The sequence below is a fragment of the Xanthomonas sp. NCPPB 3174 genome (assembly GCF_056725205.1).
Window position 1 is genome coordinate 502,501 of sequence record NZ_CM161517.1, and the last position, 56,850, is coordinate 559,350.

The following is a 56,850-nucleotide window of genomic DNA, read 5'->3' on the forward strand; positions in this document are numbered from 1 at the left end:
GAAGCAGCCACCCTTTAAAGAAAGCGTAATAGCTCACTGGTCGAGTCGGTCTGCGCGGAAGATTTAACGGGGCTAAGCAGTGAACCGAAGCTTGGGGTGCATCGCGATAAGCGATGCGCGGTAGAGGAGCGTTCCGTAAGCCTGCGAAGGTGGATTGAGAAGTCTGCTGGAGGTATCGGAAGTGCGAATGCTGACATGAGTAACGACAATGCGGGTGAAAAACCCGCACGCCGAAAGCCCAAGGTTTCCTTGCGCAACGTTAATCGGCGCAGGGTGAGTCGGCCCCTAAGGCGAGGGCGAAAGCCGTAGTCGATGGGAAGCAGGTTAATATTCCTGCACCTCGCGTAAGTGCGATGGAGGGACGGAGAAGGTTAGGTGTACCGGGCGTTGGTTGTCCCGGGGAAAGGCGGTAGGTTTGGATCTTTGGCAAATCCGGGATCCTTTAAGACCGAGCACCGAGACGAGTCTTTTAGACGAAGTCACTGATACCACGCTTCCAGGAAAAGCTCCTAAGCTTCAGCTTACGCAGACCGTACCGTAAACCGACACAGGTGGGTAGGATGAGAATTCTCAGGCGCTTGAGAGAACTCGGGTGAAGGAACTAGGCAACATGGCACCGTAACTTCGGGAGAAGGTGCACCCTTTTTGGTGGCTCGTGCGAGCTATAGCTGAAGAGGGTCGCAGAAACCAGGCCGCTGCGACTGTTTATCAAAAACACAGCACTCTGCAAACACGAAAGTGGACGTATAGGGTGTGACGCCTGCCCGGTGCTGGAAGGTTAATTGATGGGGTCAGCCGCAAGGCGAAGCTCTTGATCGAAGCCCCAGTAAACGGCGGCCGTAACTATAACGGTCCTAAGGTAGCGAAATTCCTTGTCGGGTAAGTTCCGACCTGCACGAATGGCGTAACGACAGCGGCGCTGTCTCCACCCGAGACTCAGTGAAATTGAAATCGCTGTGAAGATGCAGCGTTCCCGTGGCAAGACGGAAAGACCCCGTGAACCTTTACTATAGCTTTACACTGAACGTTGAGTTCGTCTGTGTAGGATAGGTGGGAGGCTATGAAACTGTGGCGCTAGCTGCAGTGGAGCCATCCTTGAAATACCACCCTGTCGTGCTTGACGTTCTAACCTAGGTCCGTAATCCGGATCGGGGACCGTGTATGGTGGGTAGTTTGACTGGGGCGGTCTCCTCCTAAAGAGTAACGGAGGAGCACGAAGGTACGCTCAGCGCGGTCGGACATCGCGCACTGTGTGCAAAGGCATAAGCGTGCTTGACTGCAAGATCGACGGATCAAGCAGGTACGAAAGTAGGTCTTAGTGATCCGGTGGTTCTGTATGGAAGGGCCATCGCTCAACGGATAAAAGGTACTCCGGGGATAACAGGCTGATACCGCCCAAGAGTTCATATCGACGGCGGTGTTTGGCACCTCGATGTCGGCTCATCACATCCTGGGGCTGTAGTCGGTCCCAAGGGTATGGCTGTTCGCCATTTAAAGTGGTACGCGAGCTGGGTTCAGAACGTCGTGAGACAGTTCGGTCCCTATCTGCCATGGGCGTTGGAGATTTGAGAGGGGCTGCTCCTAGTACGAGAGGACCGGAGTGGACGAACCTCTGGTGTTCCGGTTGTCACGCCAGTGGCATTGCCGGGTAGCTATGTTCGGAAGCGATAACCGCTGAAAGCATCTAAGCGGGAAGCGCGCCTCAAGATGAGATCTCCCGGGACACAAGTCCCCTAAAGGAACCATGTAGACTACGTGGTTGATAGGTCAGGTGTGTAAGTGCAGCAATGCATTGAGCTAACTGATACTAATGATCCGTGCGGCTTGACCATATAACCTCAAGATGCTTCCTCGAAGCATCCCTTAGCGCGACACACGTCGATCGCTCTCACTCGCTCGCTACATCACACCCCATGAGAGGCTGGCGCCCTGCCGTCCTCGGTCCAACAACCGAGAACACGCACGCGGCGACACTCCAACCGTCTCCCTGGTGAAATTAGCGCTGTGGAACCACCCGATCCCATCCCGAACTCGGAAGTGAAACGCAGCTGCGCCGATGGTAGTGTGGCTCAAGCCATGCGAGAGTAGGTCATCGCCAGGGGCTTTACCCCAAATCCCCGTCCGAAAGGACGGGGATTTTTTATTGCGCCTGAAAAAACCAACCCGACCCCGCGGCAACATGACACCCGGGGGCTGCGCGCCGCACCCTCACCCCAACCCCTCTCCCGGGGGGAGAGGGGCTCGGTTCCTTCCTTCTCCCCTCGGAAGAAGGGGGCCCGCAGGGGCGGATGCGGCCAACGCTTGGCCGCCTCACGCGCCGCTGTGCCGCGCCATGAGTTGCGATATCGCGCGCATCGAGACGTCCCGCGTCGCAGCCCTTCCGTAGTGCTGTGGCTGAAGCGCCGGCATTCCGCCCGCACGCCGTCTGTGGAGTGCGGCTACGTTCAGCCGAACACGTGCGCCAGTCCACACTTGTTCGCTTCGACAGCGGATTCAGAGCAAGCGCATCGCACCGTTCCATGTGGCGATGCGTGCCTTTCATGCCACGCCGCTTAGACTTTTTCCCGATTTCGGCGACCGCGTGGGCATCTCTGCCTGATTCGCGCATCGCTCTCGGCCCCTTTCACCCACCACGAGGCCTTCCCCATGAGCCAAGCCAATGGATACGCCGCTCAGGCATCCGATCAGCCGCTGACCCCCTTCACCTTCGAGCGCCGTGCGCTCGGTGCGCACGATGTCAGCATCGAGATCCTCTACTGTGGCGTCTGCCACTCGGATCTGCACACCGCCCGCAATGAATGGCACAACACCCAGTATCCGTCCGTCCCGGGCCATGAAATCGTCGGCCGCATTACCGCGGTGGGCGATCAGGTCACCGCCTTCAAGGTCGGCGACCTGGCTGGTGTCGGCTGCATGGTCGATAGCTGCCGGCATTGCGCCTCCTGCGCCGATGGCGAAGAGCAGTACTGCGAGAACGGCTTCGTCGGTACCTACAACGGTCCGATGTTCGGCGGGGAGAACACCTATGGTGGCTACTCCGATCACATCGTGGTCGACGAGAAGTACACGCTGCACATCCGCCACGATGCCGAACACCTGGCGGCGGTGGCGCCGCTGCTGTGCGCTGGCATCACCACCTATTCGCCGCTGAATCACTGGAAGGTCGGCCCGGGCAAGAAGGTCGGCATCGTCGGCCTGGGCGGCCTTGGCCACATGGGCGTGAAGATCGCCCACGCCATGGGCGCGCATGTCGTGCTGTTCACCACGTCGGCCGGCAAGCGCGAGGATGCGCTGCGTCTGGGCGCGAACGAGGTGGTGGTGTCGAAGAACGCCGACGAGATGGCGGCGCACACCAACAGCTTCGATTTCATCCTCAACACCGTGGCGGCACCGCACGACCTGGATGCGTTCCTGACCCTGCTCAAGCGCGACGGCACCATGACCCTGGTCGGCGCGCCGGCCGAGCCGCACCCGTCGCCGACGGTGTTCAACCTGATCATGAAGCGGCGCCAGCTGGCCGGTTCGCTGATCGGCGGCATCCGTGAGACCCAGGAAATGCTGGATTTCTGCGCCAAGCACGGCATCGTGTCCGACATCGAGACGATCGAGATGGCGCAGATCAACGAGGCCTACGAGCGCATGCTCAAGGGTGACGTGAAGTACCGCTTCGTCATCGACATGGCCAGCCTGGCGCAGACCAAGCAGGCGGCCTGAGCCGACGGCGACCGTGGCGGTCAGCCGCCGCGGTCACGTCATGCGCTATCGTTATCCCATGAAAGCCCGGGCAGCACATGCCCGGGCTTTTCTGTGGCGGTGGCAATTGTCGCGGCCGAATTGCTCTGCGGTTGGGCTTCCGATCGGCATTCGAGGCGCTCGGAAGACGTTCCCACAACCGCGCACCACTGCGTGCGGAAAGCGATCTGCACGAGGTGGTGGCAGCGACGATGCCCGGTGCGCCGCGCGACCGATGGGGGCAGAGACGACAACGGCGCCGAAGCGCCGTTGCCATGAAACTAAGGAAGCCGCCGCCTACTTGCTGGCGGCAGGCTCGGCCGCCGGCAGCGACGTCGGCCGGCCCATCATCTTGTCGCGTGCGGCCTTGAACGGATTGTCCGGATACCAGTTCGGCCAGCTGTCGCCGGCGGCCAGTTCCTTGCCGACGCCGTACACTGCCTGCAGGTCGTCCATCACGCCGTCGAGCTTCCAGGTCGCCGGATCGTATTCGTCGGCCGGCGTGTGATAGCGCTTGGCGTACTCTGCCGCGGCACGGCGCCCGGCTTCGATGCCGCCGTCGACCAGGTCTTCGCCGCCGTCGATGTACAGCGCCGGCACGCCGGCCTTGGCGAAGTTGAAGTGATCGGATCGGAAGTAGAACCCGCTCTGCGGTGCGTCCTCGGAGTGCAGCACGCGGCCTTGCGCGGCGGCGATCGGCTTGAGCATATCTTCCAGTTGCGAGCTGCCGAACCCGTTGACCACCAGGTCCTTGGCACGCCCGGCCACCGGCATCGCATCGAGGTTGATGACGCCGGCGATCTTGTTCAGCGGGAAGGTCGGATGCGCCACGTAGTACTTGGAACCGAGCAGCCCCGACTCCTCCAGCGTCACCGCCAGGAACACCACCGAACGCTCGGGCTTGGGCTGCTGGTGCGCGAACGCCTCGGCGATTTCGAGGATGCCGGCCACGCCGGTGGCGTTGTCGACCGCACCGTTGTAAATGTTGTCGCCGGGCTCGCCCTCGTGCTTGCCCAGGTGATCCCAGTGCGCCATGTACAGCACCGCTTCGTCGGCGCGGCTGCTGCCGGGCAGCACGCCGACCACGTTGCGCGAGGTCTTCTCGGCGATGGTGCTCTTCAGGTCCACCGAGAGCTTGGCCTTCAGCGGGACCGGCTTGAAGCCGCGCTTGCTGGCGTCCTTGTACGCTTGCGCCAGATCCAGGCCGGCATCGGCGAACAACTGCTTGGCCGCCTCGGCGGTGATCCAGCCCTGCACCGGGATGCGCGGCTCCGGATCGTCCTTCGCCGGGAGGTCGTACTGCGCGCCGGACCAGGAGTTCTTGACCACGTCCCAGCCGTAGCTGGCGCCGGGCGTGTCGTGCACGATCAACGCGGCGGCGGCGCCCTTGCGCGCGGCCTCCTCGAACTTGTAGGTCCAGCGCCCGTAGTAGGTCATGCGCTTGCCTTCGAACAGGCTGCCGTCGCCGGTGTGGAAGCCGGGGTCGTTGACGAACATCACCACGGTCTTGCCCTTCCAGTCCTGGCCGGCATAGTCGTTCCACTTCTGCTCCGGCGCGTCCACGCCGTAGCCAACGAAGACCATGTCGCTGCCATCGAGCTTGACCTCGGGCTGGCCGGTGCGCGTGCCCACCACCATGTCGGTGCCGAAGGCGAGCTGTCGTGCTGCGCCGTCGTGGGCAATGGTGAGCGTGGTGCCGGGCGCCGCGGTGGTCTCGGTCATCGCCACGTCCTGGAACCAGCTGTCGCCGTTGCCGGGCTGCAGGCCGATGCGCTGCATCTGGTCACGGATGTAGGCGACCGTCTTGTCCTCGCCCGGCGTGCCGGGACCGCGGCCTTCGAAGGCGTCGGAGGACAGCGTCTTGACCAGTTCCGCGAAGTCCGCCGGTGCGATCCCGGTGGAGAACGCGTGCGTGGGCGCCGCAGCGGGCGCGGGCGCCGCGGCCGGTGGCGCGGTGTCGGCGGCCGGGGCGGGCGCTTCGCGTTTGCACGCAGTCAGCGCCGCGGCTGCGGCCAGGCACAGCACGAGCTTGCGGGACATGGGGGCTCCTGGTGGCGAGGGAACCCTGGATTCTATAGGCAAGCCGCGCGCATCCGAGCGCGCGCGGCACTACGGCATCGCTCAGTTGTTCGGCGCGGTGTCGCCGTCGAACGGCAGCGCGGTGGCGCCGGTGATCGGCCCGGTCTTGGCGCTGCGGTGCACGTACAGGGTCACTTCGCGCTCGAAGCGCAGCGGGCCGTCGATCACCGCGCGGGGGCCGACGATGACCCGTGGCTTGCGCGTCGGCTTGAACGACATGCTGAAGCTGGGCTTGTTGATCGAAATGCCGCCACCGACATGCGAATCATGGCCGACGGTGATGTCGCCGTTGACCGTCTCGATGCCCTTGTCCAATTGCGTGGCGACCAGGCCGATGCTGCCGTTGACGCTTTCGATGCCGCCGCCGACGCGGCCGCCGCGGTCGACGAAGATGCCGCCGTTGACGGTTTCGATGGAACCGGCGACCTGTGCGCGCTCGCCAATGGTGATGCCGCCGTTGACCGTGGACAAGCCCTTGGTCTGTGCGCCGTCGGCGACCTTGACGCTGCCGTTGACCGTTTCCACGCTGCCCACCTGGGCGCCGGACTGGACGTTGATGCTGCCGTTGACCGTTTCCAGGTCGCCGTACTGCTTGCCGGCGTCGGCAGTGATGCTGCCGTTGACCTTGCTGATGCCTTCGCCCGCGAACGCCGGGCCGGCCGTCAGGGCCAGCGCCAGCACAACCGCCAGATGCATGCGTTTCATCCTTCACCTCCCGGGCGCCGACGATGCGGCCGCAATCAATCGTGAGGCGATCACAACACGCTTCGCTACAATCCACACCTGCCTGAAGTCACTGGACCCTCCTTTGCCCGCAGCCGCGCTTGTCCCACCGTATTCCGCCGCGCCCCGCGCGGTCGAGCGGCGTGCGCGCGTGCAATGGCGCGGGCCGTTGCGCAGCCTGCTGGCGGTGGCGTGGCTGCTGACCGCCGGGTTGGCCGCGGCGCAGAATCCGCGCGAGGCCGAGAAGCGCCTGGAGAAGGTGCGCAACGAACTGAAGAGCGTGGCCGAGGAGCGGCGGCAGTTGGAAGGCAAGCGTGGCGACGCCGCGCGCCAGTTGCGCGACGCCGACGAAAAGGTCGCCGCCACCGGTCGCAGCCTGGCGCAGACGCAGCAGGCGCTGCAGCGGCACCAGCAGACCCTGGCCGAGCTCGAGCGCAAGCGCGATGGCCTGCGCAGCGGTTTGACGCGGCAGCGCGCCGAACTGGCGCAACTGCTGCGGGCGGCCTATGCCATCGGCGGCAATGCGCCGCTGAAGCTGCTGCTGGCGCAGGACCGCGTGGCCGACGCCAACCGCCTGCTGGCCTATCACCGCTATCTGCAGCGCGAGCGCGCGCAGCGCATCGCCACGCTGACCCACGAGTTGCAGGCGCTGGAACAGGTGCAGCGCGAGGTCGTCGAGCAGAAGCAGCAACTGAGCGAAGCGCAGCGCCGCCAGCAGGAACAGGCCCAGGCCTTGCAGCGCGACCGCAAGCAGCGCGCCAGTGTCGTCTCGGAACTGGACCAGCGCTACCAGGACCGCAGCGAACGCGAGAAGGCGCTGGGCCAGGACGCCAAGGCGCTGGAGACGCTGCTTGCCAACCTGCGCGCCGCCGCCGCACGCGCCGAGGCCGAGCGCCGTGCCGCGGCCAGGCGCGAGGCGGCCGAACAGGCGGCGCAGGCCAAGGCCGCGGCGAAGGCCGGGCGTGGAGGCGGCAAGGTGCCGCCCAAGGTGGTCGCCTCGGCGCCGCCGCTGAAGGTCGGTGGCCTGGGCTGGCCGCTGTCGGGCGACCTGATCGCGCGCTACGGCGGCCGCCTGCCCGACGGGCGCACCAGCAGCGGCGTGCTGATCGCCGCACCTGCCGGCAGCACCGTCACCGCGGTCGCCGACGGCACGGTGGTGTTCTCCGACTGGATGACCGGCTACGGCATGATCCTGATCGTGGACCACGGCAACGGCTACATGAGCCTGTACGCGCACAACGACACGCTGCTGCGCGACGCCGGCGCCAAGGTCAAGCGCGGCGATGCGGTGGCCAAGGTCGGCAATTCCGGCGGGCAGGGCCGCCCGGCGCTGTACTTCGAACTGCGCCGCAATGGCCAGCCGGTGGATCCGGCGTCGTGGCTGCAGCGCCGCTGAGCCACGCCGGCGCGGCGCGTTCAACGCGAATTTAGCTCGGCTTCGCGCATAATCCGGACAACCGCGCCGTGCACGGTGCGGGTCTTCCCCAATCGGAGTGCTTCATGCGCGTAGTCCTGTCCGCAGCCCTGTTGCTCGCTCTGGCGCCGCTGCCGTCGATGGCGCAACGCGCCGAGGCGCAGGCGCCCACGGCCCCGGCGGCCAGCGCCGACGATCCCGACGCCACCGAATCGGCCAGCGCCAAGGTGCCGCTGGACGAGATCCGTCGCTACGTCGCGGTCTACAACGCGGTGAAGGAAGCCTACGTCGATCCGGTCGACGACAAGAAGCTGATGCAGTCCGCGATCCGCGGCCTGCTGCTGGACCTGGATCCGCACAGCACCTATTTCAGCAAGGAAGACGCCGAAGCCTTCGACGAGCAGACCAGCGGCGCCTACGACGGCATCGGCGTGGAGCTGCTGCAGTTGCCGGACAACACGCTCAAGGTGGTGTCGCCGATCGACGATACGCCCGCCGCGCGCGCCGGCCTGCGCTCGGGCGACATCATCATCGCCATCGACGGCAAGCCGATCAGCGCGGTCAAGGCAATGGAGCCGCTGCGCGGCGAGCCGGGCAGCAAGGTCGTGCTGACCATCGCCCGCGACAAGGTGGCCAAGCCGTTCGACGTGACCCTGACCCGGCAGACCATCCGCGTGGCCAGCGTGCGCAGCCGCATGCTCGAGCCGGGCTACGGCTACATCCGCATCAGCACCTTCCAGGCCGACACCGGCGCCGATTTCCACAAGCAGCTGCAGCAGTTGCAGGCGCAGGCCGGCGGCAAGCTGCGCGGGCTGGTGCTGGACCTGCGCAGCAATCCGGGCGGCCTGCTGACCGCGGCGGTGCAGGTGGCCGACGACGTGCTCGACAAGGGCACCATCGTCAGCACCCGCGGGCGCATCTCGGTCAGCGACTCCAAGTTCGACGCCACCCCCGGCGACCTGCTCAACGGCGCGCCGATGGTGGTGCTGGTGGACGCCGGTTCGGCCAGCGCCTCGGAAGTGCTTGCTGGCGCGCTGCGCGACAACAAGCGCGCGCGCATCGTCGGCAGCCGCACCTTCGGCAAGGGTTCGGTGCAGACCGTGCTGCCGCTGGACAACGGCGACTCGGTCAAGCTGACCACCGCGCGCTACTACACGCCGAGCGGCAAGTCGATCCAGGCCAGCGGCATCGTGCCCGACGTGGTGCTGCACCCGGAGGCCAGCGCGGACGATGCCGACAAGCCGGCCGCGATCGCCGACTACAGCGAAGCGACCCTGCCGGGCCACCTGCATGGCGACGACGAGGGCGCCGAGGGCTACACCGCCGGCGACGTGCTGCCGGGCGATGGCCCGATCGCGCAGGCGCTGGCCGAACTGAAGCAGCCTGGCGCCGTGGCGCGGGCGGCTGCGGCGGCACCGGCCGGCAAGGGCAAGGCCAAGCCGGCACACAAGCCGGCGGGCGTCGCGCCGAAGGCGGCTCCGGCGAAGCCGCCGGCGGCGGAGCCGGCAAAGCCCGAGCCTGCCAAGTCGGAACCTGCAAAGACCGAGTCCGACAAGACCGAACCGGCTCCAGCGTCTGGAACCTGAGCCCGCGGGCGGCACCGTCGCCACCGCGCGCGGCGTGGCCGCTGCGCGGCGGCGGTGGCCAACGGCTCAGTCGGCGACGCTGAGGACCTCGGGATTGGCCAGCCGCTGCGGCGTGCCGGCGGCGAAGGCCAGCACGTTGTCGAAGGCGGCGCCGAAATATAGCGCGTAGCTGCTTTGTTCGACGTAGCCCAGGTGCGGCGTCGCCAGCACCCGCGGATGCCGCAGCAGCGGATGCTGCGGGTCCAGGATCGGCTCCTGTTCGAACACGTCCAGCGCCGCCTGTCCCGGGCGCCCGGCATCCAGCGCGGCCAGCAGCGCGCCGGGCGCGATGAGTTCGGCACGGCTGGTGTTGACCAGCAGCGCATCCGGTTTCATCCGCAGCAGATCGTCCAATCCGATCTGGTGACGGGTGGCCGCGACCAGGCGGCGATGCAGGCTCAGCACATCGCTCTCGGCGAATAGCGCCTCGCGGCTGGTGGCGACCGCGAAGCCGTCGGCGCGCGCTTGCGCGCAGCTGTCCGCGCTGCCCCATACCTGCACGCGCATGCCGAAGGCGCGGCCGTAGGCGGCGACGCGCCGGCCGATCTTGCCGTAGCTCCAGATGCCGAGGGTCAGGCCCTCCAGGCTGCGGCCCAGCTGCGCATCGCCGGTCGCCTGCCATTGCCCGCCCAGCAGCGCATCGCGGTAGGCGGGCACGTGCCGGCTGGCCGCCATCAGCAGCGCCCAGGTCAGTTCCGCCGGTGCCACCGGCGAGCCGATGCCTTCGGCCACGGCCACACCGCGCGCGGTGCAGGCGGCCAGGTCGATGTGTTCGCCGATCCGCCCGGTCTGGCTGATCAGGCGCAACTTGGGCAGTCGCGCCAGCAGGGTGGCGTCGATGCGGGTGCGCTCGCGGATCAGCACCAGCGCCTCGGCCTCGGCGGCATACCGGACCAGGGTGTCGCGATCGGGCGCAAGCGCGGTCAGCACCTGCACGCTGTGCGCCTGCAGCCGCGCGAAGCAGGGCAGGTGGCGCACCGCATCCTGATAGTCGTCGGCGATCAGGATGCGCATCGGCTCAGCGTGGCTTGCCCGGCATCGGGAACGGCGTGACCACCTTCTCGCCGGTGGCCGCGTCGCGGATCGCCGACGGCCCCTTCTTCTCCACCTCTTCGATGCGCACGATGCTCTGCATCGGCAGGTGCAGCGTCTTGGTGGCGCCGAACTCCTCGCGCAGGCGTTCCTCGGTGGGATCGATCACCAGCCCGTCGTGCACGTCGAACACCAGCGTGCCGATCTCGGTGAAGCCCCACAGATGGCTGCTGCCCACATGCTGGCAGTACAGCTCGTAGACCTTGCCGTGGTTGAGGAAGGTCACTTTGTACAGGTGCTTGAACATGCCCGCAGTATACGGGCGCCGTTGCCGCAGGCGGCTCAGAAACCCTTGCGCTTGCGCAGCCGCCGCGCAATCGCCGCGCGCACGTACAGCCCGTAGACCATGCCGAAGGCGAAGCCGGCCAGGTGCGCCGACCACGCCACCATGCCGAAGGCCGGGCCGATGTAGGCGAACACCACCTGCAGCGCCGCCCAGGTGCCGATCAGCAGCGAGGCCGGGGCGCGCACGAATTCCAGGAACAGCCCCAGCGGCAGCACCACGCCGAGCTTGGCCCGCGGGAACAGCGCCAGGTAGGTGCCGATCAATGCCGAGACCGCGCCGCTGGCGCCGATGATGACCCGGTCCGGGGTGCCGATCGCGAACACCGCGGCCAGATTGGAGATCGCCCCGCCGCCCAGGAACAGCAGCAGGAACCGCCACGGTCCCAGCACGCGCTCGGCGGGCAGGCCGAAGATCAGCAGGAACACCAGGTTGCCGAGCAGGTGCGACCAGTCGGCGTGCAGGAACAGCGCGGTGAACAGGCGCAGCACGCTGCCGTCCTGCACCGTCGCCAGCCAATCGCGCGGGCTGCCGACCCCGGCCGAGAGCGCGCCCCAGTCCAGCCACAGGGTCGCGCGCGCCTCGTCGGGACGGCTGATCGACCACAGGAAGGCCAGCCACATCGCCGCGAACAGCAGCGGGGTGGCCCAGCGCAACGTGGTGCGTTCGCGGGAAGGGATGGAAACGAACATGCGAGGGAAGGGGAACCGGAGACCGCCAGGGACGCCAAGATAAGGGCTTCATTCGGCTGAACGCACGCCGACTCCACACGAACCTGAACGCATCATGTCGTTATTGTTTAGTTAACGGTGCGGGGTATACTCGCATACGGCGTCGTATGTCGGGAGGGGACTCCGGCGCGCATTCCTGAGCCTTTACGGTGCGGGGTTGCGCAGGCGCGAACACAGACACTTCGTCTTCCGGAGAAAAACTAGCCATGCAAAACGCAACCCAGTTCGTCCGTTTCACCGCTCTGGCCGTCGGCATCGTCGGCGCGCTGGCCATGGGCCAGGCGCACGGCGCCGCGTTCCAGCTCAAGGAGAACAGCGCCAAGGGCCTGGGCCGCGCGTTCGCCGGCTCCGGCAGCGCCCCCGGCGATGCCTCGATCATCGCCGTGAACCCGGCCGGCATGCGCCAGCTCGACGGCAAGGTGTTCCAGGCCGACGTCAGCGCCATCCAGTTCTCGGCCAAGTACCAGGGCGACGGCGGCACCTACGCCACCGGCGCGCCGATCTCCGGCGGCCGCGGCGGCGACGCCGGCATGATCGCGCCGGTTCCGGCGGTGTACTTCCACATGCCGTTCGGCGAAAACAACAACATGCACTTCGGCACCTCGCTGACCGTGCCGTTCGGCTTCAAGACCGAATACGACCGCGACTGGGTCGGCCGCTACAACGGCGTCAAGACCGAGCTGCAGGCGATCGACCTGAACTTCGCCTTCTCCTACGACGTCAATCCGTACGTGTCGTTCGGCGCGTCGGTGTTCGCCGAGCGCCTGGACATCGACCTGACCAACGCCATCGACTTCGGCACCATCCTGGCCTCGCGCCGCGTGCCGGGCTTCGCGCCGGGCAGCGCCGATGGTTTCTCGCGCATCAAGGGCGACAACACCGAGGTCGGCTTCACCCTGGGCGGCCTGTTCAGCATCGACGAGAACACCCACATCGGCTTCAGCTACCGGTCGCAGGTCGAGCACAAGATCACCGACGGCGATGCCAACTTCACCGTGCCGGGCAATGCCGCCACCGTGTTGGCCTTCGCCGCGCCGGGCACCTTCGTCGACACCAAGGGCCGCGCCACGGTCAAGCTGCCGGCCAGCGCCACCGCCAGCTTCACCCACAACATCAACGAGCAGTGGACGGTGATGGCCGACGTCACCCGCACCGCCTGGAGCAAGTTCGACAAGGTCACCGTCGACTTCGCCTCCAACCAGCCCGACAGCGTGCTGGACTTCTCGTACCGCGACACCACCTTCGTGTCGCTGGGTGCCGACTACCGCATGAGCGATACGCTGACCCTGCGTGGCGGCCTGGCCTACGACCAGACTCCGACCACCGACCAGCACCGCGACGTGCGCGTGCCGGACGCGAGCCGCAAGTGGGTCTCGCTGGGTCTGACCTGGAAGCCGTCCGAGCAGGCCGAGTACAGCTTCGGCTACACCCACCTGTTCACCAACGATCCGAGCATCGCCACCACCACCGCCACCGGCAACACCCTCGTCGGCGACTACGACGTGAGCGGCAACGTGCTGGCGGCCTCGGTCAACTACAAGTTCTGATCGCAGGCGCTTCGCGGTTCACGAAAAAGCCCCGCTTCGGCGGGGCTTTTTTTGTGCCTGTCCGTAAGCGTGCGCTGCGCGCTGCGGCAGGCGGCGACCGGCGCAGGTTCCGGGCGGAACGCTGCGCCGAGCGGGGCGGTCAGTCGCCCAGGGTCAGCAGCGAGGCGTTGCCGCCGGCGGCGGTGGTGTTGACCGTCACCACCTTCTCGGTGGCGAAGCGCAGCAGGTAGTGCGGGCCGCCGGCCTTGGGGCCGGTGCCGGACAGGCCCTGGCCGCCGAACGGCTGCACGCCGACCACCGCGCCGATCTGGTTGCGGTTGACGTAGACGTTGCCCACCGCCACGCGCGAGGCGATGCGCTCGATGGTCTCGTCGATGCGCGAATGCACGCCCAGGGTCAGGCCGTAGCCGGTGGCGTTGATCTGGTCGATCACCGCATCGAGCTGGTCGGCCTTCCAGCGGATCACGTGCAGCACCGGGCCGAAGATCTCGCGCTGCAGCTGCGCCAGCGACTGCAGCTCGTAGGCGCGCGGGGCGAAGAAGCTGCCGTGCGCGGTGGCGTCGTCGGTGGCGGCCACGGCGATCGCGCGCGCTTCGCGGTCCATGCGCGCGGCGTGGTCGGTGAGGATCTGCAGCGCGTCGGCGTCGATCACCGGGCCGACGTCGGTGGACAGCAGGCCGGGGTCGCCGACCTTCAGTTCGGCCATGGCGCCGGCGAGCATGGTCATCACCTTGTCGGCGATGTCGTCCTGCACGAACAGCACGCGCGCGGCCGAGCAGCGCTGGCCGGCGGAGATGAAGGCGCTGGAGATGGCGTCCTTGACCACCGCTTCCGGCAGCGACGAGGAATCGGCGATGAAGGCGTTCTGGCCGCCGGTCTCGGCGATCAGCACGCCGATGGCGGCATCGCGCGCGGCCAGCGCGCGGTTGATCGCACGCGCGGTCTCGGTGGAACCGGTGAAGGCGACGCCGGCCACGCGCGGATCGCGGGTCAGCGCGGCGCCGACGGTGGCGCCGTCGCCGGGCAGGAACTGCACCACCGCTTCCGGCACGCCCGCTTCGTGCAGCAGCTTCACCGCGGCATGGCCGACCAGGTTGGTCTGCTCGGCCGGCTTGGCGATGACGCTGTTGCCGGCGGCCAGCGCCGCGGCGACCTGGCCGAGGAAGATCGCCAGCGGGAAATTCCACGGGCTGATGCAGACAAACACGCCACGGCCGTGCAGCTGCAGTTCGTTGGATTCGCCGGTCGGCCCGGGCAGGCGCTCGGGCGCGCCGAACTGCGCACGCGCCTGGCCGGCGTAGTAGCGCAGGAAATCCACCGCTTCGCGCACTTCGGCGACGCCGTCGGGCAGGGTCTTGCCGGCTTCCTTGACGCACAGCGCCATGAACTCGGGCATGCGCGCTTCCAGCAGGTCGGCGGCGTGTTCGAGGATGGTGGCGCGGCTGGCGGCCGGGGTGCGGTTCCAGGCCGGGTAGGCGGCTGCGGCATTGCTGAGCGCCTTCTCCACGGTGGCGGCATCGGCCGGCTTCCAGTGGCCGACGACCTGGCGGCGGTCGGCCGGGTTGGCGACCGGCAGCGCATCGCCGGCGATCACCGCGCCGGGCACCAGCGGTGCGGCCTGCCAGGGCTTGAGCGCGGTGTTGAGCTGGTCGGCCAGCGCGCGCAGATCGTTGTCGTTGGCGAGGTTGGCGCCCATGGAGTTCTTCCTGTTGTGGTTCTGGCTGCGCAGCAGATCGACCGGCAGCGGAATCTTCGGATGCGGGATGGAGGCGAATGCGGACACGGCCTCGACCGGGTCGCGGATCAGGTCTTCGATGGCCACGTCTTCGTCGGTGATGCGGTTGACGAAGCTGGAGTTGGCGCCGTTCTCCAGCAGGCGTCGCACCAGGTACGGCAGCAGGTCCTCGTGCGAACCCACCGGCGCGTACACGCGGCAGGGCACGCCGAGGCGGTCGGCGGGGATCACTTCGGCATAGAGGTCGTCGCCCATGCCGTGCAGCTTCTGGTGCTCGTAGTCGCGGCCGCCGGCGATGGCGCGCACCGCGGCGATGGTCTGCGCGTTGTGGGTGGCGAACATCGGATACAGCGCGTCGCTGTGCGCGAACAGGCGCTTGGCGCAGGCCAGGTAGGACACGTCGGTGTTCTGCTTGCGGGTGAACACCGGGTAGCCCGGGTGGCCCTCGACCTGCGCGCGCTTGATCTCCGCGTCCCAGTACGCGCCCTTGACCAGGCGCACCGGGATGCGGCGGCCGACGCGGCGCGCCAGGTCGGCGAGGAAATCGATCGTATACGGGGTGCGCTTCTGGTACGCCTGCACCGCCAGGCCGTAGCCCTCCCAGCCGTCCAGCGAGGGATCGGAGAAGGTGGCCTCGATGATGTCCAGCGACAGTTCCAGGCGATCGGCTTCTTCGGCGTCGACCGTGTAGCCGATGCCGTAGGACTTGGCCAGTTGCGCCAGCTCCAGCACGCCCGGCACCAGCTCGGCCATCACCCGCGCGCGCTTGGCGTGCTCGTAGCGCGGGTACAGCGCGGAGAGCTTGATCGAGATGCTGGGCGCGGCGAACACCGCGTCCTTGCCGCCCTGCTGGCGCTGCGCGGCGAAGTGCTTGCCGATGGCGTGGATCGCCTGGCGATAGGCATCGAGATAGCGCTGCGCGTCCTTCATGGTCAGCGCGCCTTCGCCGAGCATGTCGAACGAGTAGCGATAGTGGGCGTTGTCGCCCTTCTTCGAGCGGGTCAGCGCCTCGCCGATGGTCCGGCCCATCACGAACTGGTGGCCCATGATCTTCATCGCCTGGCGCACCGCCAGGCGGATCACCGGCTCGCCGACGCGGCCGATCAGGCGCTTGAACGCGCCGGACACGTCGGCGCGGGTGAGGTCGTTGATCTGCACCAGCTTGCCGGTGAGCATCAGGCCCCAGGTCGAAGCATTGACGAGGATCGAGTCGCTCTCGCCCATGTGCTTCTTCCAGTCCGCATCGCCGAGCTTGTCGCGGATCAGCTTGTCGGCGGTGTCCTGGTCGGGGATGCGCAGCAGCGCTTCGGCCACGCACATCAGCAGCACGCCTTCCTCGCTGCCGAGGTCGTACTGGCGCATGAAGGCTTCGATCGCGCCCTGGTCCTGGGCGCGGGCGCGCACCCGGGTGACCAGGTCGGCGGCCAGCGCCTGCACCTTGGCCTGGTCGGCCGCAGGCAGGCGCGCCTGCTCGAGCAGTTCGCGCACGTGTTCGGCTTCGTCCTTGAGCCAGGCGGCGGTGATCGCCGCGCGCAGGGCCTGCGGTGCGGGCGGGAGTTCGGGGGACAGCAAGGGCGAAGGAGACGCGGACGGCATCGCCGGAACAGAGCCGGCGCCAGGCAGAGCGTTCATGCGGGAAAGGCCAGGGACAGAGCCCACCATTTTATGTCAGCGCCTGCACGCGCAGGGGGTTGCCGGTATCTGCAAGGCGACGGCGGCAGCGCCGTGGCTGAACGCGAATCTGGTTGCGCTGCAGCATTTTTTATGGTGAACGTGCGCTTGCCGCCGCGCAGGCCGGGGGCTACCATCCAGGCGTGCTCGCGGCTCGGGCGCGAGCGGTTCGGAAGCGCGGTTCGACATGATCGAAATGTTTCCGTTTTCTCCGGAGGGGTCGGGTACGCAGCTGCGGCTGCGACCGCCGCGGGCGTTGAATGCCCGGCAATTCGTGTTGTTGTTCCTCGCACTGGCCGGGGCGATGTGGGCCGTGGCTGGGCTGGGGTGGCTCGCCGGCAATGTGTTCGCGCCTGCGTTCGCCCTGTTGCACAGCATCGTGGTGGCGCTCGCGCTGCATTGGTCGTGGCGCGGCGGCGAGCGCGAAGAGGATATCCGGGTGGGTCCGGCCTGCGTGGAAGTGACCCGTCCGAATGCAGGAACGCCGGCGTTCCGCGCCCATCCGCATTGGGTGCGGTTGCGGATCGAAGGCGACGACAGGGTGGTGCTGGCATCCAGCGGCAAGCAGGTCCGGGTCGGCGAATTCCTCGGCCCCGACGAACGCCGGCAACTGGCGCAGACCCTGGAAGGCTTGCTCGCGGCCGTGACCGGCCGCAACCGATGACGCTCCAAGGGGTCTAGGCAATGAAGCAACGCGGCGGGTGGGTGCAACAGGCGGTCAGGGGCGGGATGGCGTTGGCGGCGGCGATGGCCGCACCGCTGGCGTGGGCGCAGTCGGCCGATCCCAAGCCGTGGCAACTCAACATGGGCAGGGGCGTCACCCAGAGCGCGCGCAACGCGTACGACGCGCACATGGTCGCGTTGTGGGTCTGCGTGGTCATCGGCGTGCTGGTGTTCGGCGCGATGGCCTATGCGATCTTCAAGTTCCGCAAGTCCAAGGGCGCGGTGCCGGCGCAGTTCAGCCACAACACCAAGGCCGAGATCGTGTGGACGGTGATCCCGGTGCTGATCCTGATCGTGATGGCCTGGCCGGCCACCGCCAAGCTGATCGCGATGTACGACACCCGCGATGCCGAGATGACGGTGAAGGTCACCGGTTACCAGTGGATGTGGCGCTACGAATACCTGGGCGAGAACGTGTCGTTCACCAGCCGCCTGGCGCGCAGTTCCGATCGCCTGCGGCAGAGCCATGCGGTGCCCACGCTCGAGCACGACCCACACTACCTGCTGGACGTGGACAACCGGCTGGTGCTGCCGGTGAACACCAAGGTGCGCTTCGTCATCACCGCCGACGACGTCATCCACGCCTGGTGGGTGCCGGCGCTGGGCTGGAAGCAGGACGCCATCCCCGGGATCATCAACGAGGCCTGGACCAGCATCGACACCCCCGGGGTGTACCGCGGCCAGTGCGCCGAACTGTGCGGCAAGGACCACGGCTTCATGCCGATCGTGGTCGAGGCGGTGAGCAAGCAGGACTTCCAGAAGTGGCTGGCATCGCGCAAGCCGGCGCCCGCCGCCGCGCCTGCGCCGGCCACGCCGGCAGCGGCCCCGGCTGCTGCGCCGGCCACCGCCGAACCCGCTGCCGCGCCCGCCGACGCCCAGGCGCCGACGGCGCCGCCGCAGGCGCGGCTGTCGCGTCCTCGTTCCGACTCGCACCTGATCGTGCAAGCCGCCTGATCTCCAGCATTCCTTTTCTGAGGTAGCCGCCATGGCCCATTCGGCAGTCGATCACCACGACGAGCACGGGCATCAGCAGAGCTTCGTCGAGCGTTGGTTCTTCTCGACCAACCACAAGGACATCGGCACGCTGTACCTGCTTTTCAGCTTCACCATGTTCATCGTCGGTGCGGCGATGAGCGTGATGATCCGCCTCGAGCTCGCGCAGCCGGGCCTGCAATACATCAAGCCCGAGCAGTTCAACCAGATGACCACCGTGCACGCGCTGGTGATGATCTTCGGCGGGGTAATGCCGGCCTTCGTCGGCCTGGCCAACTGGATGATCCCGCTGCAGATCGGCGCGCCGGACATGGCGCTGCCGCGCATGAACAACTGGTCGTTCTGGCTGCTGCCGGTGGCCTTCACCCTGTTGCTGCTGACCTTCTTCTTGCCTGGCGGCGCGCCGGCCGGCGGCTGGACGATGTATCCGCCGCTGATGCTGCAGGGCGGCTACAACGTCGCCTTCTCGGTGTTCGCCATCCACGTCGCCGGCATCAGCTCGATCATGGGCGCGATCAACATCATCGCCACCGTGCTCAACATGCGCGCGCCGGGCATCGACCTGCTGAAGATGCCGATCTTCTGCTGGGCCTGGCTGATCACCGCGTTCCTGCTGATCGCGGTGATGCCGGTGCTGGCCGGCGCGGTGACCATGCTGCTCACCGACAAGTTCTTCGGCACCTCGTTCTTCAACGCCGCCGGCGGCGGCGACCCGGTGATGTACCAGCACATCTTCTGGTTCTTCGGGCACCCCGAGGTCTACATCATGATCCTGCCGGCGTTCGGCGTGATCAGCGAAATCATCCCGACCTTCAGCCGTAAGCCGCTGTTCGGCTACCAGGCGATGGTCTACGCGATCGCGGCGATCGCGTTCCTGAGCTTCATCGTCTGGGCGCACCACATGTTCACCGTGGGCATGCCGTTGGGCGGCGAGATCTACTTCATGTTCGCCACCATGCTGATCTCCATCCCCACCGGGGTGAAGGTGTTCAACTGGGTCAGCACCATGTGGCAGGGCTCGATGACCTTCGAGTCGCCGATGCTGTGGTCCATCGCCTTCGTCATCCTGTTCACCATCGGCGGTTTCTCCGGGCTGATGCTGGCGATCGTGCCGGCCGACTTCCAGTACCACGACACCTACTTCGTGGTCGCGCACTTCCACTACGTGCTGGTCACCGGTGCGGTGTTCGCGCTGATCGCGGCGGTGTACTACTGGTGGCCGAAGTGGACCGGGCGCATGTACAACGAGACCTGGGCCAAGTTCCACTTCTGGTGGACGATGCTGTTCGTCAACCTGCTGTTCTTCCCGCAGCACTTCCTTGGCCTGGCCGGCATGCCTCGGCGCATCCCCGACTACAACGTGGTGTTCGCCGACTGGAACCTGGTCAGCTCGATCGGTGCGTTCGGCATGTTCGTCACCCCGTTCCTGATGGCCGGCATCCTGCTGGCGTCGCTGCGCAACGGCGCGCGCGCCGATGCGCGCTCGTGGGAAGGCGCGCGTGGCCTGGAGTGGACGGTGCCGTCGCCGGCGCCGGCGCACACCTTCACCCTGCCGCCGGTGATCAAGCCCGGCGACCTGGCCCACGACGACATCAGCCACTGATGACCGCGCAACCTCCGCTCGACGACCTGGTCCTGCGCCGCAAGCGTGCGGCGCGCACCGCGCTGGTGGTCGGCGCGGTGGCGCTGGCGATCTACGTCGGCTTCATTCTTTCGGGGGTGCTGGGCCGATGAACGCGCCGGCGCCGCAGGTGCACAGCAGCGCCGGGCTGTTCAAGCTGGTCGGCGTAGCGCTGGCGGTGTTTCTGCTCACGTTTTCGCTGGTGCCGCTGTATCGCATCGCCTGCGAGAAGGTGTTCGGCGTGCGCCTGGAGCGCGGCCCCGGCGAAGGCCCGCAGGCCGGCAAGTCGCTGGCCGGCAAGCGCACGGTCACGGTGCAGTTCGATGGTGGGGTGAATTCCAAGCTGCCGTGGTCGTTCCATCCGGAGCAGCTGACCATGCAGGTCGTGCCGGGCGAGCTCAACGAGGCGCTGTACTACGCGCACAACGACGGCGCGCATGCCATCGTCGGCAGCGCGGTGCCGTCGGTGGCGCCGGCGCGCGCTTCGGGCTACTTCACCAAGACCGAGTGCTTCTGCTTCACCGCGCAGACCCTGCAGGCCGGCGAGAAACGCGACATGCCGGTGCGCTTCATCGTCGACCCCAACCTGCCCAGCGACATCAGCACCATCACCCTGTCCTACACCTTCTACAAGAACGATGCGCTGAGCGCGGAACTGGGATCGCCGAAACTGGCCGGTTCCGCGCGCGCGGCTCCCTGACCCGACCGGAATGCCTGCCATGGCCCAGCCCAGCACCGACGCCACCGCCAATGCCTATTACGTGCCCAGCCAGAGCCGCTGGCCGTTCATCGGCTCGATCGCGATGTTCGTGACCATGATCGGCGTGGCCAGTTGGCTCAACGACGCGTCCTGGGGCAAGTGGACCTTCTTCACCGGCATCGCGATGCTGGTGGCGACGCTGTTCATGTGGTTCGGCGACGTGATCCGCGAGTCGATCGCCGGGCACTACAACCGCCAGGTCGACGTGTCGTTCCGCATGGGCATGGTGTGGTTCATCTTCTCCGAGGTGATGTTCTTCGGCGCCTTCTTCGGTGCGCTGTTCTACACCCGCACCTTCATCCTGCCCTGGCTGGGCGGCGAGGGCGACGGGGTGATGACCAACGCGCTGCTGTGGGACGGCTACTCCGCGGCCTGGCCGACCAACGGCCCGGGCGGCATCGGCGGCCAGTTCCAGACCATCCCGGCCTGGGGCCTGCCGTTGATCAACACGCTGATCCTGCTCAGCTCCGGCGTGACCCTGACCATCGCCCACCACGCGCTCAAGGCCGGCCAGCGCACCCGGCTGATGGTGTTCCAGGCGCTGACCGTGGCGCTGGGCTGCACCTTCCTGTACTTCCAGGCCGAGGAGTACATGCACGCCTACAAGGAGCTCAACCTGACCCTGGGCTCGGGCATCTACGGCTCCACGTTCTTCATGCTCACCGGCTTCCACGGCGCGCATGTGCTGCTGGGCACGATCATGCTGCTGGTGATGCTGCTGCGGATCAGCCGCGGCCACTTCAGCCGCGACAACCACTTCGCTTTCGAAGCGGCGGCGTGGTACTGGCACTTCGTCGACGTGGTGTGGCTGGCGCTGTTCCTGTTCGTCTATGTGCTTTGAGGGCGGGGATTGGGGAGTTGGGATTGGGGATTGGTTGGTTTCCGCGCGTGCCGGCGTCCCTGGCTGCGGTGTGTTGTAGGAGCGGCTTCAGCCGCGATGCGTTACCGGTAAGGCGTCGCGGCTGAAGCCGCTCCTACGGGGAATCCATCTCGTAGGCGCTTTGACTGGATCGCTCACATGCAAAGTGCTCGTGCGGACGGCATGCTGCTGTCGAATCCCGAATCCCGAATCCCGAATCCCGAATCCCGCACCACGCCTACCGCCCGAGCCCGTGGGGCTTGATCACTCCGGTATAGATGCCCAGGATCACCAGCAGGATCAGGCACACCGATAGGCCGATGCGCCAGGTCAACGCGTTCACCGTGCGCTTGCTCTGGCCGCGGTCCACCAACAGGTAGTACAGGCCGGCGCCAAGGTTCCACAGGATGAGCAGCAGGAACGCGACGATCAGCAAGGTCTTCAGCGAGTCGTTCATGGGCGTCTCGGCGCATGGTGTGTCCGCATTATGACCCTCGTCGCTGCCTCGCGCGTGGGCGCGCGCCGACGCATGCCGCTGTGGCTGGGCTGGAGCGTGGCGCTGGCGGTGGCGGTGTGCTTTTGCATGCTCGGCCGTTGGCAACTGCAACGCATGCACGAGAAGCAGGCGCTGTTGGCGCAAGCGGCGCATGTGCGCGATCGTCCGCAGACGCTGGCCGATGCGCTGCGTGCGACACCGCCCGGACAACTGCGCTGGGTGCATGGCGCTGGCCGCTTTCTGCCCGAGCAGATCCTGCTCGACAACCAGCTGCGGCAGGGGCGCAGCGGGGTGAAGGTGTACCAGCCGTTCCTGGCCGACGGCGCGGCGGCGCCGCTGCTGGTGGAACTGGGCTGGCTGCCGCTGCCGGCCGACCGCGCGCTGCCGGAACCGGCACCGTTGCAGGGCCGCTACACCGTGGCCGGCTTGCTCGGGCCGCCACCGTCGCATGGATTGACCCTGGGCCCGGCGCTGGTCGCGGCGCCGTCGCCGCAGCGCTGGCTGGCGATGCGCATCGAGCCGGCGGCGATCGGCGAGGCACTCGGCCGCCGCGACATTTTGTCGCAGGTCCTGCGCCTGGATCCGGCCCTGCCGCTGGGTTATCCGCGCGACCTGGACCTGCTGCCGAACACGCTGCCGCCCGAGCGCCACTTGGGTTATGCGGTGCAGTGGTTCGGCCTGGCGCTGGCGGTGCTGGTCACCGCGGCGCTGCTCAGCTGGCGCGCGCGCAGGGGACGGGGCGGGCGCTGAGCGCGCGCGCATGAGAAAATCCCCGGCATGAATGCTCCCACCCCGGCCCCGCGCCCGGCGGCCGCACGCGGCCGTTGGCCGCTGATCGTGTTGTTCGTCCTGTTCTTCGGCTCGATGCTGGTCGCCGGCGCGTTGCGCTTTTCCGGTTGGCAACCGGCCGCCAGCCGCAACCATGGCGAACTGCTGCAGCCGCCGGCCGATCTGCGTGCGCTGCAGCCGCGGCTGGCCGACGGCCGCGTCTACGCCTGGGAGCCGCAGCGACGGCTGTGGCGCATCGCGCTGGCGCCGCCGGCCGACTGCGGCAGTGCCTGCGACGCCCTGGCGCGCGACCTGGACAAGGTCTGGCAGCTGTTCGGCCACGACGCCGACCACGTGCAGATCCTGTGGATCGGCACGCCGCCGGCCGCCACGCGGGCCTTGCCGGAGGTGCAGGTGCTGCGCCCGGACCCGGCGCTGCTGGCGGCGCTGCCGCGGGTGCGCGATGCGGCCGGCGTACCGGTCTACGTCATCGATCCGAACGGTTTCGTGGTGCTGCGCTATGCCCCCGGGTTCGACCCGGTCGGGCTGCGTGCGGACCTGGCGAAGCTGCTGAAACTCCTGTGAGCCGCTCCCTATGACCCTGTTCGCGCGCCCGGCGCTGTTCCGGCATTTCCACCGCATGGCCTGGCTGGCGGCGCTGTTCACCGCCAGCACCATCATGTTCGGCTCGTTCGTGCGCCTGTCCGATGCCGGCATGAGCTGCCCGGACTGGCCGACCTGCTACGGCCGCATCACCTGGCCGCAGACCAGTGCCGAAGCCGACACCCACGCCGCCAGCAAGATCCGGCCGCTGGAGACGCACAAGGCCTGGCGCGAGCAGATCCACCGCTTCCTGGCCGGCGCGCTGGGCGTGGAGGTGCTGGTGCTGTCGCTGCTGGCGGCGCGGCGCCGCCGCCTCGGCATCGCCCAGATCGTCACGGCGGCGGCGCTGGTGGCGCTGTCGATCCCGTTGTACATGTCCGGCTGGCCGGGGCTGGCGATGCTGCTGGCGGTCGGTGGCGAGGCGATCCTGCTGCTGGCGGCGCTGCGCTGGTCCAACGACGACCTGGCCCGCGCGGCGGTGCTGACCTTGTCGGTGGTGATCTTCCAGGCCCTGCTGGGCATGTGGACGGTGACCCTGCTGCTCAAGCCGATCGTGGTGATGGGGCACCTGCTGGGCGGCCTGCTGATGTTCTCGCTGCTGGTGTGGATGGCCTGGCGCGCCACCCACCTGCCGATCACTCTGGCCGATGCGCCACGCCTGAAATGGCTGCTGCGCCTGGGCGTGGCGGTGCTGGTGCTGCAGATCGCCCTGGGCGGCTGGGTCAGCGCCAACTACGCGGCGCTGGCCTGCGGCGGCGGCAGCTGGTCGGCCGACAACTTTCCGCGCTGCGTCAGCCAGTGGTGGCCGCCGCACGATTTCCGCGAGGGCTTCACCCTGTGGCGCGGTATCGGCGTGGATTACGAAGGCGGCGTGCTCGACGGCGCGGCGCGGATCGCCATCCAGATGGCGCACCGGATGATGGCGATGGTGGTGGCGGCCTACCTGCTGTGGCTGAGCTGGCGCCTGAGCCGCACGCCGGGCATGCGCGGCTGGGCCGCGGCGCTGGCGCTGCTGCTGGTCGCGCAGGTGTGCCTGGGCATCCTCAACGTCAAGCTGGCGCTGCCCTTGCCGGTGGCGGTGCTGCACAACGCCGGCGCGGTGGCGCTGCTGTTCGTGCTGGTGTCGTTGCTGGCGCGCTTGCGGGCGCCGCAATGAGCGCGCGCGGCGTCCACTGGCGCGACTACTGGGACCTGACCAAGCCCAAGGTGGTGGCGTTGATCGTGTTCACCGCCCTGGTCGGCATGTGCCTGGCGATCCCGGGGCTGCCGACCTGGGCGCAGGTGCGCACCGGCCTGCTCGGCTTTTTCGGCATCTGGCTGGCGGCCTCGGCGGCGGCGGCGATCAACCAGTTGCTGGACGCGCGCATCGACGCGCAGATGGCACGCACCTCCTGGCGCCCGCTGGTGGTGGGCAAGGTGCTGCCGTGGCAGGTGCTGCTGTTCGCGGCGCTGCTGACCGCGCTGTCGATGACCGTGCTGGTGGTGTGGGTCAACTGGATCACCGCGGTGCTGACCTTCGCCTCGTTGATCGGCTATGCGGTGATCTACACGGTGTTCCTCAAGCGCACCACGCCGCAGAACATCGTCATCGGCGGCCTGGCCGGTGCGGCGCCGCCGCTGCTGGGCTGGGCCGCGATCACCGGCATGCAGGGGCAGTGGGACTGGGCCTATGCCTCGCTGCTGGTGCTGATCATCTTCGTGTGGACGCCGCCGCATTTCTGGGCGCTGGCGATCTTCCGCCGCGCCGACTACGCCAAGGCCTCGATCCCGATGCTGCCGGTCACCCACGGCGTGGCGCATACCCGCCGGCAGATCCTGGTGTACACGGTGCTGCTGGTGGTGGTCACGCTGCTGCCGGTGGCGGTGGGCATGAGCGGGGTGTTCTACCTCGGCGGCACCCTGGTGCTGGACGCGGTGTTCCTCTGGTACGCCTGGCGCATGCTCGACCCGCCCGACGAGATGTTCTCGATGCGCATGTTCGGCTACTCCATCGTGTACCTGATGGCGCTGTTCGCGTTCCTGCTGATCGATCACTGGGTTGCCTGAATAGTTCGTTCATATTTCCGCTCAAGTGTTGCCGGCTGCGGTCGTTACCGAGCGAACGACCAAAATCGGCAAAGCCGCGGAGACATTCATGTGGGGCAAGAGTAAGCAAGACGCGGCGAAGCTGCAGGCACTGACCGAGCGCCTGCGTGAGGCCGAGGCCGAGCGCGACCGCGCGCGTGCGCAGGCCGACAGCGCCCTCGCCAATCTGGACGAGATGCGCGTCCGTTTCGACCTGGTCACCAAGGCAACCACCGACGGCCTGTGGGAGATGAGCGTGATCGCCGGCGATCCGATCAACCCCGCCAATGAATTCTGGTGGTCCTCGCAGTTCCGCGCGATGCTGGGCTTCTCCTCCGAGCTGGACTTCCCCAACGTGCTCGACAGCTGGGCCTCGCGCCTGCACCCGGAGGACAAGCAGGCCACGCTGGACGCGTTCGCCGCGCACCTGGGCGACCGCAGCGGCCAGACCCCGTACGACGTGGACTACCGCCTGCAACTGAAGAACGGCCAGTACCGCTGGTTCCGCGCGATCGGCACCACGCAGCGCGATGCCCAGGGCACCCCCTTGCGCGTGGCCGGCGCACTCACCGACATCACCGAGCGGCGCGAACGCGAGGCGTTCCTGGACATCGTGCTGACGCGCTTCGAGCTGGGCCAGGACATGCTCAACGACGGCCTGTGGGACATGAGCGTGATCGCCGGCGACCCGATCAATCCGTCCAACGAGTTCTGGTGGTCGCCGCAGTTCCGCTCGCTGCTGGGCTTCGGCTCCGAGGCCGAATTCCCCAACGTGCTCGACAGCTGGTCCTCGCGCCTGCACCCGGAGGACGCGCAGTTCGCGCTCAACGCATTCGCCGCGCACCTCAACGACCGTACCGGCCGCACCGGCTTCGACATCGAATACCGCCTGAAGTTGAAGAACGGCGAGTACCGCTGGTTTCGCGCGCGCGGCCTGACCAAGCGCGCCGCCGACGGCACCCCGCTGCGCGCGGTCGGCGCCCTGCTGGACATTCATGCCGCGCGCCAGCTCGGCGAGGCCGCGCACACGCTGCAGACCGCGGCGGCGGAAATGGTCGACGACAACAGCGACCTGGCCCGGCGTACCGAGCAGCAGGCCGCGGCGCTGGAAGAGGCGGCCAGCTCGATGGAAGAGATCACCGGCACCGTGCAGCGCAACGTCGAGCACGTCGGCCACGCCAACCGCCTGGTGGACGGCGCCAGCGACGTCGCCCAGCGCGGTGGCGAGGTGGTGCGCGACGTGGTGCAGACCATGGCCGGCATCGAGAGCGCGTCGCGCAAGATCGCCGACATCATCAGCGTGATCGACGGCATCGCCTTCCAGACCAACATCCTGGCGCTGAACGCGGCGGTGGAAGCCGCGCGTGCCGGCGAGCAGGGCCGTGGTTTCGCGGTGGTCGCCACCGAAGTGCGCAGCCTGGCCCAGCGTTGCGCCGACGCGGCCAAGGAAGTGCGTGGCCTGATCGCCGGTTCCAGCGAGCAGGTCGATCGCGGCTCGGCGCTGGTCGCGCGCGCCGGCGCCACCATGGAAGAACTGCTCGGCTCGGTGCGCGAAGTGCAGCGCATCATGACCGACATCGCCGGCGCCAGCCGGGAGCAGAGCGCCGGCATCGGCCAGGTCAACCAGATCGTGGTGCAGATGGACACCGCCACGCAGCAGAACGCGGCGCTGGTCGAAAAGATGGCCGAGGCCGCGCGCGCGCTGGAAGGGCAGGCGCAGGGCCTGAACGCGCATACCGGTAGCGGCCGCCGCCCCGGCAGCCAGGGCGCCGGTCAGGCAGCGACGCCGGTCCGCGTGGCGGCCTGATCGGAAACGGTCGAGCGCACGGCGCGCCATGGTGCGCCGCTGCGCGAGGCCTGCCTACGGTTCATCGTTCGGCGTGGTGGCAATCGCGCCGCGGCGACGCGGCGCACCGGATCTGCAGAGAATGGCGACCGTGCAACGCGCCGGAGGCCGCCGCCAGCGCGTTGCACGGTCGCCGTGCGTGACGCGCCTCTCGCCCTCACCCCAGCCAATGCTGGCAGCCGTCGCCCTGCTGGCTGCCGCAGCTTTGCTGCATCTTGTGCTGCAGCCGCGCGAGCACCGCGCGGCCGTCATGACCCTTGCTCCAGGTCTGCAAGGTCTTGGCCAGAGTGTCGAAGCGCTGCCGGGTGCGCTGGTGATAGCCGTCGGGCTGGCCGGCCAATTCCCCAATCACTTGTCCGGCGGCCGCCTCGATCGCGGCCGCATTGTCCGGCTGCAGCCGGACCAGGCCGTCGACGTAAAGCACGCCCCACTGCACGCGGGTGGCGGGGCCTTGCGCGCTCTCGTAGGCCTTCTTCAGCCAGAACAGCGCGGTCTGCTTGTCGCCGCGCGCCTCCGCCAGGCTGGCCAGTTCCGGCATGTAGTAATACGGGGTCTTGCTGCGCTGAAGCTCGGCCAGCAGCAGTTGTTCGGCGCCGGCGCTGTCGCCGGCCTCGTCGAGCAGGCCGGCGGCGGTGCTGATGGTGGACTGGCGTTCGTAGTCGGTCTTGGCGGCCTGCTCGGCCCATTGCACGCGCTGCTGCACCTTGGCGACCACCGCGGGCGACAGCGGCGGATGCGGGCCATCGCCGGCCTCGGCCGGCTGGCCTTGCGCCAACCGCGCCAGGGCGATGTCCGCGGCGGCGGTGTCCAGGCGATCGCTGATCGGCAGGCTGCTGTCGGCGTAGACCTGGTCCAGCGCATGGGTCAGCGCGCTCGACAGCGCAGTGCGCTCGGCGGCGTCGCTGGCCGCGGCCTGCACCAGCTCGCGCGCCGCATAGGTCAGCGTGCTGCGATTGGCGCGCACCTCGGCCGGATCGGCCAGCACCGCCTGCAGCAGGGCGCGATCGGCGGCGCGGTGCCTGGCGTCCACGGCGGCAGCCTTGGCCGGATCCTGCGCCGCCAGCGCCTGCAGCGCGAAACGGCGCTGCAATGCCGGCTGCGGCGCGGCGGCGGCCAGCCGCGTGAGCACGTCGGCCGCCTCACCCGGCTTGACCAATTGCGCCGCATCCACGGCCCAGCCGTATTCGCCGAGCAGGGTCCAGTCGTCGGCGCCGAGCGTGGCCGGCGCCGTCAGCGCCTGCTGCAGCAATTGCGCCGAGGTGGTGGTGCGGGTCGCGGCCACGCGCAGGGCCTCGGCCAGGCGCACGGTATCGCTGTCGCCGGCCAGGCGGGTGATCTCGGTGCGGTCCGGGCGCAGCACGATGATGGTCGGATAGCCCTTGATGCCGAAGCGTTCGCCCCAGGCCTGGGCGCCCTCCGAATCCCCGTCCAGGTGCACCGCGACGAAGGCGCGGGTGCGGGCGATGAAGGCCGGGTCCTTGAACAGCGTGGCCTTGAGCCGATTGCACGGTGGGCACCACGCGGCGCCCCAGTACAGCAGCACCGGCTTGTCGTGTTCGCGCGCTTCGGCGAAGGCATCGTCGACGTCGCCCTCGCGCCAGGCGATGCCGGCGCTGTCGGCGGCGGGCGCCGGTGTGGCGGCCTTGGGCGCGGCGGGCGCGGGCGGTTTCTGGCAGGCGCCCAGCGCCAGCAGCGTGGCCAGGCTGGCGGAGATCGTCGCGGAACGGCGGAACATGCGGCTCATGGGGGCACCGGGTGGGGAGGGAGGCACGGCGCCGGCCGTGCCGGCCGTCTACTGTACGCAGCCCCTGCCGCGCTTGCACATGCCGCCTGCGCATCTGCATATGCCGTGGCGGCGTCGCGCGGAACGCCGCTCGTCCTGCGGTCGCGCCGGCATGGCCGCCGCATCGGTTGCCTCCGCGTGGTGTTCGCTACTGCTGCGCGTCCCCCTTTGCGGCACGCGCGTAGCGTTGCGCGATCACCGCGCAGACGATCAGCTGGATCTGGTGGTAGATCATCACCGGCAGCACGATCGCACCGAGGCTGCCGCTGGCGAACAGCACCTTGGCCATCGGCACGCCGGTGGCCAGGCTCTTCTTGGAGCCGCAGAACACGATCGGGATCTCGTCCTCGCGGGAGAAGCCCAGGCGCCGCGCGCCGAAGGTGATCAGCGTCATCGCCAGCGCCAGCAGCACCACGCCGACCGCGGCGACGCCGAGCAGCGCCGGCAGCGGCGTCTTGCGCCACAGGCCTTCGACCACGGCCGCACTGAAGGCGGTGTACACCACCAGCAGGATGGTGCTCTGGTCGGTGTAGCGCAGCACCGCGCGGCGGCGTTCGACCCAACCGCCGATCCAGCGCTGCAGCAGGTGGCCGGCGACGAACGGCACCAGCAGTTGCAGCATGATCTTGCCCATCGCTTCCAGCGGATTGGACATGGCGCTCTGCGCGCCGCCCAGCAGGCCCATCAGCATCGGCGTCAGGAACACCCCGAGCAGGCTCGACAGCGAGGCGCTGCACACTGCCGCCGGCACGTTGCCGCCGGCCATCGAGGTGAAGGCGATCGACGACTGCACCGTGGACGGCAGCGTGCACAGGAACAGCACGCCGATGTACAGGTCCGGGGTCAGCAGCCAGTGCGACAGCGGCTTGAACAGCAGGCCCAGCAGCGGGAACAGGATGAAGGTAGCGGCGAAGATGGTCAGGTGCAGGCGCCAGTGCAGCGCGCCGGCGACGATGGCCGCACGCGACAGCCGCGCGCCATGCAGGAAGAACAGCGCGGCGATCGCCAGGTCGGTGACCACGTCCATCACCGACGCCGCGCGCCCCTGCACCGGCAGCAGCGAGGCCAGCAGCACCGTGCACAGCAGCGCCAGGGTGAACGGTTCGATGCGCAGGCGCGCGAGCCAGGACTTGAGCATGGAGAAAAGTCGAGCGGGGGAGTCGTGCATTCTAGAAAGCATGGCGCCCGCGCGCGAATCCGGACGCACGACGTAGACAACTCGCAGACATGTTGCGCTGCCGGCCGTTTCGGTCAAATGCGCGTACCGGCCGCTTGCTAGATTGCGGCCACCCGGTCGATGGGGAGCGCGCCGGGCACGCAGGCGCGTCGTGCACGCGTTTGCGCTTCCCGCTCCTCCAGGCATTGCCACGGACTAGGAGCTTGCACATGTCGTACGACCAGTACCAGACCGTTTTTGCGCTTTCGAGCCTGGCCAATTGGGTCAGCCGCCGGCATGGCGTCGCCTCGGCGATACAGGCCGACTATCAACGTGTGTTGCATGCAACGCTCGGTTCGGAGCCGGCAAAAACGGCGATCGGTACCTGGGACGTGGTATGGGGACCGCAAATCTGGCAAGCGAAGGAGTCGGTGCGCTCGGATAACGCGATGTTCGTCGCCAAGTCGAGCGACGTGAATGGCATTGCCGGCGATGTGTATGTGGTGGCGATCTGCGCGACCAATCCGTCTTCGCCCTACGATTGGTTAGTGGAGGATTTCGACGTCGCTTCCACGGTCGAATTCGCGAAGTACGACCCGTTGGCGTCGTCTCGACCCGTTGCGGCGGGCAAGCTGATTCTGCCGAAGACACCGGTCATTTCCATGGGGACCGCCCTGGGTGTCTGGCACCTGCTCAATATGGTGAGTCCCGCCTCGGCGGCCGCACCCGGCACCACGCTCGACGGGTTCCTGAAAACCGTGGAGCAAAGCGGCGCGACAGTGGTCTTCACCGGGCATAGCCTGGGCGGCGCGTTGTCGCCGACCATGGCGACCTGGTTCAAGAGCAGAGGCCTGCTCGCTGGTTGCAAGGATGTGTACTGCTATGCCACCGCTGGCGCCACGCCGGGAAATGCGGCGTTCGCGGAAGTGTGCGCGCAGATGCTGCCGCCGCCGGCCATCGGCGAGAAGCCGTATCAGGCATGGAATCACGACATGTGGAATACGCTCGACGTGGTGCCGCATGCCTGGGTACCGGAGATGCTGGGCGAGATCCCTCACATCTACGACAACGGAACGATCCCCGGCGTGGAGGCGTTCGTCTTCCTGGCCCGGATCAACGCGCTGGCGTCGGGCATCACCTACAGCCAGATCGCGAATCAATCCTTGCAAGGGACACGCAGCGGCTCCCCGCCGACCGATACATTCGCGTTTCTCAAGCAGATGGCAATCCAGCACGGAACCGCATACCAAACGCTGATCGCCGATTGGCTGACGCCGGTCGTGCCGTTGGGTTACGCGCTGCGCAGTGCGGAGATCGATACCGATGCGTTGTTGCAGGTGCAGGCGACCCGTCTGGACGAGGCTGCTGCGGGCATACGCGCGCTACAGGCAAAGGATCGTGCGGCGTTCACCGCGTCCACCGCTGCTGCGGGCGGCTGATTGTCTTGATCGACGGCTGACTGCAGGGACGATGTCTGGCATCGCGCCGGCCACGCACGTTGCGTGGCTGGCGCCGATGCCTGAAGCATTGGCGCATCGCAGCTAATGCAGCCCCGCACGCGCCTTCAACAGCTCCCGCAGCTCGTACTTGTCGGTCTCGTCCAGGCCTTGCGCGCGCTGCTTGGCCTGCAGTTCGTCCAGGCGCTGCTGCAGTGTCTGCTTTTCCAGCTGCACGACCACGTCGTGCAGTTCCTGGCGCCAGCTGGCGGTCTCGCCGGCGATCTCCTGCACCGCTAGCTTCTGCAGCGCGGCCAGTTCCTCGCGTTCGTGGAAGTGTTCGAGCAGGGCGCCGGTGGTGATTTCCGGGCGCGCATGCACGATCTGCAGCAGTTCGATCATCAGTTCGATGCCCGGCAGGCGCAGGCCGGCGAACGGGTAGGGCGGCGGCAGGTCCAGTGCGAGCGACGGCGCCTGCAGCAGGCGCACGATCGCCTCGCGCACCAGGCTGCGCTTGTGCGCCGGGCGCGGCGTGCGCGGCGCTGGCCGGCTCGCCGCCGCCGTGGCGGCCGCCGGTGCGGCGGCGCCGATGCCGGTGAGTTCGGCCAGGCGCTGACGCATCAGGTCGCCGAAGGCGCCGTCGGGAATCTGCGCCAGCATCGGCCGTGCGCGTTCGGCCAGGCGCGCCTTGCCGTCGAGCGTGCCGAGGTTGATCTCGCGCGAGAGTTCGTCGAAGAAGAACTGCGACAGCGGCGTGGCCTGGACCAGCCGCGCGTCGAAGGCCGCGGCGCCTTCCTTGCGCACGATGGTGTCCGGGTCCTCGCCGTCGGGCAGGAACAGGAAGAACGCCTGGCGTCCGTCCTTCATGCGCGGCAGCACCGATTCCAGCGCCTTCCAGCCGGCGCGGCGCCCGGCGGCGTCGCCGTCGAAGCAGAAGAACACGTCCGGCGCGTTGCGGAACAGCAGTTCGGCGTGGTCCGGCGTGGTCGCGGTGCCCAGCGTCGCCACCGCCTGGGTGACGCCAAACTGGAACAGCGAGACCACGTCCATGTAGCCCTCGACCACGATCAGCCGTTCGATCTTCTGGTTGGCCTGGCGCACCTGCCACAGGCCGTACAGTTCGCGGCCCTTGTGGAACAGCGCGGTCTCCGGCGAGTTCAGGTACTTGGGGCCGTCGTCCTTGTCGAGCACGCGGCCGCCGAAGGCGATGACCCGGCCGCGGCGGTCGAAGATCGGGAACATCACCCGGTCGCGGAACTTGTCGTAGACGTGGCCGCGGTCGTTCTTGGAGAACAGCCCGGCGCGGTCGAGCAGCTTGAGCCGGCGTTCGTCGGTGCCCAATGCGTCCTTCAGCGCGCTGTAGCCGTCCGGGGCGTAGCCGATCTGGAAGCGCGCGCGGTTTTCGGCGTCCACGCCGCGGCCGTCCAGGTAGGCGCGCGCCTTGTCGCTGCCGTCGAACTGGCGCTGGAAGAACTTGGCCGCCGCTTCCAGTGCCGAGTACAGGTCGCGGTGGTCGTCGCCGGCGGCCTGCGCGGCGCCACGCTGCTGGGCGTCGCGCGGGATGTCCATGCCGGCGCGCTTGGCCAGCTCGTCGACCGCGTCGAGGAATTCGAGGCGGTCGTAGTTCATCAGGAAGCTGATCGCGGTGCCGTGCGCGCCGCAGCCGAAGCAGTGGTAGAACTGCTTGGTCGGCGACACCGTGAACGAGGCCGACCGTTCGTCGTGGAACGGGCAGCGCGCCGCGTACTCCTTGCCCTGGCGCTTCAGCGGCACGCGCGTGCCGATCACCTCGACGATGTCGGTGCGGGCGAGCAGGTCGTCGATGAATGCGTCGGGGATGCGGGCCATCCGCATAGGATGCCACGCGCGTGCGCCGTCACGCTGGGCGCGCTGCCTGCGTGGCGCAGCGCCGTGCGGTCAGGGCGAGGGCGGTGCCTGTGCGGCGCTGCGCGGGTCGATCCCGGCGGCGACGAGCTTGCTGTGCGAGCGCAGGCGCTCGTCGATCACCGCGGTGATTAGCGCGCCGACGAAGAACACCACGGTGGCGTAGTAGATCCACACCAGCAGGATCACCAGCGCGCCCATCGAGCCATAGGCGCTGCCCGGCGCGGCGGTGGCGATGTACAGGCCGATCGCATAGCGCCCGGCCACGAACAGGCAGGCAGTGATCGCGCCGCCGATGATCGCCTGGCGCCATTCCACCCGGCGGTCGGGCAGGTAGTGGTAGAGCACCGCGAAGGCCAGCACGTAGATCGCCAGGGTCGAGATATAGCCGACCGCCGGCAGCAGCGACGGCATCCGCGCGAACACCACCTGCAGCACGGTGGTCAGGATCATTGAGATCAGCAGCAGGAAGCCCAGCCCCAGCACCACGCCGAAGGAGAACACGCGCTTCTTCAGCCACGCCATGAGGCCGTCCAGGCGCTGCTTGTCGGTGCGGAAGATCAGGTTCAGCGCGTTCTGCAACTGCGCGAACACGGCGGTGGCGCCGACGAACAGCAGCAGGGTGCTCCACAGGCCGGCCAGCGAGCCGATGTTGGGCTGGTTCTTGGCGTTGTCGATCACCGTCTGCGCGACCTCGCGCGCGCCGTGCCCGGCCAGTTGCCCGATCTGTGCGATCAGCGCCTCCTGCGCCTGCGGATACAGCGAGGCGGTGAGCCACAGCAGCAGCACCAGCAGCGGCGCCAGCGACAGCAGCGCATAGAACGACAGCGAGGCCGCCTGGGTCATCACGTCGATCTCGACGAAGCGCCGCACCAGTGCGGCCGGCAGGCTCTGCTGCAGGCGGTCGAGGTGTTTGTGCAGGCGATCGGACGACAGGGGCAGGGACATGGGCGCGGGACCTTCGGCGCGCGGCGTCGCAACGCCGGTCCCGCACTGCGCGCTGAAGGAGGCGCGGGCTTGCCGGGCGTTGTAGCAGCCCGGCGTCGAAAGGCGGGTGAAGCCCGCCGCCCGCCAATCCTTCGGTAACGTCAGCCGGCCAGCTGCTGCTTGACCAGCACCGAGACCTGGCCCATGTCGGCCTTGCCGGCCAGCATCGGCTTGAGCACGGCCATCAGCTTGCCCATGTCGGCCGGGCTGGCGGCGCCGGTCTGCGCCTTCGCCGCCTGGATCGCGGCGACGATCTCGGCCTCGCCCATCTTGCTCGGCAGGTAGCGCTCGATCACCACGATCTCCTCGCGCTCCACCTGGGCCAGGTCGTCGCGGCCGGCGGCCTGGTACTGGCTCACCGAGTCCTTGCGCTGCTTGACCATCTTGTCCATCACCGCGATCACCGCGGCGTCGTCCATCTCCACGCGCTCGTCCACTTCCTTCTGCTTGATGGCGGCGTTGATCAGCCGGATCACGCCCAGGCTGTGCTTGTCGCCGGACTTCATCGCGGCCTTCATGTCGTCGGTGAGCTGCTGCTTGAGGGTCATGAGGGGCTCCACAGGGAAGAGAAAAGGGGAAAAGGCATTCTAGGCAAGCGCGCCGGCGCAGGCCGTGTGGCCGAGGCGGCGCGCGGGCGCCGAGGGAACAGGGGCGGGGCCGATGCCTGGCGCGGGGCGGATCGCCTGGCCAAAGCGGCAGATGCACAAAAAGCCGGCGACGCTTGCGCGTGCCGGCTTCGTGGGCTTACCGTAGCGGATGCCGAAACCGGCACATCCCGCTACCGCAGGCCGCGATCCTCAGTACAGACGCTGGCGCTTGGTGACGTCGCGCGAGGTGCGACGCAACTGGCGCTTCACCGCGGCAGCGGCCTTGCGCTTGCGTTCCTGGGTCGGCTTTTCGTAGAACTCGCGCTTGCGGGTTTCGGCCAGCACGCCGGCCTTTTCGCAGGTGCGCTTGAAGCGACGGAGCGCAAACTCGAAGGGCTCGTTCTCGCGGACTTTAACGCTGGGCATGGAATCTCCGGGACACAATGGTGACCGGGTCAGGCCCGGCGAGCCGCACATTATAGCGACAGATTTCGCGGCTGCAAGCGCCGCGTTTGGCCTGCCGCCGATTCGGCCGCACAATGCACCCATGAACGTTCTCGGCATCGAATCCAGTTGCGACGAAACCGGCGTCGCCGTCTACGACACCACCCGTTCCGGCGCGGCCGCGCTGCGTGCGCATGCGCTCTATAGCCAGATCGCCCTGCACGCCGAGTACGGCGGGGTGGTGCCGGAGCTGGCCAGCCGCGACCACGTGCGCAAGCTGCTGCCGCTGATCCGCCAGACCCTGGCCGAGGCCGGCCTGCGGGTGCGCGACCTGGACGGGGTGGCCTACACCGCCGGTCCGGGCCTGGTCGGCGCGCTGCTGGTCGGTGCCGGCGTGGCCCGCGCCCTGGCCTGGGCGCTGGAGGTGCCGGCGATCGGCGTGCACCACATGGAAGGCCACCTGCTGGCGCCGCTGATGGAGGACCCGGACCCGGTGCACGGCGCGCCGGCGCCGCCGTTCGTGGCGCTGCTGGTCTCCGGCGGCCACACCCAGCTGATCGCGGTGGAGGCCATCGGCCGCTACCGCCTGCTCGGCGAGACCCTGGACGACGCCGCCGGCGAGGCCTTCGACAAGACCGCCAAGCTGATGGGGCTGCCGTATCCGGGTGGCCCGCAACTGGCGGCGCTCGCCACGCAGGGCACCTCGGGCCGGTTCCGCTTCGCCCGGCCGATGACCGACCGGCCCGGCCTGGACTTCAGCTTTTCCGGACTCAAGACCCAGGTGCTGCTGGCCTGGCGCGACAGCGACCAGTCCGAGACGGTGCGCGCCGACATCGCCCGCGGTTTCGAGGATGCGGTGGTGGACACGCTGGCGATCAAGTGCGAACGCGCGCTGGAGGCAGCCGGCAGCGACACCATCGTGGTTGCCGGCGGCGTCGGCGCCAACCTGCGCCTGCGCGCCAAGCTGCAGGCGATGGCGCAGGCCCGCGGCGGCCGCGCCTGCTTCCCGCGCCCGGCGCTGTGCACCGACAACGGCGCGATGATCGCCTTCGCTGGCGCCCTGCGCCTGCAGGCCGGCCTGCACGATGCCGCGTCCGCGGTGCAGGTGACGCCGCGTTGGGACATGGCGACGTTGCCGCCGCTTGCGGCGGCAACGCGGGATTCGGGAGTCGGGATTGGGGATTCGTAAAGCGGCTCCGCTGCTGCCTCTGCTTTTGCTTTGCTTTTGCCTTTCGCTCTTACCATTCCCGAATCCCCATTCCCGAATACCGGCTCCTCATGGATAAAGTCTTCATCGAAGGTCTAGAGATCGACGCGCTGATCGGCATCTACGATTGGGAGCGGCGGATCCGGCAGACGCTGCGCTTCGATCTGGAAATGGGCTTCGACAACCGCAAGCCCGCGGCCAGCGACGACATCGCCGATACGCTCAACTACAAGGCGGTGAGCAAGCGCCTGGTGGAGTTGGTCGAGCAGTCCGGCTATGGGCTGGTGGAGACGCTGGCCGAGCGCTGCGCGGAAGCGGTGCTGCAAGAATTCGACGTGCGCTGGTTGCGGCTGAAGCTGAGCAAGCCGGGCGCGGTGCGCGGGGCGCAGGCGGTGGGGGTCATCATCGAGCGCAGCCGCGCATGAGCACGCAGGCATCGCTGCCGTTCGCCAGCGCCGCGCCGGCGGCGGTGCCCGGCGCGCGTTTCTTCGCCGACCTGCAGCACACCCTGGCGCCGTATCCCTGGGCCTACGACGCGATGGTGATCGTGGCGCTGCTGCTGGCGGCGTGGCTGGCCAACTGGGTGACCAAGCGCATTCTGCTGCGCGGGCTGCGGCGGGTGCTGCGCGCCACCGTGCTCAGCGACAAGGAAGTGAAGCTGAGCGTGATCCCGCGCCTGGCCAACGTGATCCCGGCACTGGTGCTGTCGCTGGGCATCGGCGCGGTGCCGCACCTGCCGGCGGCGATGGTCAGCGTGGTGCGCAACGTCTGCGCCGCCTTCATCGTGCTGACCGTGGCGCTGGCCCTGTCGCGGGTGCTGGACCTGCTCAACCACGTCTACGAACGGCGCCCGGACGCGCACAACAAGCCCATCAAGGGCTACATGCAACTGCTCAAGATCGTGCTCGGCGTGGTCGCGGCGGTGCTGATGGTGTCGGTGCTGGTCGACAAGTCGCCGGTGATCCTGCTGTCGGGCGTGGGCGCGATGATGGCGGTGCTGATCCTGGTGTTCCAGGACACCCTGCTGTCGCTGGTGGCCAGCGTCACCATCAGTTCCAACGACATGGTCCGCGTCGGCGACTGGATCGAGATGCCGCAGCAGAACGCCGACGGCGACGTGATCGACATCGCGCTGCATACGGTCAAGGTCCAGAACTGGGACAAGACCATCACCACTATCCCGACCAAGAAGCTGATCAGCGACTCGTTCAAGAACTGGCGCGGGATGAGCGAGGCTGGCGGGCGCCGGATCAAGCGCGCGCTGTACCTGGACCAGCACAGCGTGCGCTTCCTCGACGATGCCGAGATCGAGCAGATGCGGCAGTTGACCGTGCTGCGCGAGTACATCGACCGCAAGCGCGACGAGATCGGCGCGTGGAACGGGGCGCTGGCCGAGCGTGGGGTGGCGCCGATCAACGGCCGCCGGATCACCAACCTCGGCACCTTCCGCGCCTACGTCGAACATTACCTGCGCGCCAGCCCGCACGTGCGCCAGGACATGACCCTGCTGGTGCGGCAACTGGAGCCGGGCGCCAACGGCCTGCCGCTGGAGCTGTACTGCTTCGCCAACGACACCCGCTGGGCGATGTACGAGCAGATCCAGGCGGACCTGTTCGACCATCTGCTGGCGATCCTGCCCAATTTCGACCTGCGCGTGTTCCAGGCGTCCAGCGACGCGATGTTCATGGACAGCGCGCGCATCCGCCGCGCTCCGGACGCCGTCCCGCCGCCGGCGGCTTGACGGCCGTCACGACTGCGGGCATGTTGCGGGACAACATGCCGGCGCGTTTCGCCGCCGGCCCACAGCAACAAGGGGCGCGATGGACTGGAGCAAGTACCGCACGGCCACCTTCGACGAGCTGATCCAGTCCGACGGGCAGCCACGTCCGGCCGCGCGCCGGGTCATCGAGTACCTGTCCAGCCTCAGTGGACGCGAATTGTCCGAACGCCAGCTCGCCGCCGATGTCGCCGCGCGGGTCATGGGCATCACCTTCACCGTCTACTCCGACGGCCGCAACGTCGACCGCACCCTGCCGTTCGACCTGATCCCGCGGGTGATCCCGCTGCACGAATGGCAGCGCACCGAGGCCGGGCTGAAGCAGCGCATGCGCGCGCTCAACCTGTTCATCGGCGACATCTACGGCGCCCAGCGCATCATCAAGGACAAGGTGTTCCCGGCGATGCTGCTGGAGCACTCGGTGAACTTCCGCCCGCAGTGCGTGGGCATCACCCCGGCACTGGGGGTGTGGGCGCACGTATGCGGCTCGGACCTGGTGCGCGACGCCGACGGCACCCTGTACGCGCTGGAGGACAACCTGCGTATTCCCAGCGGCGTGTCGTACATGCTCGAGAACCGCATGGTCGCCAAGCGGGTGTTTCCGGAACTGTTCGAGACCAGCGCGATCCTGCCGGTGGACGATTACCCGGCGCAGCTCTACGACACCCTGGCGGCGCTGTCGCCGCGCCCGGGCGACCAGCCGGTGATCGCGTTGCTGACCCCGGGCATCTTCAACAGCGCCTACTTCGAACACGCCTACCTGGCGCAGGCGATGGGCATCGAGCTGGTCGAGGGCGACGACCTGTTCGTGGCCGACGACGACTGCACCTACATGCGCACCGTGTACGGGCCGCGCCGGGTCGACGTGATCTACCGCCGGGTCGACGACCTGTTCCTGGATCCGGAGGCGTTCCGCGCCGATTCGGTGCTGGGCGTGGCCGGGCTGATCCGCAGCTGGCGCGCCGGCAAGGTGGCGCTGGCCAATGCGCCGGGCGCCGGCGTGGCCGACGACAAGGTGGTGTTCGCCTACGTGCCGAAGATGATCCGCTACTACCTGGACGAGGAGCCGATCCTGCCCAACGTGCCCAGCTACCTGTGCCACGACGACAAGGACCGCCAGTACGTGCTCGAACACCTGGACGAACTGGTGGTGAAGCCGGCCAACGAGTCCGGCGGCTACGGCATGCTGATCGGCCCGCGCTCGACCACGCGCCAGCGCGAGCAGTTCCGCAAACTGATCCTGGCCGACCCGCGCAACTACATGGCGCAGCCGACCCTGGGCCTGTCCACCGCGCCGATCGTGACCGAGGCCGGGCCGGCGCCGCGGCACCTGGACCTTCGCCCGTTCATCCTCTCCCGCGAGGACGTGTACGTGACCACCGGCGGGCTGACCCGGGTGGCGATGGAGGAGGGCTCGCTGGTGGTCAATTCCTCGCAGGGCGGCGGCGCCAAGGACACCTGGGTGGTGGACCTGGACGAGGAGCCGGACTGATGCTCTCGCGCGTCGCCGACAACCTCTACTGGTTCAGCCGCTACGTGCGCCGCGCCGAGACCACCGCGCGGCTGGTGGGGGTGGGCAGCCTGCTGCAGCTGGACCTGCCGCGCTCGGTGCGCTTCGCCTGGCGGCCGATGATCGACACGGTCGGCGCCGGCGAGATCTTCGCGCTGTGGTTCCCCAATGCCGGCGACGACGTCGGCGATGCCGACGTGGTGCGCTTCCTGCTGCTGGACGAGCGCAATCCGTCCTCGCTGCGCAGCTCGGTGCGCTACGCCCGCGAACTGCTGCGCAGCATCCGCGACACCCTGCCGCAGGAAATCTGGGAAGCGGTCAACGACCTGCACCTGCACATCGACGCCAACGGCGAGCGCAGCGTCGGCCGCCGCTACCGCATGGAGTTCCTGTCCCACGTCACCGACGCCTGCCTGAAGGTGTCCGGGCTGCTGACCGCCAACGTCAGCCGCGACATCGGCTTCCAGTTCCTGCGCCTGGGCACGGCGATCGAGCAGGCCGACATGACCACGCGCATCATCGATGCCGGCGCCTCGGGCCTGATCACCCCGCGCCAGGCCGACGACCGCGAGGCCTACCAGGCCATGCAATGGATGAGCGTGCTGCGCGCGCAGGCCGCCTACCAGATGTACCGGCGCCACGTGCGGCAGCGCGTCACCGGCGAGCAGGCGCTGCGCTTCCTGCTGCAGAACAACGACTTCCCGCGCAGCGTGCAGTTCTGCCTGGTCCGCGCCCAGCACATCCTGCCGACCATGCCGCCGCGGCCGCCGGTGGAGCGCGCGCTGATGCGCATCAGCGGGCTGGTGCGCAATGCCGACCCGGCCTACCTGGCCGCGCACAACCCGGCCGGGTTCATGGACGAGATCCAGACCCACCTCGGCCACCTGCACAACGCCATCGCCGAGGCCTACTTCAGCTCCTGAGCCGCCGCGGGCGCCGCCGTGCCGGTGGCCGGCGGCTGCGACGCGGCCCTTGCGAGGCGGGGCATCTCGGCCGTGCCATCACGTCGCTCCCCCATGCGGCATCCGTCCGCAGGCGTATGGTGCGCGGCGGCCGGGCCGGACCCGGTCGGTAGACAGTTTTATGAATAGGCGATTCCGGCGCCGGAACTTGCCCCATCGACTGGCCGCAGAGCTAGAATTGGCGGCTATGTAAACGTTTTCTCAAAGGACCCCATGGCTTCGGATCGTATCGAATCGCTCATCGCCCGCATGACCGTCGAGGAGAAGGTCGGCCAGCTCGGCGTCTTCGCCGACATGGTGCGCCCGTTCGCCCCCGACGTGAATCCGGAAGCCAACGTCCGCAATGCCGACGAGGTGCTGCAGCAGGTGCGCGCCGGCCGGGTCGGCTCGCTGTTCAACGGCGTCGGTGCGGAGCTGGGGCGGCGCATCCAGCAGGTGGCGCTGGAGGAGAGCCGGCTGGGGATCCCGGTGATCCTGGCCGCGGACGTGATCCACGGCATGCGCACGGTGTTCCCGATCCCGCTGGGCGAGGCCGCCAGCTTCGAGCCGGAGTTGGCCGAGCGCACCGCGCGCGCCACCGCGGTCGAGGCCACCGCTGCCGGCATCCATTGGACCTACGCGCCGGCGGTGGACATCGCCCGCGACCAGCGCTGGGGCCGCGGGGCCGAGGGCGCCGGCGAGGACGTGGTGCTGGGCTGCGCCTTCGCCGCCGCACGCGTGCGCGGCTTCCACGGGCCGGATCTGCGCGCCGACGACGCACTGCTGGCCACGCCCAAGCACTTCGCCGCCTATGGCGCGGTCGCCGCCGGCATGGAGTACGCCAGCGTCGACATCGCCCCGCAGACCCTGCGCGACGTGCATCTGCCGCCGTTCCAGGCCGCCTTCGGCGCCGGCGCGCTGAGCGTGATGACCTCCTTCAACGACATCAATGGCGTGCCGGCCAGCGCCAACCACGAACTGCTGACCGAGATCCTGCGCGGCGAGTGGAAATTCCCCGGCGTGGTGATCTCCGACTACACCGCCGACATGGAGCTGATCGCGCACGGCTATGCCGCCGACGAGCGCGACGCGACCAAGAAGGCGTTCCTGGCCGGCATGGACATGAGCATGCAGAGCGGCTTCTACGCCGCGCACCTGCCGTCGCTGGTGGAGGACGGCGAAGTGCCGATGGCGCTGCTGGATGCGTCGGTGCGCCGCGTGCTGGAACTGAAGGAAGCGATCGGCCTGCTCGACGATCCGTACCGCTCGCTGGACCCGGCGCGCGAGGCCGACCCGTCGCACATCGCCGCGCACGATGCACTGGCGCGCGACGCGGCGCGGCGCTCGATCGTGCTGCTGAAGAACGACGGCCCGGTGCTGCCGCTGCGCAAGCAGGGCCAGAAGATCGCGCTGATCGGTCCGTTCGTGCAGGACCGCGACAACATCGAGGGCTGCTGGACCCTGTTCGGCGACAAGAGCCGCTACGTGACCCTGGAAGCCGGCGTGCGCGCCGCGCTGGCCGACGCGCAGGCGCTGACCGTGGTGCCGGGCTGCGCGCTGGAAGCGCCGTTGGACGGCGGCATCGAGGCCGCGGTGGCCGCTGCGCGCGCCGCCGACGTGGTGGTGCTGGCGCTGGGCGAGCCGCAGCGCTACAGCGGCGAGGCGCAGTCGCGCACCCAGATCGTGCTGCCGCCGGCGCAGCAGGCGCTGGCCGAGGCGGTGGCCGCCACCGGCACGCCGCTGGTGGTGCTGCTGCGCAACGGCCGCGCGCTGGCGCTGCAGGGCGCGGTGCGCGATGCCGCGGCGATCGCGGTGACCTGGTACCTGGGCACGCAGACCGGCCCGGCGGTGGCCGACGTGCTGTTCGGCGACTACAACCCGTCCGCGCGCCTGCCGGTGAGCTTCCCGCTCGATGCCGGGCAGCAGCCGTACTTCTACAATCACCCGCGCACCGGCCGGCCGGAACTGCCGACGATGAGCGAGTTCAAGTCGCGCTGGCGCGAGGTGCCGAATGCGCCGCTGTATCCGTTCGGCCATGGCCTCGGCTATACGCAGTTCGCCTACGGCGTGCCGCAGCTCGACCGCACCCAGGTCGGCTGGGACGACACCCTGACCGTGACCACGCGCATCGACAACGTCGGCGAGCGCGAGGGCGAGGAAGTGGTGCAGCTGTACATCCACGACCGCGTCGCCAGCCGGGTGCGCCCGGTGCGCGAGCTGAAGGCGTTCCGCAAGGTGCGGCTGGCCGCGGGCGAAGGCATGGAGGTCAGCTTCACCCTCGATCGCCACGCGCTGGCCTTCACCGGCCGCGACGGGCAGTGTGTGGCCGAGCCGGGCCTGTTCGACCTGTGGGTGTGCGCGTCCTCGGCCAGTGGCGAGCCGGTCGCATTCGAGTTGTTGCCGCAGGGTTGATGACGGGCGTGGCGGCGTGGTCGCCGCGCCGACGTTCTTGAATACGCGACGTGTCTACCGGACCCGTCGCGGTGACGTGACCGCGGCCACGCCCTGGCCGCGGCATGCTTGCCGTGTACGCGGGGTCTGCTAGGTTCGGGATTCGACCCCAACCGATAGGTGCACGTCATGCAACGGACTCCCCTGGGTTTGGCTTGCGCGCTGGCCATGGGCCTGGCGATCGCTGCGGCGCAGGCCGCACCCGCCGACACGGCGGCCGAGCGGCGCGGCGACTGGCCGTTCTCGGCGACGCCGGTCGCCACCTTCAACGAACCGTGGGCGATGAGCTTCCTGCCCGATGGCACCGCGCTGGTCAGCGAGAAGGGTGGCACGTTGAAGCGCATCGATCCGGTCAGCGGCCACACCGGTGCGGTCACCGGTATCCCGACGGTGGCCTACGGCGGCCAGGGCGGTCTCGGCGACGTGCTGCCGCATCCGGGCTTCGCCAAGAACGGTTGGGTCTACCTGAGCTACGCCGAACCCGGCAGCGGCGACACCCGCGGCGCGGCGGTGATGCGCGCCAAGCTGACCCTGGACGCCAGCGGCGGCGGCACCCTGTCGCAGCAGCAGGTGATCTGGCGGCAGCAGCCCAAGGTGTCCGGCAACGGCCACTTCGGCCACCGCCTGGCGTTCGGCCCGGACGGCAAGCTGTGGATCAGTTCCAGCGAGCGGCAGAAGTTCGATCCGGCGCAGGACATGAGCGGCAACCTGGGCAAGATCGTGCGTCTCAACGACGACGGCAGCGTCCCGGCCGACAATCCGTTCGCCAACCGCGGCGGCGTCGCCGCGCAGGTCTGGTCGCTGGGCCATCGCAACGTGCTCGGCCTGGCCTTCGACGCCAATGGCCGATTGTGGGAGCACGAGATGGGCCCGGCCGGCGGCGACGAATTGAACCTGATCCAGCGCGGCGCCAATTACGGCTACCCGATCGTGTCCAATGGCGACCATTACGATGGGCGCCCGATTCCCGATCACAGCACGCGCCCGGAATTCGCCGCGCCCAAGGTGAGTTGGACGCCGGTGATCTCGCCGGCCGGCTTCGTCATCTACAACGGCAGCCGCTTCCCGCAGTGGCGCGGCAACGGCTTCATCGGCGGCCTGTCTTCGCAGTCGCTGGTGCGGATCGAGTTCAATGGCGAGACCGCACGCGAGGCGGCGCGCTACGACATGGGCAAGCGCATCCGCGAGGTGGAGCAGGGGCCGGATGGTGCGCTGTGGCTGTTGGAGGATGGCGCCGGTGGGCGCTTGCTGAAGTTGCAGCCGCTGGAGAGCTGAAGAACGCGCTTGGCAGCGGCGATGGGGTCGCTGCCGGGTGCGCGGTGTGGGTCGCACGCTGGGCGATGCCGGGCTTTCGTCTGAGTTGGCCTGCGTGGAAATGCCAGGAACCAAGGCCACACTGCCCTTGTAGGAGCGGCTTCAGCCGCGACGGGCTTTACCGAGAAGCCCCGTCGCGGCTGAAGCCGCTCCTACAACACTGGAACGTGGCGCGTCGCCTCAGTCGCCGTTGCCGGCACGCTCCCAGGCGCGGCGCACCGCGTGGCGGGCCTTGCTCCAGCTCAGCGTCTGCGAGCCCTTGTTGTTGTCCCAGTCGCGATGCAGCTCCGCTTCCACCTGCTCGTAGGCGCGGTTGAAATCGCGGATGCGCGCCTCGTGGCCGGCGTGGTAGGCGGGTTCGTAGTCTTCGAAGCGCTCACCTTCGCTGTAATAGGGTTCGTCGGCGAAACGGTCGCGCCAGTACTGCGAGACGCTGTTGCGGTCCTCGTCGTTGGGCGCACGGCCGGGAATCTGATACGGAACGCTCATGATGGTTCTCCGTGGCGATGAATGCGCTTCACGCTAGCCACGGCTGCGTTAAACCTGCCCCTGCGCGGCGTGATCGCGCTATGAAACATTCATGCCTTTTGGCAGGCTGCGTCGGCGCTCAGGGTGGCTTACGATCCGCCGCTACGCCCCCTCTCTTCCGGCAAACCCCATGGCCGCCAACGGCATCGCCTTGTTGACCCCGTACCTGGCCACGGCCGGTGTGGGCTGGCTGTACTACCGACGCATCCGCCGCTATTTCGGCCGCCAGCCCTGGCAGTCGCGGCGCACCGGCGTGCGGCTGGGGTTCCTGCTGCTGGTCGCGGTCCTGCTGACCTGGCTGGCCGTCCAGTTGCCCGCCGTGCGCCTGGGCATGGCGCTGGGGGCCGTGGGCGGCGCCGCGCTGGGCGCCTTCGCCCTGCACCACACCCGCATCGAACTGCAGGACGGCGCGCGCTGGTACACGCCCAACCCCTGGATCGGCGCCGCGCTGAGCGTGCTGTTGCTCGGGCGCCTGGCCTGGCGCTGGGCCAGTGGGGCGTTCGCCGGCGGCAGTGCCGAGACCTTGCAGAACGCCAGTCCGCTGACCATGAGCATCGCCGCGGCGCTGATCGCCTACGGGCTGGTGTATGCCGCCGGGCTGCTCGTACGCATGCGGGCGCTGACGCCGGCCTGATTGCGGGCGTGTGGGTGACGGTCCTTCGGTGGCCTCGCAGTCTGTGCAGACCGTTGCGCGCGATATCGCGCCCGGACGAGATCGCAATGCAGGGCTGCCGCGTGCGCCCTGGCGCCGCGTCAGTGCGCAGCCGCCGCTGCCTCGTACGGCAAGGCCGTAGTGCCGGCCGCGCGCAGCGGTGCGTCGGCGGCGTCCAGTTGCTCCGGCTCGCCTTCGATCACCACCAGGATGCGCCCGGCCTCGATTTCCTCCTCGAAGTTGCGCCGCACCGGGTCCGGCACGGTGGAGCCGACCAGCGCCGAGGACCAACTGCCGACCAAGGCGCCGGCAATGGCCATCACGCCGGCACCGGCCAGGGTGATGCCAAGCGGCGGCACCGCGATCGCCGCCAGCCCGGCCAGCAGGCCGGCGGCGCCGCCGCCCAGGGCGCCGCGCGCCGCGGCCGGCACGGTGTCGGTCTTGCCTTCCTTGCGGTCGTCGGGGATGGCGTCCAGTTCGATGTCGCCGCGTGCGACCAGCGACAGGTCGTCGTTGTCGAGACCGGCACTGCGCGCGGCCTGTAGCGCGCGGGTGGCGGTGGGCAGATCCGGAGCGCTGTAGACGCGGCGTCGTTTCATGGCGGGCGGCCCTTGCTGGCGGGTGTCCAGCGTCCGGGCGCTGGAGTTATCCCCGCGTGACCTGCGCGCAAGGCGGCGTGAAGGCGTTCACGCCGCGTCCTTGCGTGGGAACCGATAGAACAGCGCGCCCACCAGCAGCGCCACGCCCGCCGCCGCCAGGTTCTGCCAGCTGGCGCTGAGCAGCAGCGCCAGCGCCAGCAACAGCGCCGCCAGCGGAATCAGCGGCCCACCCGGCAGGCGCAGCGCACCGGGCCGGTCGCGATAGCGCCGTGCCAGCACCAGCACCGCCGCGGCGGTGCCGATGTAGGCGAACAGGCGGGTGACCATCGACAGCAGCGCCAGTTGCACGAACGAGCCGGACAGGGCCAGCGCCAGCGACAGCACGCCTTGCAGCAGGATCGCCGCGGCCGGCGTGCGGAAGCGCGGATGCACCCGCGCCAGGAATGCCGGGCCGTAGCCGTCCTTGGCCAGCGCGAACAGGAAGCGCGGCCCCAGCATCACCGTGTTGCTGGTGGTGCCGAGGATGGAGATGGTGGCGCCGACGGTGAGGATCAGCGCCAGCACCTCGCCGCCGAAACCGCTGGCCGCGTCGGCCAGCGGCGTCGCCGATTGCGCCACGTTAGGTAGCGTGCCCTGCGCCACCACCTGCACCGCGGCGTAGATCAGGGTGACGGTGACGATCATGGTGATCAGCGCGAACGGCACGTCGCGGCGCGGATTGCGGTACTCGCCGGCGGCTGCGGGGATGTTCTCGAACCCGGCGTAGGCGAACAGCAGCAGCAAGGCCGCTTCGCCGAGGTTGCCGACATCGCGCGGGTCCGGGGTCTTGCCCGAGAACGCCCACGACCAGTCCACGTAGAACACGCCGATCGCCACGAACAGCAACAGCGGCACCAGCTTGCCGATCACCAGCGCCACGCCGGTGCGCGCGGCCGACTTCACCCCGATCACGTTGATCGCGGTGAGCAGGCCGAGCGAGGCGACCACGATGGCCAGGCGCGCGCCGCCCCCGGCCGCGGCCGGCCAGAAGCGCACCACCGCATCGGCCAGCCCGTTGCTCAGCGCCGCTGCAGAACTGATCCGGGTCAGCCAGATCATCCAGCCGATCTCGAAGCCGGCGAAGCGGCCGAACGCCTCGCGCGCATACAGATAGCTGCCGCCGGGTTCGTCGAAGTAGCTGGCCGCCTGCGCGTAGCACAGCACCAGCAGCGCCACCGCCACGCCGGCCAGCAGCACCGCCCACAGGCTCAGCGGCCCGAGCAAGGCGGCGGTGGCGGCGGGCAGCAGATAGATGCCGCTGCCGATCACGTCGTTGATCGACAGCCCGACGATCTGCCAACGGCTGACCGCGCGGACCAGTCCGGGTGCGGGCGCCTGGCTCACGAAGCCGGCTCCACGGCCGGCAGCGCCCAGTCGGCCTGCAGGCGCCTGTAGGCGTCGCGCGGCAGCAGCACGAACAGCGGCGCGGCCGACGGCCGCAGCCACGCCAGCAACCGCTGCATGTCGGCCGGCTGCATCGCGGTGCAGCCGGCGGTGGGCGCGCCGGGCGCGCGCCACAGGTGGGCGAAGATGCAGCTGCCGGCGCCGGGCGTGGCCTGCGCGTTGTGCTGGATCACGAAACCTTCGCGGTAGCGCTGATCGCCGTCGTGTTGCAGGTCGAGGCGCATGGGTTCGGTGGACCCGGCCACCGCGGCGCTGCCGACCTTGTCGGCATCGACGATCTGGTTGTACAGCGGCGAGCCGGGCACATCGATGCAGTAGCTGCTCTGCTGCATCGCCTGGTAGGGCATGGCGCTGTCGATGCGCGGCGCATAGCCGAAGGCTTCGCCGATGGTGAACACGCCGGCCGGGCTGCGGCCATCGCCTTCGCGCTTCTGCGGGCCATCCGTCTGCGCCGGATGCAGGCCCAGGCCCCAGGCGCTGCCGTGACTGCCGAGACTCACGTCGAAGGCCTTGCCCTGCGCGCGCCAGCCTTGTGCATCACGCTCGAACGCCTGCAATGTGCCCCGCGGGCTGTCCCAGTCCGGCGCCAGCACCAGGATCAGCTGCTGCGCGCGCTGCACGGCCGGCACGGCGGTGTCGGCGGCCATCCCGGGCGCGGCGATCAGGGCGCACAGCAGGGCCAGGCCGATGCGCCAGGCGCGAGGGCGGCTGGTGTGTAGTGGCGCGGCAGGGGACCGATAGAGCAGAGGCATGGGGATCTCCGGGGCGGCATGGGCGCGAGGGCGCGCCTTGGGTGCAAGGTAGCGCAGTTGCGAGGCGGATGGCGCGCGCTGGTGCGGCGATCTTGTCGACGACTTGGCCGAAGCGGTGGGTGGCGGGGAACTCGGTGTTGGCAGCGCGTCGCTGGCTGTCTGATTTTTTCGATTGCCTGTTTCCGCACCAAGCAAGATGCTCGTTGCCGTTGCCGTTGCCGTTGCCGTTGCCGTTGCCGTTGCCGTTGCCGTTGCCGTTGCCGTTGTCGTTGCCTGTTGCTGTTGCTGTTGCTGTTGCTTGTGCTGTTGCTGTTGCCGTTGTTCTGGCTTTTGACTTACCGGGTTCCCTTCCGAAGCGGCGGCCATCGCGGGAAAAACCCGAAGGGCGGCGCACATGGATGTGCGCCGTCCGCGGCAGGGGCAGGATGCCCCTTCCGCGGATCCCGTCTGGTTCGCGGACCCGGAGCGCGCAGCGCGGAGGGCGCGTAGGCAGGGCGCGCTTTCTTTTGGTTACCTTTTCTTTGCGCGAGCAAAGAAAAGTAACTCGCCCGCAAGGGCGAAAGCCTTTAAAGCCTTTGCTGTTGCTGCTGCCGTTGCTTGAAGTGTGTCTGTCGGACGAGAGGATCTGTAGGAGCGGCTTCAGCCGCGACAGCGAGAATCCATCGTGTCTGTCGCGGCTGAACCCGCTCCTACAATTCAGCGGCCGCCGCCGTAGCAGTAAGTGCAAGAGCAAAGCTTTCGCCTTGCGGCGAGTTACTTTTCTTTGCTTGTGCAAAGAAAAGTAACCAAAAGAAAGCACACCCTGCCTCGCGCCCTCCGCGCTAACGCGCTCCGGGTCCGCGTCCAGCCCGGGGATTCGCGGAAGGGGCATCCTGCCCCTGCCGCGAACGGCGCACGTCCATGTGCGCCGCCCCTTCGGGGTTTTTCCCCGGGCTGGCCGCCGCTTCGGAAGGGAACCCGGTAAGTCAAAAGCCACAGCAAAAGCCACAGCAACAGCAACAGCCACATCCACAGCAACGGCAACGACAACGGCAACGGCAACAGCGTTCGGCGAATGAGCGTTTTACGTACCTGAGACACAGGCGCTGCATCTGCAGCGGCTTCCCGGTCTCTCGCTTATGGCACGAGGCTAGCGAACCAGCGAAGGCCGCAACACCGAATCACGCGCGACCAATCGATGCGGCACCACATGATCGACATAGGCGCGCTGGGCACCAGCCGCCTGCCGGATCTCCCGCAACAACAGATCGATGGCCGCATCGGTCATGTCCGCCACCGGCTGATGGATGGTGGTCAGCTCCGGCCACACCATCGTCGACGCCGAGGTGTCGTCGAATCCCACCACCGACAGATCCTCCGGCACCTTCAGGCGCCGACGATGCGCCACCGACACCACCGCCGAGGCCATGTCGTCGTTGCTCGCGAAAATCGCAGTGGGGCGCGGCTGCAGCGCCAACAGCCGCTCGGCGGCCTCCAGCCCGGCACGATAGGTGAAGTCGCCGGGCTGCACGAGCGCCGCGTCGTAGCCGATGCCCGCATCCGCCAGCGCATCGCGGTAGCCCTGCCAGCGGTGCGCACTGGCGGTCTGGTTCGGGTCGCCGGCGATGTAGCCGATGCGGGTATGACCGTGCGCGATCAGGTGCGACACCATGTCATGGCTCGCACGGCGATCGTCGATGTGCACGCAGGACATCCTGTCGCGGAACCGGCTCGACGCGATGGAGACCACGGGAATGCCGGCCTCGACGAACACGGCGACGATGGCCTTCGATTCGCACAAGGGCGCAGGAAGCAGCACACCCGCCACGCTGCTGCAGAGCGTACGTGCGGCTGCGCGACGCGCGCGCGGGCCCAGTCCGTCCCAGGTGGCGATCACCAGCTGCGCGGCCACGCGCGTGGACCCGCGCAGCGCGCCGACCAGCAGTTCGCGCAGATAGCTGGAACTGGGATTGGTGTAGATCAACGCGATGCAGGTGTGCTGCGCGGCGGCGAGCGCGCTGGCGGCCGGGTTGGGCCGGTAGTCCAGTGCACGCACGCTGCGCATCACCCGTTCGCGTGTGCTCTCGCGCACGCCGGCGTGACCGTGGGTGACGCGCGAGACGGTCATCGGCGAGACGCCGGCATGCGCGGCGACGTCGTCGATGGTGACCGCGTTCCCTCGGCGACGCGCCGTTTTGGGGGTGTTGTTCAAAGAATGCCGTCCTTTGTTGCGACGCATGATGACAAGCGATATCGCCGGTGCGTAGTCTGCGCCGTGACGTGATGGTAGCGCTATCAGTTAGCGACAGCCGGGCCTAGGGGGGCCTTGCCACACGTGGTCTGGCAATCCTGAAACGGAGTTTGAGTCGCAGCGAACGCTCAGCGCGCTGCGATGTTCGGCGTGGAAAACGGGCATCGCCCGTGCGTGCCTCTTGGGGGAGGGGCGATACATCCATCGATCGCATGTCAGAGGGGAGAGTCATGAGTGCTTCTATGTTTCGTCGTATGCCAGACCTGAGGGCTCGTCCATGAGCCGCGCGCTGGCGAAGTTCAAATCCACGGCCATGTTCACGTTCGTCGGCGGCGTGCTGGTCATCAATCCCGCCTTCGCACAGGACGCCGCAACGCCGGCGCCGGAGCCGGCCGCGCAGCAGCAGGCGCAGAGCAGCCCGACGCAACTGGACACCGTCCAGGTCACCGGCCTGCGCAACAGCCTCAGCCAGGCGATGGACATCAAGCGCGACGCCGCGGGCGTGGTGGATGCCATCAGTGCCGAGGACATCGGCAAGTTCCCCGATACCAACCTGGCCGAATCCCTGCAGCGCATCACCGGCATCTCCATCGAGCGGCGCGATGGCGAAGGCGCGCAGGTCACCGCGCGCGGCTTCGGCCCGCAGTTCAACATGGTGACGCTCAACGGGCGGCAGATGCCGGGTGCCGATGCGTTCGGTGCCGCCGGGCAGGTCGCCATTGGCGGCGTCGACGGCGGTACCCGTGCCTTCAACTTCGCCCAGCTCGCCGCCGAGGCGATCAACGGCATCGAGGTCTACAAGACCAGCCAGGCCAACATGCCCAGCGGTGGCATCGGCGCCACCATCAATATCCTGACCGCGCGCCCGTTCGACCACCAGGGCATCGTCGCCAGCGCCGGCGCCAAGGCGGTCTCCGACCGCAGCCAGCCGTTCGACGACGACATCACCCCGGAACTGTCCGGCATCTTCAGCTACACCAATCCGGACAAGACCTTCGGCGTCGGCGTGAGCGCGAGCTACCAGAAGCGCAAGGGCGGCTCGGTGCAGGCCACCGAGAACTACTGGAACGTGCAGCCGTGGACCGGCTCGATGCCCGGCAACCCGACCGTGGTCAATGCGCCGCAGATCGGCGCCCTGTACGCACGTCCGAACGACCTGCGCTATGCGTTCTCCGAGTTCGAACGCGAGCGCGTCAACGGCCAGGCGGTGCTGCAGTTCGCGCCCACCGACAGCCTGACCCTGACCCTGGACTACACCTATTCGACCAACGAGATCACCGAGAATCGTGGCGAGCAGGGCATGTGGTTGCAGAACAGCAACTACACCGACGTGACCTTCGACACCAGCGGTGCGGTGGCCGTGCCGACCTACATCCGCGAGATCGCCGGCACCAAGGATTTCGGCCTCGAGCAGCAGCGCAGCATGCAGAAGTACAAGCTAGGTTCGCTCGGCCTGAATGCGGTGTGGAACGTGACCGACCGGCTCAAGCTGAGCTTCGATGCGCACGACTCGAAGAACGAAAGCCGCCCCAACGATCCGTTGACCGGCGGCGGCTCGCTGTTCATGAGCATCGCCGGCACCAACAACTGCACCACCGGCCCCCACTGCGGCGGATCTTGGGTGCAGGAGCTGAACTTCAACAACGGCCTGCCGATCGGCACCCAGGTCTGGTATCCGAGCGACGCCGCTGCCGCGGCCAACGTCAACGGCGTGGTCAACCCGGGCTTCGTGCCGGGCGAGATCGGCACGCAGGTGCTGCGGGTCAATTCGCAGAGCCAGATCAGCCAGATCAAGCAGGCGCGCGTGGACGGCGAGTGGAGTTTCGACCAGGGCCGCTTCCAGTTCGGCGTGGACACCAACAAGTCGACCACGCACCGCATCCAGGCCGCTGAGGCATATTCCACCCTGGGTGACTGGGGCGTGGCCAATGTCGACCGGGATACCGCCGGCGGCCTGATGAACCTGATGCAGCCGGTCAACATCATCGGCCTGTTCCATGACTACAGCGGCACCAGCTGGCCGGCGTGGCGCGGCGATGCCGGCCGCCTCGCCGAATGGGCGGCCAGCCAGTACGGCGTCGGCCTGGGCGTGAGCCCGCAGCGCGCCGCCGATAACTTCGTGGAGGAGAAAACCCGCTCGGCGTATTTCCAGGTGGAACTGGATGGCGAGCTGGCCGGTCGGCGCACCAATACCCGGTTGGGCGTGCGCTACGAAACCACCGACGTGGTGTCGACCTCGATCATCGCCACGCCTGAGGCGATCGAGTGGCAGTCCAACAACGACTTCCGCGTGGTGCTATCCAACGAGCAGCAACCGTTCAGCGAAAAGACCACGTACAGCTACATCCTGCCCAACCTGGATTTCAGCATCGACCTCACCGACACGCTGAAGGGTCGCGTCTCCTTCGGCAAGAGCATCGCGCGTGCGCCGATCGGCAATCTGTATGCCGGCCCCGGGGCGCAGCAGCCGTTCGGCTCGGTGCTGATCGATCCGTCCTCGCGTGCCAGCGGCACCGCGCAGAACCCGTCGCTGAAGCCGTTGGAATCCGACAACCTCGACCTGGCGCTGGAGTGGTACTTCGCCGACGCGAGCTATCTGTCGGTGACGTACTGGAACAAGTCGGTCAACAACTTCATCGGCAACACCGTGGTGCAGGAAAACCTGTACGGCCTGCGCGATCCGACTTCCGGTCCGGACGCGCGGACGGCGCTGGCGTTCCTCACCAGCGGCGCCTGCCTGGCCCAGGTCGGCCCGGCCAATGCGGCGGCTTGCTCGGCCAACGATACCTCGCTGTTCACCGCGCTGGCCCTGCTGCGCAACAACCCGGCCGGCCTGGCCGCCTACAACGGCACCGGTGCGCAGGTGCTGGCGACCGAAGCGGCCTACGATCTCTACGGCGAGGCCGACGACCCGCTGTACGAGTTCAACGTCAACCGCCCGATCAACCAGAACCAGGCCAAGCTGCACGGCTGGGAGCTCGGCGGGCAGTACTTCCTCGGCGACACCGGGTTCGGCATCCTCGCCAACTACACCATCGTCAAGGGCGACGTCGGCTACGACAACGGTGGCGACCCGGGCATCGACCAGTTCGCGCTCACCGGCCTGAGCGACACCGCCAACGCGGTGCTGATGTACGAGAAGTACGGCTGGTCGGTGCGCCTGGCCTGGAACTGGCGCGACCAGTACCTGATCCTGGCCAACCAGGGCACCAGCCGCAACCCGTACTATGTGGAACCCTACGAACAGTGGGACCTCAGCGTGAACTACACGTTGAACGACAACTGGTCGTTCGGCCTGGAAGCGATCAACCTGACCGGCGAGGACGTGCGCTGGCGCTCGCGTACCTCGCAGATGATCGTGAAGCTGGCCGACCAGAGTCCGCGTTACATGCTGGGCGTTCGCTACAGGTTCTGAGGAAGGCGGGGAGTTTCTCTTCGCGTGCCCACCGACGCCGCTGCGCTCGCGGCGGCGTCCGGTGCAAGGCGTCAACCCGGAGTGCGCAACACGATGCCGCGTTACGAAATGCTCAACAACATCGCCCATCGCGACCTGCGCGTGGCCACCGACTTCGGCCCCGAGTTCGGCGACGCGGTGGGCATGCTGCCGGCCTACCCGAGCGAGTTCGCCGAGTTGCAGCGGGAGTATCCGATCTTCCTGCGCAAAGACCCGGCGGACGGCGCCTGGCAGTCGGTGGCGCTGCTGGGGTTCGAGCAGCACGAGAACCTGTTCCTGCAGGAGCGGCGCTGGACCGCCTCGTACCTGCCCGGGGCGGCGGCCAAGGGGCCGTTCCTGATCGGGTTCCAGGAGCAGCGGATCGATGGCGTGCTCACCCAGGAAGCGGTCCTGCACGTGGACATGGAGCATCCGCGGGTGACGGCGATGCAGGGCGAGCCGGTGTTCCTGCCGCAGGGCGGCAACACGCCCTATCTCGACCACATCGCCACGGTGCTGCGCGGCATCCACGAGGGTAACGCCTTCGGCGCGGACATGTTCGCCGCGCTCGATGCGCACGGACTGATCCAGCCGGTGGCGCTCGACGTGCAACTCGATGCGCAGCATCGGGTCGGCGTCAACGGCTTGCATGCGATCGACCGCGAGCGCCTGGCCCAGCTGGACGGTGCCGCGCTGGCCGCACTCAACCGCGCCGGCTATCTGGAAGGCGCGTACCTGATGCTGGCCTCGCTGCACAACATGCGCCGCCTGATCGCCGAGAAGCAGCGGCGCCTGCGCCTGCACGATGCCGCCGGCGCGGCAGGCAGGAACTGAGCATGCCGGACGGCGGCGCCATGCGGACACTGGAGGGCGTGCAGCCCACGGCGCTGCCGCTGCAGGACCTGGTGGCGGCCGGGGAGCCGGTGGTGCTGCGCGGCATCGCGCGCGATTGGGCGCTGGTGCAGGCCGGGCTGCGCTCCACGCAGGACGCAATGGCCTACCTGCGCGGGTTCGATGCGGGCGTGCCGGTGCCGTATTCCTTCGGCGAACCCGGGATCGAAGGACGCCCGTTCTACAACGCCGAGTTCACCGCATTGAATTTCGAGGTCCGCCGCGGACCGCTCACGCAGGTTCTGGAGGCGATCGCCGCGACCTTCGAGGAGCCGCGGCCGCCCACCTACTATGTCGCGTCGCTGCCGATCGATCGGGCGCTTCCGGGGTTCGCGCAGGCCAACGACGCCGGCCTGGCCGGGCAGGGCATCGATGCGCTGGCGAGCATCTGGATCGGCAACCGCGTGACCGCCTCCTGCCATTTCGACACGCCGGACAACCTGGCCTGCTGTGCCGTGGGCCGGCGCCGCGTCACCCTGTTTCCGCCGGAACAGATCGACAACCTGTATCCGGGGCCGCTGGACCCCACGCCGGGCGGCCAGGTGGTCAGCGTGGTCGATGTCGACCGCCCCGACTTCGCGCGCTATCCGCGCTTCCGCGACGCGCTGGCCAGCGCGCGGCACGCCGAGCTGGAGCCGGGCGATGCCCTGTTCATCCCCAGCATGTGGTGGCACCACGTGCGCAGCCTGGCGCCGTTCAATGTGTTGGTGAACTACTGGTGGCGCAGTGCGCCGGCTTTCCTGCCCTCGCCGCTGACGGCGCTGCAGCATGCGATGTGGGCGCTGCGCGATCTGCCGGCGCGCGAGAAGCAGGCCTGGGCCACGCTCTTCGATTACTACGTGTTCGGCCCCGGCGAGCGCGCAGGGCAGCACCTTCCCGAAGCCGCCCGGGGCGAGCTGGCGCCGTTCGACGAGGCACGGGCGCGCCGGACGCGCGCGCAGTTGCTGGCGCGGCTCAACCGCTGATGGGGATCTTGTCGTGAACCTGGCCAACACCACGGACGGACGCATCCGCAAGGTCGTCATCGCCGGCGGCGGCACCGCTGGCTGGCTTGCCGGCTGCGCGCTGGCCCACCAGTTCCGCGATCGCCTGGACATCACCCTGGTGGAGTCCGAGCAGATCGGCACCGTGGGCGTCGGCGAGTCGACCGTGCCGCCGATCCGCACCTTCCACCGCTTTTTGCAGATCGACGAACAGGAGTTCCTGCGCGCCGTCGCCGGCACGTTCAAGCTGTCGATCTCGTTCGAACATTGGCGCCGCCCCGGCGATCGCTTCATCCATCCGTTCGGCACCATCGGGCAGGGCACCTGGGCCACGCCGTTCCATCATTTCTGGCTGGACAGCCTGCGCCGCGGCATGCCGTCGGAGCTGGGCGATTTCTGCCTGGAAAGCGTTGCCTCGCGTGCGGACAAGTTCTCGCTGGAGACCCAGCCGCAGGTCAACTACGCCTATCACTTCGACGCCGCGCTGTACGCGAAGT

The 56,850-nt window shown here is 68.3% G+C and carries 46 protein-coding genes and 2 rRNA genes (2 of these 48 cut by a window edge); 30 read left to right on the forward strand and 18 right to left on the reverse strand.

Annotation, left to right across the window (positions count from 1 at the left end; genetic code table 11):
- From AC1PK7_RS02335 to AC1PK7_RS02345, 3 genes are all read left to right on the forward strand, one after another.
- A 23S ribosomal RNA gene (locus AC1PK7_RS02335) occupies positions 1-1,832 on the forward strand; it begins 1,048 nt to the left of the window's first position.
- 154 nt (positions 1,833-1,986) lie between these two features.
- Positions 1,987-2,101: ribosomal RNA gene (gene rrf / locus AC1PK7_RS02340) — 5S ribosomal RNA — on the forward strand.
- 545 nt (positions 2,102-2,646) lie between these two features.
- Complete coding sequence (locus tag AC1PK7_RS02345) at positions 2,647-3,714, forward strand: NAD(P)-dependent alcohol dehydrogenase (RefSeq protein WP_420008740.1); 1,068 nt, start codon at positions 2,647-2,649, stop codon at positions 3,712-3,714.
- A 315-nt stretch (positions 3,715-4,029) separates the two neighbouring features.
- Here AC1PK7_RS02345 and AC1PK7_RS02350 read toward each other — a convergent pair whose 3' ends face one another.
- Both AC1PK7_RS02350 and AC1PK7_RS02355 read right to left on the reverse strand, forming a co-directional pair.
- Positions 4,030-5,772, reverse strand: a complete 1,743-nt coding sequence (locus AC1PK7_RS02350; RefSeq protein WP_481099736.1) for a M28 family metallopeptidase — start codon at positions 5,770-5,772, stop codon at positions 4,030-4,032.
- An 81-nt stretch (positions 5,773-5,853) separates the two neighbouring features.
- Positions 5,854-6,516, reverse strand: coding sequence for a hypothetical protein (locus AC1PK7_RS02355; protein WP_481099737.1), 663 nt, complete (start codon positions 6,514-6,516; stop codon positions 5,854-5,856).
- A gap of 169 nt (positions 6,517-6,685) precedes the next feature.
- On the opposite strand from AC1PK7_RS02355, the gene AC1PK7_RS02360 reads away from it, so the two are divergent.
- Both AC1PK7_RS02360 and AC1PK7_RS02365 read left to right on the forward strand, forming a co-directional pair.
- Positions 6,686-7,930, forward strand: coding sequence for a murein hydrolase activator EnvC family protein (locus tag AC1PK7_RS02360; RefSeq protein WP_481099738.1), 1,245 nt, complete (start codon positions 6,686-6,688; stop codon positions 7,928-7,930).
- A gap of 104 nt (positions 7,931-8,034) precedes the next feature.
- Positions 8,035-9,534 (forward strand): S41 family peptidase, encoded by a 1,500-nt coding sequence (locus tag AC1PK7_RS02365; protein WP_481099739.1) that lies wholly within the window; start codon positions 8,035-8,037, stop codon positions 9,532-9,534.
- A gap of 66 nt (positions 9,535-9,600) precedes the next feature.
- Here AC1PK7_RS02365 and AC1PK7_RS02370 read toward each other — a convergent pair whose 3' ends face one another.
- From AC1PK7_RS02370 to AC1PK7_RS02380, 3 genes are read right to left on the reverse strand one after another with little or no spacing between them, the layout of a single operon-like run.
- The gene (locus AC1PK7_RS02370; protein WP_481099740.1) at positions 9,601-10,587 is read right to left on the reverse strand and encodes a D-2-hydroxyacid dehydrogenase family protein; all 987 of its coding nucleotides are present in this window, start codon (positions 10,585-10,587) and stop codon (positions 9,601-9,603) included.
- Between the two features lie 4 nt (positions 10,588-10,591).
- Positions 10,592-10,912 carry a DUF1820 family protein gene (locus AC1PK7_RS02375; protein ID WP_209032314.1) on the reverse strand — a complete coding sequence of 107 codons (321 nt, stop codon included), beginning with the start codon at positions 10,910-10,912 and terminating at the stop codon, positions 10,592-10,594.
- A gap of 35 nt (positions 10,913-10,947) precedes the next feature.
- Positions 10,948-11,640 carry a rhomboid family intramembrane serine protease gene (locus AC1PK7_RS02380; protein WP_010340917.1) on the reverse strand — a complete coding sequence of 231 codons (693 nt, stop codon included), beginning with the start codon at positions 11,638-11,640 and terminating at the stop codon, positions 10,948-10,950.
- A 245-nt stretch (positions 11,641-11,885) separates the two neighbouring features.
- Between AC1PK7_RS02380 and AC1PK7_RS02385 the strand changes: the two genes are divergently transcribed.
- Positions 11,886-13,226 (forward strand): outer membrane protein transport protein, encoded by a 1,341-nt coding sequence (locus AC1PK7_RS02385; protein WP_420008744.1) that lies wholly within the window; start codon positions 11,886-11,888, stop codon positions 13,224-13,226.
- A 139-nt stretch (positions 13,227-13,365) separates the two neighbouring features.
- Here AC1PK7_RS02385 and putA read toward each other — a convergent pair whose 3' ends face one another.
- Positions 13,366-16,557: a bifunctional proline dehydrogenase/L-glutamate gamma-semialdehyde dehydrogenase PutA gene (putA, locus tag AC1PK7_RS02390; RefSeq protein WP_481100826.1), complete on the reverse strand. Its 3,192-nt coding sequence runs from the start codon at positions 16,555-16,557 to the stop codon at positions 13,366-13,368.
- Between the two features lie 262 nt (positions 16,558-16,819).
- On the opposite strand from putA, the gene AC1PK7_RS02395 reads away from it, so the two are divergent.
- The 6 genes from AC1PK7_RS02395 to AC1PK7_RS02420 are packed head-to-tail and all read left to right on the forward strand — an operon-like array spanning position 16,820 to position 21,570.
- On the forward strand, positions 16,820-17,296 hold the full coding sequence (locus tag AC1PK7_RS02395) for a DUF2244 domain-containing protein (RefSeq protein ID WP_029561818.1): 477 nt from the start codon (positions 16,820-16,822) through the stop codon (positions 17,294-17,296).
- 20 nt (positions 17,297-17,316) lie between these two features.
- Positions 17,317-18,309 (forward strand): cytochrome c oxidase subunit II, encoded by a 993-nt coding sequence (gene coxB, locus AC1PK7_RS02400; RefSeq protein ID WP_481099741.1) that lies wholly within the window; start codon positions 17,317-17,319, stop codon positions 18,307-18,309.
- 31 nt (positions 18,310-18,340) lie between these two features.
- Positions 18,341-19,951, forward strand: coding sequence for a cytochrome c oxidase subunit I (gene ctaD, locus AC1PK7_RS02405; RefSeq protein ID WP_481099742.1), 1,611 nt, complete (start codon positions 18,341-18,343; stop codon positions 19,949-19,951).
- Positions 19,951-20,082: a hypothetical protein gene (locus AC1PK7_RS02410; protein ID WP_010341609.1), complete on the forward strand. Its 132-nt coding sequence runs from the start codon at positions 19,951-19,953 to the stop codon at positions 20,080-20,082. Before ctaD ends, AC1PK7_RS02410 begins: the two co-directional genes overlap by 1 nt.
- Complete coding sequence (locus AC1PK7_RS02415) at positions 20,079-20,669, forward strand: cytochrome c oxidase assembly protein (RefSeq protein WP_371183590.1); 591 nt, start codon at positions 20,079-20,081, stop codon at positions 20,667-20,669. The genes AC1PK7_RS02410 and AC1PK7_RS02415 overlap by 4 nt, the downstream gene beginning before the upstream one ends.
- Positions 20,670-20,688: 19 nt before the next feature.
- A complete protein-coding gene (locus AC1PK7_RS02420; RefSeq protein ID WP_010341611.1) occupies positions 20,689-21,570 on the forward strand; it encodes a cytochrome c oxidase subunit 3 in 882 nt (293 codons plus the stop codon).
- Between the two features lie 256 nt (positions 21,571-21,826).
- Here AC1PK7_RS02420 and AC1PK7_RS02425 read toward each other — a convergent pair whose 3' ends face one another.
- Complete coding sequence (locus AC1PK7_RS02425) at positions 21,827-22,045, reverse strand: twin transmembrane helix small protein (protein ID WP_010341612.1); 219 nt, start codon at positions 22,043-22,045, stop codon at positions 21,827-21,829.
- 30 nt (positions 22,046-22,075) lie between these two features.
- Between AC1PK7_RS02425 and AC1PK7_RS02430 the strand changes: the two genes are divergently transcribed.
- The 5 genes from AC1PK7_RS02430 (at position 22,076) to AC1PK7_RS02450 (ending at position 27,326) form a co-directional block, all read left to right on the forward strand.
- Entirely contained in the window at positions 22,076-22,834 is a 759-nt protein-coding gene (locus AC1PK7_RS02430; protein WP_481099743.1) for an SURF1 family protein, read from the forward strand.
- Between the two features lie 27 nt (positions 22,835-22,861).
- Positions 22,862-23,437: a hypothetical protein gene (locus tag AC1PK7_RS02435; RefSeq protein WP_481099744.1), complete on the forward strand. Its 576-nt coding sequence runs from the start codon at positions 22,862-22,864 to the stop codon at positions 23,435-23,437.
- Positions 23,438-23,447: 10 nt separating this feature from the next.
- On the forward strand, positions 23,448-24,611 hold the full coding sequence (locus AC1PK7_RS02440) for a COX15/CtaA family protein (protein ID WP_209032308.1): 1,164 nt from the start codon (positions 23,448-23,450) through the stop codon (positions 24,609-24,611).
- Positions 24,608-25,501 carry a heme o synthase gene (gene cyoE, locus AC1PK7_RS02445; RefSeq protein ID WP_481099745.1) on the forward strand — a complete coding sequence of 298 codons (894 nt, stop codon included), beginning with the start codon at positions 24,608-24,610 and terminating at the stop codon, positions 25,499-25,501. The genes AC1PK7_RS02440 and cyoE overlap by 4 nt, the downstream gene beginning before the upstream one ends.
- Before the next feature lie 88 nt (positions 25,502-25,589).
- Complete coding sequence (locus AC1PK7_RS02450) at positions 25,590-27,326, forward strand: methyl-accepting chemotaxis protein (RefSeq protein WP_481099746.1); 1,737 nt, start codon at positions 25,590-25,592, stop codon at positions 27,324-27,326.
- Positions 27,327-27,522: 196 nt separating this feature from the next.
- On the opposite strand, the gene AC1PK7_RS02455 is transcribed toward AC1PK7_RS02450, so the two are convergent.
- Positions 27,523-29,109, reverse strand: coding sequence for a thioredoxin family protein (locus AC1PK7_RS02455; protein WP_481099747.1), 1,587 nt, complete (start codon positions 29,107-29,109; stop codon positions 27,523-27,525).
- Between the two features lie 187 nt (positions 29,110-29,296).
- Complete coding sequence (locus tag AC1PK7_RS02460) at positions 29,297-30,286, reverse strand: bile acid:sodium symporter family protein (protein ID WP_481099748.1); 990 nt, start codon at positions 30,284-30,286, stop codon at positions 29,297-29,299.
- 248 nt (positions 30,287-30,534) lie between these two features.
- Between AC1PK7_RS02460 and AC1PK7_RS02465 the strand changes: the two genes are divergently transcribed.
- Complete coding sequence (locus AC1PK7_RS02465; protein WP_481099749.1) at positions 30,535-31,743, forward strand: lipase family protein; 1,209 nt, start codon at positions 30,535-30,537, stop codon at positions 31,741-31,743.
- A gap of 102 nt (positions 31,744-31,845) precedes the next feature.
- On the opposite strand, the gene dnaG is transcribed toward AC1PK7_RS02465, so the two are convergent.
- The 4 genes from dnaG to rpsU form a co-directional block, all read right to left on the reverse strand.
- The gene (gene dnaG / locus AC1PK7_RS02470; protein WP_481099750.1) at positions 31,846-33,588 is read right to left on the reverse strand and encodes a DNA primase; all 1,743 of its coding nucleotides are present in this window, start codon (positions 33,586-33,588) and stop codon (positions 31,846-31,848) included.
- Positions 33,589-33,657: 69 nt separating this feature from the next.
- Positions 33,658-34,572, reverse strand: a complete 915-nt coding sequence (locus tag AC1PK7_RS02475; RefSeq protein ID WP_481099751.1) for a YihY/virulence factor BrkB family protein — start codon at positions 34,570-34,572, stop codon at positions 33,658-33,660.
- 140 nt (positions 34,573-34,712) lie between these two features.
- The gene (locus AC1PK7_RS02480; protein WP_010341627.1) at positions 34,713-35,159 is read right to left on the reverse strand and encodes a GatB/YqeY domain-containing protein; all 447 of its coding nucleotides are present in this window, start codon (positions 35,157-35,159) and stop codon (positions 34,713-34,715) included.
- A gap of 249 nt (positions 35,160-35,408) precedes the next feature.
- Positions 35,409-35,624 carry a 30S ribosomal protein S21 gene (rpsU, locus tag AC1PK7_RS02485; RefSeq protein ID WP_003465342.1) on the reverse strand — a complete coding sequence of 72 codons (216 nt, stop codon included), beginning with the start codon at positions 35,622-35,624 and terminating at the stop codon, positions 35,409-35,411.
- Between the two features lie 121 nt (positions 35,625-35,745).
- Between rpsU and tsaD the strand changes: the two genes are divergently transcribed.
- The 7 genes from tsaD (at position 35,746) to AC1PK7_RS02520 (ending at position 44,803) form a co-directional block, all read left to right on the forward strand.
- Positions 35,746-36,831 carry a tRNA (adenosine(37)-N6)-threonylcarbamoyltransferase complex transferase subunit TsaD gene (gene tsaD / locus AC1PK7_RS02490; RefSeq protein ID WP_481099752.1) on the forward strand — a complete coding sequence of 362 codons (1,086 nt, stop codon included), beginning with the start codon at positions 35,746-35,748 and terminating at the stop codon, positions 36,829-36,831.
- 89 nt (positions 36,832-36,920) lie between these two features.
- On the forward strand, positions 36,921-37,274 hold the full coding sequence (gene folB, locus AC1PK7_RS02495; RefSeq protein ID WP_160945708.1) for a dihydroneopterin aldolase: 354 nt from the start codon (positions 36,921-36,923) through the stop codon (positions 37,272-37,274).
- A complete protein-coding gene (locus AC1PK7_RS02500) occupies positions 37,271-38,590 on the forward strand; it encodes a mechanosensitive ion channel family protein (RefSeq protein ID WP_481099753.1) in 1,320 nt (439 codons plus the stop codon). The genes folB and AC1PK7_RS02500 overlap by 4 nt, the downstream gene beginning before the upstream one ends.
- A gap of 79 nt (positions 38,591-38,669) precedes the next feature.
- Positions 38,670-40,118, forward strand: a complete 1,449-nt coding sequence (locus tag AC1PK7_RS02505; protein WP_481099754.1) for a circularly permuted type 2 ATP-grasp protein — start codon at positions 38,670-38,672, stop codon at positions 40,116-40,118.
- Positions 40,118-41,059 (forward strand): alpha-E domain-containing protein, encoded by a 942-nt coding sequence (locus AC1PK7_RS02510; protein WP_010341632.1) that lies wholly within the window; start codon positions 40,118-40,120, stop codon positions 41,057-41,059. Before AC1PK7_RS02505 ends, AC1PK7_RS02510 begins: the two co-directional genes overlap by 1 nt.
- Positions 41,060-41,311: 252 nt before the next feature.
- Entirely contained in the window at positions 41,312-43,489 is a 2,178-nt protein-coding gene (locus AC1PK7_RS02515) for a glycoside hydrolase family 3 N-terminal domain-containing protein (RefSeq protein WP_481099755.1), read from the forward strand.
- A gap of 168 nt (positions 43,490-43,657) precedes the next feature.
- A complete protein-coding gene (locus AC1PK7_RS02520) occupies positions 43,658-44,803 on the forward strand; it encodes a PQQ-dependent sugar dehydrogenase (RefSeq protein WP_481099756.1) in 1,146 nt (381 codons plus the stop codon).
- A 219-nt stretch (positions 44,804-45,022) separates the two neighbouring features.
- On the opposite strand, the gene AC1PK7_RS02525 is transcribed toward AC1PK7_RS02520, so the two are convergent.
- On the reverse strand, positions 45,023-45,331 hold the full coding sequence (locus tag AC1PK7_RS02525) for a hypothetical protein (protein WP_420008762.1): 309 nt from the start codon (positions 45,329-45,331) through the stop codon (positions 45,023-45,025).
- A 169-nt stretch (positions 45,332-45,500) separates the two neighbouring features.
- Between AC1PK7_RS02525 and AC1PK7_RS02530 the strand changes: the two genes are divergently transcribed.
- On the forward strand, positions 45,501-46,004 hold the full coding sequence (locus AC1PK7_RS02530; protein ID WP_481099757.1) for a CcdC protein domain-containing protein: 504 nt from the start codon (positions 45,501-45,503) through the stop codon (positions 46,002-46,004).
- Between the two features lie 119 nt (positions 46,005-46,123).
- On the opposite strand, the gene AC1PK7_RS02535 is transcribed toward AC1PK7_RS02530, so the two are convergent.
- The 4 genes from AC1PK7_RS02535 to AC1PK7_RS02550 all read right to left on the reverse strand — a co-directional run bounded on the left by AC1PK7_RS02535 (position 46,124) and on the right by AC1PK7_RS02550 (position 50,923).
- Positions 46,124-46,621: a hypothetical protein gene (locus AC1PK7_RS02535; protein WP_420008764.1), complete on the reverse strand. Its 498-nt coding sequence runs from the start codon at positions 46,619-46,621 to the stop codon at positions 46,124-46,126.
- 87 nt (positions 46,622-46,708) lie between these two features.
- Positions 46,709-48,004: an APC family permease gene (locus tag AC1PK7_RS02540; protein WP_481099758.1), complete on the reverse strand. Its 1,296-nt coding sequence runs from the start codon at positions 48,002-48,004 to the stop codon at positions 46,709-46,711.
- On the reverse strand, positions 48,001-48,816 hold the full coding sequence (locus tag AC1PK7_RS02545) for a L,D-transpeptidase family protein (RefSeq protein WP_481099759.1): 816 nt from the start codon (positions 48,814-48,816) through the stop codon (positions 48,001-48,003). Before AC1PK7_RS02545 ends, AC1PK7_RS02540 begins: the two co-directional genes overlap by 4 nt.
- Positions 48,817-49,945: 1,129 nt before the next feature.
- Complete coding sequence (locus tag AC1PK7_RS02550) at positions 49,946-50,923, reverse strand: LacI family DNA-binding transcriptional regulator (protein ID WP_481100827.1); 978 nt, start codon at positions 50,921-50,923, stop codon at positions 49,946-49,948.
- A 400-nt stretch (positions 50,924-51,323) separates the two neighbouring features.
- Here AC1PK7_RS02550 and AC1PK7_RS02555 point away from each other — a divergent pair, with 400 nt between their 5' ends.
- The 4 genes from AC1PK7_RS02555 to AC1PK7_RS02570 form a co-directional block, all read left to right on the forward strand.
- Positions 51,324-54,461, forward strand: a complete 3,138-nt coding sequence (locus AC1PK7_RS02555) for a TonB-dependent receptor (RefSeq protein WP_481099760.1) — start codon at positions 51,324-51,326, stop codon at positions 54,459-54,461.
- A gap of 93 nt (positions 54,462-54,554) precedes the next feature.
- Positions 54,555-55,313 carry a SapC family protein gene (locus tag AC1PK7_RS02560; protein WP_481099761.1) on the forward strand — a complete coding sequence of 253 codons (759 nt, stop codon included), beginning with the start codon at positions 54,555-54,557 and terminating at the stop codon, positions 55,311-55,313.
- Between the two features lie 2 nt (positions 55,314-55,315).
- Positions 55,316-56,335 carry a cupin-like domain-containing protein gene (locus AC1PK7_RS02565; RefSeq protein ID WP_481099762.1) on the forward strand — a complete coding sequence of 340 codons (1,020 nt, stop codon included), beginning with the start codon at positions 55,316-55,318 and terminating at the stop codon, positions 56,333-56,335.
- A 13-nt stretch (positions 56,336-56,348) separates the two neighbouring features.
- A protein-coding gene (locus AC1PK7_RS02570; RefSeq protein ID WP_481099763.1) for a tryptophan halogenase family protein crosses the window boundary here: on the forward strand, positions 56,349-56,850 show its start. It continues 1,028 nt past the right edge of the window; 502 of the gene's 1,530 nt are visible here — the first part of the coding sequence; the start codon lies at positions 56,349-56,351; its stop codon lies beyond the right edge, outside the window.

Excerpts from the sequence above, each read along its gene's own strand:
- AC1PK7_RS02460 (WP_481099748.1), bottom strand. The coding sequence starts at position 30,286 with ATGCTCAAGTCCTGGCTCGCGCGCCTGCGCATCGAACCGTTCACCCTG.
- AC1PK7_RS02525 (WP_420008762.1), bottom strand. The coding sequence starts at position 45,331 with ATGAGCGTTCCGTATCAGATTCCCGGCCGTGCGCCCAACGACGAGGAC.
- AC1PK7_RS02420 (WP_010341611.1), top strand. The coding sequence starts at position 20,689 with ATGGCCCAGCCCAGCACCGACGCCACCGCCAATGCCTATTACGTGCCC.
- tsaD (WP_481099752.1), top strand. The coding sequence starts at position 35,746 with ATGAACGTTCTCGGCATCGAATCCAGTTGCGACGAAACCGGCGTCGCC.
- AC1PK7_RS02550 (WP_481100827.1), bottom strand. The coding sequence starts at position 50,923 with ATGACCGTCTCGCGCGTCACCCACGGTCACGCCGGCGTGCGCGAGAGC.
- AC1PK7_RS02475 (WP_481099751.1), bottom strand. The coding sequence starts at position 34,572 with ATGTCCCTGCCCCTGTCGTCCGATCGCCTGCACAAACACCTCGACCGC.
- AC1PK7_RS02370 (WP_481099740.1), bottom strand. The coding sequence starts at position 10,587 with ATGCGCATCCTGATCGCCGACGACTATCAGGATGCGGTGCGCCACCTG.
- AC1PK7_RS02375 (WP_209032314.1), bottom strand. The coding sequence starts at position 10,912 with ATGTTCAAGCACCTGTACAAAGTGACCTTCCTCAACCACGGCAAGGTC.
- AC1PK7_RS02380 (WP_010340917.1), bottom strand. The coding sequence starts at position 11,640 with ATGTTCGTTTCCATCCCTTCCCGCGAACGCACCACGTTGCGCTGGGCC.
- AC1PK7_RS02455 (WP_481099747.1), bottom strand. The coding sequence starts at position 29,109 with ATGAGCCGCATGTTCCGCCGTTCCGCGACGATCTCCGCCAGCCTGGCC.
- putA (WP_481100826.1), bottom strand. The coding sequence starts at position 16,557 with ATGCCGTCCGCGTCTCCTTCGCCCTTGCTGTCCCCCGAACTCCCGCCC.
- AC1PK7_RS02450 (WP_481099746.1), top strand. The coding sequence starts at position 25,590 with ATGTGGGGCAAGAGTAAGCAAGACGCGGCGAAGCTGCAGGCACTGACC.
- coxB (WP_481099741.1), top strand. The coding sequence starts at position 17,317 with ATGAAGCAACGCGGCGGGTGGGTGCAACAGGCGGTCAGGGGCGGGATG.
- AC1PK7_RS02415 (WP_371183590.1), top strand. The coding sequence starts at position 20,079 with ATGAACGCGCCGGCGCCGCAGGTGCACAGCAGCGCCGGGCTGTTCAAG.
- AC1PK7_RS02345 (WP_420008740.1), top strand. The coding sequence starts at position 2,647 with ATGAGCCAAGCCAATGGATACGCCGCTCAGGCATCCGATCAGCCGCTG.
- AC1PK7_RS02480 (WP_010341627.1), bottom strand. The coding sequence starts at position 35,159 with ATGACCCTCAAGCAGCAGCTCACCGACGACATGAAGGCCGCGATGAAG.
- AC1PK7_RS02465 (WP_481099749.1), top strand. The coding sequence starts at position 30,535 with ATGTCGTACGACCAGTACCAGACCGTTTTTGCGCTTTCGAGCCTGGCC.
- cyoE (WP_481099745.1), top strand. The coding sequence starts at position 24,608 with ATGAGCGCGCGCGGCGTCCACTGGCGCGACTACTGGGACCTGACCAAG.
- AC1PK7_RS02435 (WP_481099744.1), top strand. The coding sequence starts at position 22,862 with ATGAATGCTCCCACCCCGGCCCCGCGCCCGGCGGCCGCACGCGGCCGT.
- AC1PK7_RS02555 (WP_481099760.1), top strand. The coding sequence starts at position 51,324 with ATGAGCCGCGCGCTGGCGAAGTTCAAATCCACGGCCATGTTCACGTTC.
- AC1PK7_RS02365 (WP_481099739.1), top strand. The coding sequence starts at position 8,035 with ATGCGCGTAGTCCTGTCCGCAGCCCTGTTGCTCGCTCTGGCGCCGCTG.
- AC1PK7_RS02560 (WP_481099761.1), top strand. The coding sequence starts at position 54,555 with ATGCCGCGTTACGAAATGCTCAACAACATCGCCCATCGCGACCTGCGC.
- AC1PK7_RS02545 (WP_481099759.1), bottom strand. The coding sequence starts at position 48,816 with ATGCCTCTGCTCTATCGGTCCCCTGCCGCGCCACTACACACCAGCCGC.
- AC1PK7_RS02535 (WP_420008764.1), bottom strand. The coding sequence starts at position 46,621 with ATGAAACGACGCCGCGTCTACAGCGCTCCGGATCTGCCCACCGCCACC.
- rpsU (WP_003465342.1), bottom strand. The coding sequence starts at position 35,624 with ATGCCCAGCGTTAAAGTCCGCGAGAACGAGCCCTTCGAGTTTGCGCTC.
- AC1PK7_RS02385 (WP_420008744.1), top strand. The coding sequence starts at position 11,886 with ATGCAAAACGCAACCCAGTTCGTCCGTTTCACCGCTCTGGCCGTCGGC.
- AC1PK7_RS02430 (WP_481099743.1), top strand. The coding sequence starts at position 22,076 with ATGACCCTCGTCGCTGCCTCGCGCGTGGGCGCGCGCCGACGCATGCCG.
- AC1PK7_RS02510 (WP_010341632.1), top strand. The coding sequence starts at position 40,118 with ATGCTCTCGCGCGTCGCCGACAACCTCTACTGGTTCAGCCGCTACGTG.
- AC1PK7_RS02355 (WP_481099737.1), bottom strand. The coding sequence starts at position 6,516 with ATGAAACGCATGCATCTGGCGGTTGTGCTGGCGCTGGCCCTGACGGCC.
- AC1PK7_RS02520 (WP_481099756.1), top strand. The coding sequence starts at position 43,658 with ATGCAACGGACTCCCCTGGGTTTGGCTTGCGCGCTGGCCATGGGCCTG.
- ctaD (WP_481099742.1), top strand. The coding sequence starts at position 18,341 with ATGGCCCATTCGGCAGTCGATCACCACGACGAGCACGGGCATCAGCAG.
- folB (WP_160945708.1), top strand. The coding sequence starts at position 36,921 with ATGGATAAAGTCTTCATCGAAGGTCTAGAGATCGACGCGCTGATCGGC.
- AC1PK7_RS02565 (WP_481099762.1), top strand. The coding sequence starts at position 55,316 with ATGCCGGACGGCGGCGCCATGCGGACACTGGAGGGCGTGCAGCCCACG.
- AC1PK7_RS02530 (WP_481099757.1), top strand. The coding sequence starts at position 45,501 with ATGGCCGCCAACGGCATCGCCTTGTTGACCCCGTACCTGGCCACGGCC.
- AC1PK7_RS02505 (WP_481099754.1), top strand. The coding sequence starts at position 38,670 with ATGGACTGGAGCAAGTACCGCACGGCCACCTTCGACGAGCTGATCCAG.
- AC1PK7_RS02395 (WP_029561818.1), top strand. The coding sequence starts at position 16,820 with ATGATCGAAATGTTTCCGTTTTCTCCGGAGGGGTCGGGTACGCAGCTG.
- AC1PK7_RS02410 (WP_010341609.1), top strand. The coding sequence starts at position 19,951 with ATGACCGCGCAACCTCCGCTCGACGACCTGGTCCTGCGCCGCAAGCGT.
- AC1PK7_RS02350 (WP_481099736.1), bottom strand. The coding sequence starts at position 5,772 with ATGTCCCGCAAGCTCGTGCTGTGCCTGGCCGCAGCCGCGGCGCTGACT.
- AC1PK7_RS02425 (WP_010341612.1), bottom strand. The coding sequence starts at position 22,045 with ATGAACGACTCGCTGAAGACCTTGCTGATCGTCGCGTTCCTGCTGCTC.
- AC1PK7_RS02440 (WP_209032308.1), top strand. The coding sequence starts at position 23,448 with ATGACCCTGTTCGCGCGCCCGGCGCTGTTCCGGCATTTCCACCGCATG.
- AC1PK7_RS02500 (WP_481099753.1), top strand. The coding sequence starts at position 37,271 with ATGAGCACGCAGGCATCGCTGCCGTTCGCCAGCGCCGCGCCGGCGGCG.
- dnaG (WP_481099750.1), bottom strand. The coding sequence starts at position 33,588 with ATGGCCCGCATCCCCGACGCATTCATCGACGACCTGCTCGCCCGCACC.
- AC1PK7_RS02515 (WP_481099755.1), top strand. The coding sequence starts at position 41,312 with ATGGCTTCGGATCGTATCGAATCGCTCATCGCCCGCATGACCGTCGAG.